The 53,685-nt window shown below is 58.5% G+C and carries 70 protein-coding genes (1 of these 70 only partly in view); 55 read left to right on the plus strand and 15 right to left on the minus strand.

Annotated features, from left to right (window positions below):
* Both TX24_RS24135 and TX24_RS24140 read left to right on the plus strand, forming a co-directional pair.
* Positions 1–308: cell wall hydrolase (locus TX24_RS24135; protein WP_057711448.1), on the plus strand; the 308-nt coding region annotated here is incomplete at its 5' end.
* Positions 309–380: 72 nt separating this feature from the next.
* Entirely contained in the window at positions 381–1,148 is a 768-nt protein-coding gene (locus tag TX24_RS24140) for a DNA adenine methylase (protein ID WP_057711450.1), read from the plus strand.
* Between the two features lie 20 nt (positions 1,149–1,168).
* Here TX24_RS24140 and TX24_RS24145 read toward each other — a convergent pair whose 3' ends face one another.
* Together TX24_RS24145 and TX24_RS24150 are read right to left on the minus strand one after the other, a co-directional pair.
* Positions 1,169–1,405, minus strand: coding sequence for a hypothetical protein (locus tag TX24_RS24145; protein ID WP_057711452.1), 237 nt, complete (start codon positions 1,403–1,405; stop codon positions 1,169–1,171).
* Positions 1,406–1,974: 569 nt separating this feature from the next.
* Positions 1,975–2,256, minus strand: a complete 282-nt coding sequence (locus tag TX24_RS24150; protein WP_032893303.1) for a DUF3077 domain-containing protein — start codon at positions 2,254–2,256, stop codon at positions 1,975–1,977.
* Between the two features lie 413 nt (positions 2,257–2,669).
* Between TX24_RS24150 and TX24_RS24155 the strand changes: the two genes are divergently transcribed.
* Positions 2,670–3,218, plus strand: a complete 549-nt coding sequence (locus tag TX24_RS24155; protein WP_032893302.1) for a hypothetical protein — start codon at positions 2,670–2,672, stop codon at positions 3,216–3,218.
* A 285-nt stretch (positions 3,219–3,503) separates the two neighbouring features.
* On the opposite strand, the gene TX24_RS24160 is transcribed toward TX24_RS24155, so the two are convergent.
* Positions 3,504–3,875 carry a hypothetical protein gene (locus TX24_RS24160; protein WP_032893301.1) on the minus strand — a complete coding sequence of 124 codons (372 nt, stop codon included), beginning with the start codon at positions 3,873–3,875 and terminating at the stop codon, positions 3,504–3,506.
* Positions 3,868–4,356, minus strand: a complete 489-nt coding sequence (locus TX24_RS24165) for a Panacea domain-containing protein (RefSeq protein ID WP_003189004.1) — start codon at positions 4,354–4,356, stop codon at positions 3,868–3,870. The genes TX24_RS24160 and TX24_RS24165 overlap by 8 nt, the downstream gene beginning before the upstream one ends.
* A 225-nt stretch (positions 4,357–4,581) precedes the next feature.
* Here TX24_RS24165 and TX24_RS24170 point away from each other — a divergent pair, with 225 nt between their 5' ends.
* From TX24_RS24170 to recX, 42 genes are all read left to right on the plus strand, one after another.
* Positions 4,582–5,325, plus strand: coding sequence for a LexA family transcriptional regulator (locus tag TX24_RS24170; protein WP_169855582.1), 744 nt, complete (start codon positions 4,582–4,584; stop codon positions 5,323–5,325).
* Positions 5,326–5,915: 590 nt separating this feature from the next.
* On the plus strand, positions 5,916–6,254 hold the full coding sequence (locus tag TX24_RS24175; protein ID WP_003189007.1) for a phage holin family protein: 339 nt from the start codon (positions 5,916–5,918) through the stop codon (positions 6,252–6,254).
* A gap of 23 nt (positions 6,255–6,277) precedes the next feature.
* Complete coding sequence (locus TX24_RS24180; RefSeq protein ID WP_034135806.1) at positions 6,278–6,793, plus strand: hypothetical protein; 516 nt, start codon at positions 6,278–6,280, stop codon at positions 6,791–6,793.
* A 3-nt stretch (positions 6,794–6,796) separates the two neighbouring features.
* The gene (locus tag TX24_RS24185; RefSeq protein WP_003189010.1) at positions 6,797–7,408 is read left to right on the plus strand and encodes a phage baseplate assembly protein V; all 612 of its coding nucleotides are present in this window, start codon (positions 6,797–6,799) and stop codon (positions 7,406–7,408) included.
* A 9-nt stretch (positions 7,409–7,417) separates the two neighbouring features.
* A complete protein-coding gene (locus TX24_RS24190) occupies positions 7,418–7,750 on the plus strand; it encodes a hypothetical protein (protein WP_003189012.1) in 333 nt (110 codons plus the stop codon).
* Positions 7,747–8,742 carry a baseplate J/gp47 family protein gene (locus TX24_RS24195; protein ID WP_003189014.1) on the plus strand — a complete coding sequence of 332 codons (996 nt, stop codon included), beginning with the start codon at positions 7,747–7,749 and terminating at the stop codon, positions 8,740–8,742. The genes TX24_RS24190 and TX24_RS24195 overlap by 4 nt, the downstream gene beginning before the upstream one ends.
* The gene (locus TX24_RS24200; RefSeq protein ID WP_056790108.1) at positions 8,739–9,377 is read left to right on the plus strand and encodes a phage tail protein I; all 639 of its coding nucleotides are present in this window, start codon (positions 8,739–8,741) and stop codon (positions 9,375–9,377) included. Before TX24_RS24195 ends, TX24_RS24200 begins: the two co-directional genes overlap by 4 nt.
* On the plus strand, positions 9,374–9,910 hold the full coding sequence (locus TX24_RS24205) for a hypothetical protein (RefSeq protein ID WP_057711454.1): 537 nt from the start codon (positions 9,374–9,376) through the stop codon (positions 9,908–9,910). Before TX24_RS24200 ends, TX24_RS24205 begins: the two co-directional genes overlap by 4 nt.
* 56 nt (positions 9,911–9,966) lie before the next feature.
* On the plus strand, positions 9,967–10,584 hold the full coding sequence (locus TX24_RS24210) for a hypothetical protein (protein ID WP_057711456.1): 618 nt from the start codon (positions 9,967–9,969) through the stop codon (positions 10,582–10,584).
* Positions 10,585–10,842 carry a phage tail assembly chaperone gene (locus TX24_RS24215; RefSeq protein WP_082628870.1) on the plus strand — a complete coding sequence of 86 codons (258 nt, stop codon included), beginning with the start codon at positions 10,585–10,587 and terminating at the stop codon, positions 10,840–10,842.
* Positions 10,843–10,929: 87 nt separating this feature from the next.
* Positions 10,930–11,103, plus strand: coding sequence for a hypothetical protein (locus TX24_RS32215; RefSeq protein ID WP_003189022.1), 174 nt, complete (start codon positions 10,930–10,932; stop codon positions 11,101–11,103).
* Positions 11,104–11,105: 2 nt separating this feature from the next.
* Positions 11,106–12,272: a phage tail sheath protein gene (locus TX24_RS24220; protein ID WP_034135800.1), complete on the plus strand. Its 1,167-nt coding sequence runs from the start codon at positions 11,106–11,108 to the stop codon at positions 12,270–12,272.
* Positions 12,272–12,778 carry a phage major tail tube protein gene (locus TX24_RS24225; protein ID WP_003189025.1) on the plus strand — a complete coding sequence of 169 codons (507 nt, stop codon included), beginning with the start codon at positions 12,272–12,274 and terminating at the stop codon, positions 12,776–12,778. Before TX24_RS24220 ends, TX24_RS24225 begins: the two co-directional genes overlap by 1 nt.
* A gap of 181 nt (positions 12,779–12,959) precedes the next feature.
* Positions 12,960–13,532 carry a phage tail assembly protein gene (locus tag TX24_RS24230; RefSeq protein WP_057711458.1) on the plus strand — a complete coding sequence of 191 codons (573 nt, stop codon included), beginning with the start codon at positions 12,960–12,962 and terminating at the stop codon, positions 13,530–13,532.
* A gap of 127 nt (positions 13,533–13,659) precedes the next feature.
* Entirely contained in the window at positions 13,660–15,489 is a 1,830-nt protein-coding gene (locus TX24_RS24235; RefSeq protein ID WP_057711460.1) for a hypothetical protein, read from the plus strand.
* Entirely contained in the window at positions 15,489–15,872 is a 384-nt protein-coding gene (locus TX24_RS24240; protein ID WP_003189031.1) for a phage tail protein, read from the plus strand. The genes TX24_RS24235 and TX24_RS24240 overlap by 1 nt, the downstream gene beginning before the upstream one ends.
* On the plus strand, positions 15,865–16,077 hold the full coding sequence (locus TX24_RS24245) for a tail protein X (RefSeq protein ID WP_003189032.1): 213 nt from the start codon (positions 15,865–15,867) through the stop codon (positions 16,075–16,077). Before TX24_RS24240 ends, TX24_RS24245 begins: the two co-directional genes overlap by 8 nt.
* 9 nt (positions 16,078–16,086) lie before the next feature.
* Positions 16,087–17,097, plus strand: a complete 1,011-nt coding sequence (locus TX24_RS24250; RefSeq protein WP_057711462.1) for a contractile injection system protein, VgrG/Pvc8 family — start codon at positions 16,087–16,089, stop codon at positions 17,095–17,097.
* A 45-nt stretch (positions 17,098–17,142) separates the two neighbouring features.
* Entirely contained in the window at positions 17,143–17,340 is a 198-nt protein-coding gene (locus tag TX24_RS24255; protein ID WP_244175920.1) for a hypothetical protein, read from the plus strand.
* A gap of 92 nt (positions 17,341–17,432) precedes the next feature.
* Positions 17,433–17,924 carry a phage tail tube protein gene (locus TX24_RS24260; RefSeq protein ID WP_032893279.1) on the plus strand — a complete coding sequence of 164 codons (492 nt, stop codon included), beginning with the start codon at positions 17,433–17,435 and terminating at the stop codon, positions 17,922–17,924.
* A gap of 8 nt (positions 17,925–17,932) precedes the next feature.
* Entirely contained in the window at positions 17,933–18,283 is a 351-nt protein-coding gene (locus tag TX24_RS24265) for a phage tail assembly chaperone family protein, TAC (RefSeq protein ID WP_032893278.1), read from the plus strand.
* Between the two features lie 29 nt (positions 18,284–18,312).
* Positions 18,313–18,567 (plus strand): hypothetical protein, encoded by a 255-nt coding sequence (locus tag TX24_RS24270; RefSeq protein ID WP_032803291.1) that lies wholly within the window; start codon positions 18,313–18,315, stop codon positions 18,565–18,567.
* A gap of 62 nt (positions 18,568–18,629) precedes the next feature.
* Positions 18,630–19,790, plus strand: a complete 1,161-nt coding sequence (locus TX24_RS24275) for a phage tail tape measure C-terminal domain-containing protein (RefSeq protein ID WP_057711466.1) — start codon at positions 18,630–18,632, stop codon at positions 19,788–19,790.
* Between the two features lie 28 nt (positions 19,791–19,818).
* A complete protein-coding gene (locus TX24_RS24280; RefSeq protein WP_057711468.1) occupies positions 19,819–20,157 on the plus strand; it encodes a phage tail protein in 339 nt (112 codons plus the stop codon).
* A 218-nt stretch (positions 20,158–20,375) separates the two neighbouring features.
* Positions 20,376–21,059: a phage minor tail protein L gene (locus TX24_RS24285; protein WP_057711470.1), complete on the plus strand. Its 684-nt coding sequence runs from the start codon at positions 20,376–20,378 to the stop codon at positions 21,057–21,059.
* 2 nt (positions 21,060–21,061) lie between these two features.
* Entirely contained in the window at positions 21,062–21,835 is a 774-nt protein-coding gene (locus tag TX24_RS24290) for a C40 family peptidase (protein ID WP_057711472.1), read from the plus strand.
* A gap of 33 nt (positions 21,836–21,868) precedes the next feature.
* Positions 21,869–22,498 (plus strand): tail assembly protein, encoded by a 630-nt coding sequence (locus TX24_RS24295; RefSeq protein WP_032893273.1) that lies wholly within the window; start codon positions 21,869–21,871, stop codon positions 22,496–22,498.
* Between the two features lie 32 nt (positions 22,499–22,530).
* The gene (locus tag TX24_RS24300; RefSeq protein WP_032893272.1) at positions 22,531–23,139 is read left to right on the plus strand and encodes a tail assembly protein; all 609 of its coding nucleotides are present in this window, start codon (positions 22,531–22,533) and stop codon (positions 23,137–23,139) included.
* Positions 23,140–23,198: 59 nt separating this feature from the next.
* Positions 23,199–26,933, plus strand: coding sequence for a TipJ family phage tail tip protein (locus tag TX24_RS24305; protein WP_057711474.1), 3,735 nt, complete (start codon positions 23,199–23,201; stop codon positions 26,931–26,933).
* The gene (locus tag TX24_RS31960; RefSeq protein WP_157255569.1) at positions 26,930–27,259 is read left to right on the plus strand and encodes a hypothetical protein; all 330 of its coding nucleotides are present in this window, start codon (positions 26,930–26,932) and stop codon (positions 27,257–27,259) included. The genes TX24_RS24305 and TX24_RS31960 overlap by 4 nt, the downstream gene beginning before the upstream one ends.
* Entirely contained in the window at positions 27,256–27,939 is a 684-nt protein-coding gene (locus TX24_RS31965) for a hypothetical protein (protein WP_157255570.1), read from the plus strand. Before TX24_RS31960 ends, TX24_RS31965 begins: the two co-directional genes overlap by 4 nt.
* 169 nt (positions 27,940–28,108) lie before the next feature.
* Positions 28,109–29,035, plus strand: coding sequence for a pyocin knob domain-containing protein (locus tag TX24_RS24315; RefSeq protein ID WP_057711477.1), 927 nt, complete (start codon positions 28,109–28,111; stop codon positions 29,033–29,035).
* Positions 29,032–29,388: a hypothetical protein gene (locus TX24_RS24320; protein ID WP_057711479.1), complete on the plus strand. Its 357-nt coding sequence runs from the start codon at positions 29,032–29,034 to the stop codon at positions 29,386–29,388. Before TX24_RS24315 ends, TX24_RS24320 begins: the two co-directional genes overlap by 4 nt.
* Positions 29,381–29,593, plus strand: a complete 213-nt coding sequence (locus TX24_RS24325; RefSeq protein WP_057711481.1) for a hypothetical protein — start codon at positions 29,381–29,383, stop codon at positions 29,591–29,593. The genes TX24_RS24320 and TX24_RS24325 overlap by 8 nt, the downstream gene beginning before the upstream one ends.
* Positions 29,594–29,660: 67 nt before the next feature.
* A complete protein-coding gene (locus TX24_RS24330) occupies positions 29,661–30,755 on the plus strand; it encodes a hypothetical protein (RefSeq protein ID WP_057711483.1) in 1,095 nt (364 codons plus the stop codon).
* Positions 30,752–31,105 (plus strand): hypothetical protein, encoded by a 354-nt coding sequence (locus TX24_RS24335; RefSeq protein WP_057711485.1) that lies wholly within the window; start codon positions 30,752–30,754, stop codon positions 31,103–31,105. Before TX24_RS24330 ends, TX24_RS24335 begins: the two co-directional genes overlap by 4 nt.
* Positions 31,098–31,289, plus strand: coding sequence for a hypothetical protein (locus tag TX24_RS24340; RefSeq protein ID WP_057711486.1), 192 nt, complete (start codon positions 31,098–31,100; stop codon positions 31,287–31,289). Before TX24_RS24335 ends, TX24_RS24340 begins: the two co-directional genes overlap by 8 nt.
* Positions 31,286–31,837, plus strand: a complete 552-nt coding sequence (locus tag TX24_RS24345; protein WP_057711489.1) for a glycoside hydrolase family 19 protein — start codon at positions 31,286–31,288, stop codon at positions 31,835–31,837. Before TX24_RS24340 ends, TX24_RS24345 begins: the two co-directional genes overlap by 4 nt.
* Positions 31,825–32,319, plus strand: a complete 495-nt coding sequence (locus tag TX24_RS24350) for a lysis system i-spanin subunit Rz (protein ID WP_057711491.1) — start codon at positions 31,825–31,827, stop codon at positions 32,317–32,319. The genes TX24_RS24345 and TX24_RS24350 overlap by 13 nt, the downstream gene beginning before the upstream one ends.
* An 81-nt stretch (positions 32,320–32,400) precedes the next feature.
* Positions 32,401–32,901 (plus strand): CinA family protein, encoded by a 501-nt coding sequence (locus tag TX24_RS24355; protein ID WP_003189041.1) that lies wholly within the window; start codon positions 32,401–32,403, stop codon positions 32,899–32,901.
* 83 nt (positions 32,902–32,984) lie between these two features.
* The gene (gene recA, locus TX24_RS24360) at positions 32,985–34,043 is read left to right on the plus strand and encodes a recombinase RecA (protein WP_003189042.1); all 1,059 of its coding nucleotides are present in this window, start codon (positions 32,985–32,987) and stop codon (positions 34,041–34,043) included.
* 8 nt (positions 34,044–34,051) lie between these two features.
* Entirely contained in the window at positions 34,052–34,519 is a 468-nt protein-coding gene (recX, locus tag TX24_RS24365; RefSeq protein ID WP_003189043.1) for a recombination regulator RecX, read from the plus strand.
* A gap of 61 nt (positions 34,520–34,580) precedes the next feature.
* Here the strand turns inward: recX and TX24_RS24370 are convergent, their stop codons facing one another.
* Positions 34,581–35,693 carry an LOG family protein gene (locus tag TX24_RS24370; RefSeq protein ID WP_057711492.1) on the minus strand — a complete coding sequence of 371 codons (1,113 nt, stop codon included), beginning with the start codon at positions 35,691–35,693 and terminating at the stop codon, positions 34,581–34,583.
* Between the two features lie 294 nt (positions 35,694–35,987).
* Positions 35,988–36,422: a PA3611 family quorum-sensing-regulated virulence factor gene (locus TX24_RS24375; protein WP_003189047.1), complete on the minus strand. Its 435-nt coding sequence runs from the start codon at positions 36,420–36,422 to the stop codon at positions 35,988–35,990.
* Positions 36,423–36,600: 178 nt separating this feature from the next.
* Here TX24_RS24375 and TX24_RS24380 point away from each other — a divergent pair, with 178 nt between their 5' ends.
* The 3 genes from TX24_RS24380 to TX24_RS24390 all read left to right on the plus strand — a co-directional run bounded on the left by TX24_RS24380 (position 36,601) and on the right by TX24_RS24390 (position 38,660).
* The gene (locus TX24_RS24380; protein ID WP_034135794.1) at positions 36,601–37,320 is read left to right on the plus strand and encodes a tRNA-uridine aminocarboxypropyltransferase; all 720 of its coding nucleotides are present in this window, start codon (positions 36,601–36,603) and stop codon (positions 37,318–37,320) included.
* Between the two features lie 251 nt (positions 37,321–37,571).
* Complete coding sequence (erdR, locus tag TX24_RS24385) at positions 37,572–38,222, plus strand: response regulator transcription factor ErdR (protein ID WP_003189050.1); 651 nt, start codon at positions 37,572–37,574, stop codon at positions 38,220–38,222.
* 75 nt (positions 38,223–38,297) lie between these two features.
* A complete protein-coding gene (locus TX24_RS24390; protein WP_003189051.1) occupies positions 38,298–38,660 on the plus strand; it encodes a diacylglycerol kinase in 363 nt (120 codons plus the stop codon).
* A gap of 3 nt (positions 38,661–38,663) precedes the next feature.
* On the opposite strand, the gene TX24_RS24395 is transcribed toward TX24_RS24390, so the two are convergent.
* Positions 38,664–39,590 (minus strand): LysR family transcriptional regulator, encoded by a 927-nt coding sequence (locus tag TX24_RS24395; RefSeq protein WP_003189054.1) that lies wholly within the window; start codon positions 39,588–39,590, stop codon positions 38,664–38,666.
* 125 nt (positions 39,591–39,715) lie between these two features.
* Between TX24_RS24395 and fpr the strand changes: the two genes are divergently transcribed.
* Positions 39,716–40,495, plus strand: coding sequence for a ferredoxin-NADP reductase (gene fpr, locus TX24_RS24400; RefSeq protein WP_003189055.1), 780 nt, complete (start codon positions 39,716–39,718; stop codon positions 40,493–40,495).
* A 136-nt stretch (positions 40,496–40,631) separates the two neighbouring features.
* Here fpr and tsaA read toward each other — a convergent pair whose 3' ends face one another.
* From tsaA to TX24_RS24435, 7 genes are all read right to left on the minus strand, one after another.
* Entirely contained in the window at positions 40,632–41,327 is a 696-nt protein-coding gene (tsaA, locus tag TX24_RS24405) for a tRNA (N6-threonylcarbamoyladenosine(37)-N6)-methyltransferase TrmO (protein ID WP_034135793.1), read from the minus strand.
* A 3-nt stretch (positions 41,328–41,330) separates the two neighbouring features.
* Positions 41,331–41,792: a YehS family protein gene (locus tag TX24_RS24410; protein ID WP_003189058.1), complete on the minus strand. Its 462-nt coding sequence runs from the start codon at positions 41,790–41,792 to the stop codon at positions 41,331–41,333.
* A gap of 68 nt (positions 41,793–41,860) precedes the next feature.
* Positions 41,861–42,571: an rRNA pseudouridine synthase gene (locus TX24_RS24415; RefSeq protein WP_003189059.1), complete on the minus strand. Its 711-nt coding sequence runs from the start codon at positions 42,569–42,571 to the stop codon at positions 41,861–41,863.
* 222 nt (positions 42,572–42,793) lie between these two features.
* Entirely contained in the window at positions 42,794–43,264 is a 471-nt protein-coding gene (locus TX24_RS24420; protein ID WP_057711497.1) for a GNAT family N-acetyltransferase, read from the minus strand.
* A 100-nt stretch (positions 43,265–43,364) separates the two neighbouring features.
* Positions 43,365–44,705, minus strand: a complete 1,341-nt coding sequence (gene rimO / locus TX24_RS24425) for a 30S ribosomal protein S12 methylthiotransferase RimO (protein WP_003231334.1) — start codon at positions 44,703–44,705, stop codon at positions 43,365–43,367.
* A 181-nt stretch (positions 44,706–44,886) separates the two neighbouring features.
* On the minus strand, positions 44,887–45,222 hold the full coding sequence (locus TX24_RS24430; RefSeq protein ID WP_003189062.1) for an addiction module antidote protein: 336 nt from the start codon (positions 45,220–45,222) through the stop codon (positions 44,887–44,889).
* A complete protein-coding gene (locus TX24_RS24435) occupies positions 45,219–45,542 on the minus strand; it encodes a type II toxin-antitoxin system RelE/ParE family toxin (RefSeq protein ID WP_003189063.1) in 324 nt (107 codons plus the stop codon). Before TX24_RS24435 ends, TX24_RS24430 begins: the two co-directional genes overlap by 4 nt.
* A gap of 33 nt (positions 45,543–45,575) precedes the next feature.
* On the opposite strand from TX24_RS24435, the gene TX24_RS31970 reads away from it, so the two are divergent.
* The 4 genes from TX24_RS31970 to TX24_RS24450 all read left to right on the plus strand — a co-directional run bounded on the left by TX24_RS31970 (position 45,576) and on the right by TX24_RS24450 (position 49,584).
* The gene (locus tag TX24_RS31970) at positions 45,576–45,758 is read left to right on the plus strand and encodes a hypothetical protein (protein WP_133298353.1); all 183 of its coding nucleotides are present in this window, start codon (positions 45,576–45,578) and stop codon (positions 45,756–45,758) included.
* A gap of 193 nt (positions 45,759–45,951) precedes the next feature.
* Positions 45,952–47,853, plus strand: a complete 1,902-nt coding sequence (locus tag TX24_RS24440) for a potassium transporter Kup (protein WP_057711499.1) — start codon at positions 45,952–45,954, stop codon at positions 47,851–47,853.
* Between the two features lie 135 nt (positions 47,854–47,988).
* Complete coding sequence (locus TX24_RS24445) at positions 47,989–49,095, plus strand: NADH:flavin oxidoreductase/NADH oxidase (RefSeq protein ID WP_003189065.1); 1,107 nt, start codon at positions 47,989–47,991, stop codon at positions 49,093–49,095.
* A gap of 303 nt (positions 49,096–49,398) precedes the next feature.
* Positions 49,399–49,584 (plus strand): hypothetical protein, encoded by a 186-nt coding sequence (locus TX24_RS24450; protein WP_003189066.1) that lies wholly within the window; start codon positions 49,399–49,401, stop codon positions 49,582–49,584.
* A 54-nt stretch (positions 49,585–49,638) separates the two neighbouring features.
* On the opposite strand, the gene TX24_RS24455 is transcribed toward TX24_RS24450, so the two are convergent.
* Positions 49,639–51,264, minus strand: a complete 1,626-nt coding sequence (locus TX24_RS24455) for a glucan biosynthesis protein D (RefSeq protein ID WP_057711500.1) — start codon at positions 51,262–51,264, stop codon at positions 49,639–49,641.
* Between the two features lie 304 nt (positions 51,265–51,568).
* On the opposite strand from TX24_RS24455, the gene TX24_RS24460 reads away from it, so the two are divergent.
* Together TX24_RS24460 and TX24_RS24465 are read left to right on the plus strand one after the other, a co-directional pair.
* A complete protein-coding gene (locus TX24_RS24460) occupies positions 51,569–52,276 on the plus strand; it encodes a tellurite resistance TerB family protein (RefSeq protein WP_034135789.1) in 708 nt (235 codons plus the stop codon).
* A 210-nt stretch (positions 52,277–52,486) separates the two neighbouring features.
* A protein-coding gene (locus TX24_RS24465) for a methyl-accepting chemotaxis protein (RefSeq protein ID WP_003189070.1) crosses the window boundary here: on the plus strand, positions 52,487–53,685 show its 5' portion. It continues 424 nt past the right edge of the window; 1,199 of the gene's 1,623 nt are visible here — the first part of the coding sequence; the start codon lies at positions 52,487–52,489; its stop codon lies off the right edge, out of view.

The raw sequence follows: 53,685 nt of genomic DNA on the forward strand, positions 1-53,685 counted from the left end.
ACGGCAAGGCCAAGTCGTGGTGGGGGGAGGGTTACGCCGGCGTGTGCCTGAAGCCCTGGCAGTTCAGCTGCTGGAATCAGAACGACCCGAACTACGCATATCTGAGCGGTGCAAAGCAGATCCCGGCTGCACAGTTCGCCCAGGCCCAGCGTGCGGCTGACCAGGTGATGAATGGCGCGGTACCAGATCCAACTGGCGGTGCCACGCATTACTACGCGACCACGATGCCAAAGGCCCCGGCCTGGGCGGCGAAGGCCAAGCAGACGCTGCGCCTTGGTCACCACGTCTTCTTCAAGGATGTGCCGTGATGACGCCCGACCTACATCTGCGACAAAAAAAATTAGCATGACCTAAAACCTACTTTGCAAAGGATTGCAAAAATGACAAACCCAATCGTCCCATGGATGGGCGGCAAACGCCGTCTTTCTAAGCGTCTGCTGGCGCTGTTTCCTGATCATGAGTGCTATGTCGAAGTGTTCGCCGGCGGCGCGGCTCTGTACTTCAAGCGAGAGGAGCCCGCAAAGGTCGAGGTTTTGAATGACCTCAATGGGGACTTGGTGAACCTCTATCGTGTCGTCCAGCACCACCTCGAGGAGTTCGTGCGCCAGTTCAAGTGGGCGCTCAGCTCCCGGCAGATATTTGAATGGCAAAAGATGACGGCCCCAGAGACGCTGACAGATATTCAGAGAGCCGCACGGTTCTTCTATCTCCAGCATCACGCCTTCGGCGCCAAAGCCACAGGGCAGACATTCGGCACCGCAACCACAGGCCGGCCTATCAACTTGCTGCGGATCGAGGAAAACCTATCGCAAGCCTGGCAGCGCCTTTCCGGCACCTATGTCGAGAATCTGCCATGGTTGAAGTGCGCCGAGAAATACGACCGGCCCCACACCTTCCAATACATGGACCCGCCCTACTGGAAGACGGCAGGTTACGGCGCTGAGTTCGGCTTCGACGAATACGAGCGAATGGCCGACTTCATGCGGACTTGCCAAGGCAAGGTGATGGTCAGCATCAACGATCATCCAGACATCCGACGGGTGTTTGGAGGGTTCCGTCTGGAGGCGATGGACATTCGCTACAGCACTGCCAACCCCAGGAAGGGGCCGGCCGCTGTGACTGGCGAATTGGCAATCATGAACTGGTAAACCCGGGCGGGAGGCAAAACTCACCGCGCAGGATTTGATTCTGTTGCATCGTCGAAAATGAGGAATAATGCCTCTATCGTGGCCGGCGTCAAAGCGCGTGCTGCTTCAAGCCCTTCAACGAATCCGGCAGCACGCTCTCCCGCCAGCATACGAGACGGATTGTCAGCCGCCCTGGCGATACGTTCGAGGTGGGACGCCGCCCGGCTCTGAATCAGCGTTGGGAGGTTCATCTGCGCAAGTTTATGAGTGTCATTCATAGTCGTTCGACCTGTCTAAAACTACCTCAACCTAGCACGCATTCATTGGGTGTAAAGGGCGCTAAATGAAAGTTGAGTTTTAGACGCTCATCCACTGAAACCCGCGTGATACGTGGCCTTAGACCATCTCCAGCCCATACTGCTGCATCATCGGGGTGTGGGAGGACAGATCGGAGGTGTTTTTACTCATTGGGTAATAGGCAAATTCGTTGAAAGTGATGGGGCAAAGGGGGCGCGTGGTCCAGTGTCGATCAGTTTAGAAAGGCGCACGTCAAAACAAAGCAGGTCGAATGTGGGAGCTGTCGAGCTTCAGCGAGGCTGCGATGGGATCACCGCCCTGTACCGGCGGGCCGAAGCACCCGCATCGCTGAAGTTCAAAAGCTCCACACCTTGCCCAATCGTGGTCGCTTAACTGATCGGCATTGGGCGCTTGGCCCAGCATTTTTTGCGATGGGCGCAAGGTTAACATGCGAAGTCGACCCTTCGCAGGTCGCAAACGACCCGGTAGAAATAGAAGAAGGGGCGGCGCATTTATCAAAATACGCCGCCCCCTTCTTTTTATCGCCCCTTTACTGAATGTTGCCGGGCGAATCCAACACCTTCACCACATCATCAACTACCGCCTTGACCATCTCCTGCAAGTAATGCGACGCCCACGCATAACGGTCCGTCTCCTTGGTCATCGCCGCATCTTCTGCGAGCAGCTTGGCGACATGGAGAAGATCGGAGGCGTGGTGCAGGGCTTCTTGCAGGGAAACACCGCTGTTGACGCGGAATAGAGGTTGGTCGGAGTGAAAGGAGAAGGGGGTGACGCCGAGGGTGGTTAACGCAGGCGGATTTGTAGCGGTCATCGGTAAAACTCCCATATCAAGTGAGAGCTACCACGTTCGTTATCAGGCGAATGGGGTGGCAGCTGTGCGCAGGCTGATAAACCGGAGATACAGGAACCCGGCAGACCCGAAGGTCTCCCACGCACAGCCGCCATTGCACGAAATGAGGGGCGAAAAAAAACGCCTGCAAATCGGGTTTGATGGCGCTTGTTGCGCCTGCATCTTGACGGGTTATCAGGCCCGGTCGCTGAATTGGCAGCGACGAATGGAAGGGTAGCGTGGTGATAGGGAGGGTGCAACTGGGAAACTGTGTCCTGGAAATAAATGCGTCCGCTTTTCTCCAGTAGGCAGCATTGGAGAAACACGCCTCCTAGAACGATGTGGCAGGTAATATCATGATTCGACTAGTTTGAACTTCGCAACCTGGAAAATTTATGACGAGTACCCTGAAGTATCAGATTCTTGCTGGGCTACCGGGCGAAGGGCCTCTTCCTTTGCAGTTCAGCGCTACCGGCCAAGGGCACCATAGTGAAGGATTCGTCATCAGGTTCTCGCCAGAGGCGAAGCCTTCTTGGGTGGGGAATTTTCAACCGGGTTTTTGCCGCTTCAGTTGCGTTCTGACGCTGGGTTCAACTTTTCATGTGATGATAGTTGCCGGTGGTCAGGGTTATATCGTGGACATTCGTAGCGGCGTTCTCTTGAAGCATTTCGGTGGCGATATCGAGTACTTGGTCAGCATTCCAGAATTAGACAGCATCCTTGTTTCAAATGGGGTGTGGCTCAGGCTTGTTAAAGGCGAGGCTGAGGTCTGGTGCTCTGAGCGCCTGTCTCTGGACGGGATTAGAAATATCCAAATCTCGCTCGCGGATGGGATCATTACAGGGGAGGGATGGTATGTAGACGATTGCTGGTATCCGTTCAAAGTCTGCATCTCCTCGGGTGAAGCTACGGGAGGAGTTTTCGAGTCGCTTGACTTCAGCTAAGTCCATTTCTGCGTTTCTGAATGATTAGCTACCGGCCGCTCTGGAAGCAGTTCGCGCCGAATCACCAAGCAGTAACACCGCCATAACTCAGCGATTCATCGCTCTGATCACTCTTTTTTTCCAGCGCCATTTTTACAATCTGTCACGTTGGGATAAGGCAGGCAGACCAGAATCATTTTACTCTTCGGTTCAAAGCCGATGCGATCAATGCCGGGAAGGTGATGATCTGGCTTTTTCGCAGCATATTAATCCTTCAAAGTTGGAATGACTGCGCGGTCCAATAGGCTATTTTGACCTACGCCCACTAGCCGGAAACAACCCTCGGATCACCCCAAGAAACGCCGCAAACAGATTGATTGAAGTCGCCGTAGTGATAGCAATCAACACATTGTCCGAGAACGGCGCTTTGCCCGAGTAATACGTCGACCACCCATTCCACACCAGTAAAACCGCCCAGAAGATCACACCACAAGCGGCAAACCAAAACGCCCGACCCGCATATTTCTTGCGCAGTTGCCTTTCGGCCTTCTGGTCTTTGAGGTTCTGGTTTCTTTCATCGTCGGTGCCTATGGCTTGCTCGCCACCGGCTTGGGTGTCCTGGTCAGGCCCTGCCGCGGGGGGCAGGGTGAGTTCCAGGTTGTCGAGTTCTTCACTCACGGATGCGGCTCTTTGGGTGAATGAGTGTTGCCATGTCTTCCCAGTCGATGGCGGAACCGTCGGCGCCCTTGAGGGCCCAGGCTGTGCCGTCCTCGTGGGACAGGTTGGACAGTTGGGTCCCGGACCATTTGCCGTATTTGTTAATGATCCGGTCAATCAAACGATGGGTATAGGTATCGCTCTCCGGCACCCTCGGTGTAACGAACACAATGTCTTCGGCGTCGGGCTTCAGGTTGCTGAGCAGCGACGTCACCGGGCGATTACCGTAGGACTTCAACTCATGGTACAGCGATGGAATAACCGGGCCATATTGCCAGCGGGCAAAGTGATCATCCATGAGGGGCTGATCCCGTTCGCGCAGGTGCCAGGACTGCGTATAAAACAGCAGTTTTTGCAGCTTCATGGGCGTCAGGCCCGAAAGCTTGCCTTCCTTCGCGCGTTCAATGAAGGCGTTTGCGACAGCTAGCGCTGAATAAGCCATGAGCACCTCCGTCTTTGCTGGCTACGTTGTCAAAGAGTTTTATACATAGGCCTTGAGTTGTCGACATGCAAGGTGTTGACCGGCAGCAATACCAAGCTGTCGGAATAATAGAGCGTCGATAACTGGTTGCATATACAGTATTTTGATTCAAGTTAAGTGAAAGACGCGTGTTTAATGCATAAATATGCAAATTAGCATTTGCCAACCCCAAAAACTCCCGTCACTATCCGCGCTATGCAAAAACGCAACGTTTCTATCGTCTTAAGAGAGCTGCTGGACCGCGACCGGATCTCCCCCACGGAGCTTCACCGACGCACTGGCGTGCCTCAATCCACACTGTCCCGGATCCTCAGCGGCAAGATCGTTGATCCGTCGGATAAACACATCTCCCGTATCGCCGAGTATTTTCGCGTGAGCACTGATTACCTGCGCGGGCGCGCAGCAGTGGGCGCTTTGCGCGATGACGGGCGCGACCCGATGCATTCGGAACTCAAGGACATAAGCCTGTGGGACGACGACACCCCCGTTAATGATGACGAGGTGTCGATCCCCTTTCTGCGCGAGGTTGAATTGGCTGCTGGATCAGGAAGATTCGTCATCGAGGAAAGCGAAAAGGCCAGCCTGCGGTTCGGCAAGCGCAGCCTGCGGCATAACGGTGTGCAGTTCGACCAGGCAAAGTGCGTGACGGTGCGCGGCAACAGTATGTTGCCGGTGTTGCGCGACGGGGCCACGGTAGGGGTGAATGCCGGCAAGAGCGGCATTGGCGACATCGTCGATGGCGACCTGTATGCCATCAATCACAACGGCCAGTTGCGGGTTAAACAGCTCTACCGCCTGCCTTCCGGGATTCGCCTGCGCAGCTTCAACCGTGATGAACATCCGGATGAGGATTACAGCTTTCAGGAGATCCAGGATGAGCAGATCAGTATCCTCGGTCATGTTTTCTGGTGGGGCATGTACGCCCGCTAACCTCCACGCGTAAGAAGAAACCCGCCCATGTGCGGGTTTTTTTTCGGCCCTAGAAAACCGGCCAAGCCCAAGCCCGCAAGGCTTCCAATGCATTCGTGCATTTTCATGGCAAAAATAAATGCATCTGTGCATTGACTGTATATGCATACATGCATATTCTTCACCTCAAGCCAGCCAACAAGGCTTGGTGGAGGCGGCAAGGATGCTGCCAAGGAAGACAAGGAAGGCACGCAACATCGGCAAGGACGCCATCGAAGCGATGGCAGGGATGCCAGGCAATACCGGCAAGGATGCCGACGCTCTTTAGTTTCAACGCTTCAACAACAGGCAGCGATGAACCGGCCTTAACGGTTCAGAGGGTTGGCAACTGACCCAGGTGTGCAGCGTAAAGCACCAGAAGCAGTTATCCGGCAGACAGGGATCGTGGTCGGAAAAACATCGAGGAAAGGACCGTACCGCGCCAGTAGCGCCGAAAGTCCGAGGACATCATTACTGAAAAGCCCGGGCGACCGGGCTTTTTGGAATGCCTACCTACCCAAGCATTTGTAAATGAAATACGGACTATTTATTGCTCAGCCAGGAGGCGTGACATGACAAATGAACAGCAAGCGTTAGCGGAAATGCCTATCTGGCTGGTGATCGTATTGGCGGTGATCGGCGGGGTGTCAGGTGAAATGTGGCGCGCCGATAAAGAAGGCGCACGTGGCTGGTCGCTGATCCGCCGTCTGGCCCTGCGTTCCGGGGCGTGCATGGTTTGCGGGGTTTCCGCCCTGATGCTGTGCTACGCCGCCGGCATGTCGATCTGGACCGCCGGCGCCATTGGTTGCCTGACTGCCATGGCCGGTGCTGACGTGGCCATCGGCCTTTATGAACGATGGGCGGCCAAGCGCATCGGGATCAACCAAGGCTCCGGCCAGGACCCGCACTAATCGTTGCAAGGACGCGACTTAAAATGACGTTTATCGATAAGCCATCCCAACTGCCCCAAGCCATCGGCGCGGTGCTGCATGCGGCCTTCCCGGACATCAAGGTCGGCAGTCACCAAGACTTTCAAGGCGATGCTGAACAAACCGGCGTAATGGTCACGGTCGAAGGCAATGGCCCGGGTATTCGCTCTCGCGAGGGGCGCAAGGCCCACGTCCTGGCCATTTCACTTAGGGCCATGGTCGCCCCCGGTGCATTGCCGTTCGACGCCTGCGACCTGGCCAGCCAGCTCATGGACCTGGTGCTGGATAACCGTTGGTACCTGCCCCAGGCGCAGTGCGATTTGCCGGCGAATATCGTCGCGGCTCCCGCTGTGCGCACTTCCGTGGAAACGGACTACGACACCTGGACGGTTTCCTTCACTCAAACCCTCTATCTAGGGCCGACGTTACTCGACGATCCCACAGGCCAACCGCTATTTGCCTGCACCTGGGACGTCTCCGATATCGACGACCCGGCCCAATACAAGCCTCTGGCGGAGTAGCCCATGTTCGACGCGCTGTTACGCATGCAATTGGGACCGATCGTCGAGCGCCTGGCCGAGATGGAGTCCCAGCTCGAGGACCTCTACCGGCGCGCCGAGAGCTTCTGCCGGATCGGCATCTGCCAGCAGGTCGATGCGGCCAGCAACACCTGCAAGGTCAGCCACGGTGACCTGCTCACCCCGGCGATCCGTTTTTTCAACCCCAGTGCCGGTGCACAAACCGAAACCCGCATCCCCACGGTGGGTGAGCAATGCCTGCTGCTCAACTACGGCGGGGGGGAGGGCGGTGTGCAATCCGTGGCTCTGTTCGGCCTTAACAGTGATCGCTTCCCGCCGGTCTCCAACGTGGCAACGCTGACTCGGCGCCGGCATCAAGACGGCACCCAAAGCGACTACGACGACGCCAGCCACACCTTCAACTGGATCAACGGCCCGACCACCTTCAGCGGTTCCCGCGAACAGGTTGACGTCAAGGTCGGCGCCGCCAGCCTGACCCTCAGCGCCCAAGGCATCACCCTGCAAGTCGGCGGCACCAGCCTATTGCTGGATGCCGGCGGCGCGCACTTCAGCGGCCCGGTGGTGGACCATCAAGGACGCGTCATCAGCCCCCGATAAGGACACCCCATGCTCGGAATCGATAGGAACACCGGGGCGGCCGTCGACGACTGGCTGCAATTTGTGCAGCGCGCCACCCGAGCGCTGACCACCCCCATCGCAACGCGGCAAAAGCGCCCGTTGTACGGCTCGCTGATCCCGCAGTTGCTCGGCCAGAACCTCGGCGACGACCTGTTGATCCTCGCCCAGAGCCACGCCGCGCAGGCCTTCTACAACACCCACAACGGTATCGGCGACTTCGACCCTCAGGTCATCGTCGCCACCCGCCAAGGCGCCGGCCTGCTGCTGCGGTTTGCCGGCACCTGGAAAAACCGCCAACAATCCTTCGAGGTCGTGACATGAGCATGCTGATCCCCGGCCAGAACCAACTGGCGGAACCGACCATCATCAAGGTCGATGAGTTCGAACCGTTGCTGGCCGAATTCAAAGCGTTTGTCATCGACTATGTCGCCACCCGCGCACCGCAAAGCGCGGCCAAACTCCAGGTCAGCCTCGACAACGAAAGCGAACTGCTGACCCTGGCTCTGGAAGCCTTTTGCGTGCGCCTGCAAACCCATGAGCGCAAATACAACGCCCGCATCAAGCAGATGCTGGCGTGGTGGGCCACCGGCAGCAACCTGGATGCGCGCCTGGCCGATATGGGCCTGGAACGCCAAGTACTCGACCCCGGCGACCCGGCCGCGTTCCCGCCGGTGCCGCCCACCTTGGAAAGCGACGACGACGCCCGCCTGCGTTACTACCTGGCGCCCCACGCCCCAGCGGCGGGCTCGCGCATGCAGTATCGCCGTGAAGTGTTCACCTTGGGCGAGCGCCCAGCAGTGAAAGTGCAAAGTGCGACGCCCGGTGTGGTCACGGTCACCTACACCTTCGACCCCGACGGTTACGCGGCCCAGGTCAAGGACGGCAACGCTCGCCGCACCGCACCGGGTGAAGTCATGGTCACCGTGCTTTCCAGGGAAGGCGACGGCACGCCATCTGCCGACTTGCTTGACGGTGTACGTCGACATTTCGCACGGCCGGATGTACGGCCCGAAACCGACCTGGTCAGCGTCCAGGGCGCGCAGATTCAACCCTACAAAATTCGCGTGGTGGCCAAGATCAACGCCGGCCCGGACTCGGGGCTGACCCAAGTGGCCGCGCAGAAACTGCTGCAAGACTACGCCGAGTCCTGCCACCGTCTGGAAGGGCGGGTGGACCCCAGCTGGATCGACTACGCCATCCACAGTGCTGGCGCTGCGCAACTGCACATTCTGGAACCGCTGGCGCCGATTGTCAGCACCGCGTTCCAGGCCCCGTATTGCACGGGTGTCGAGGTGGAGGTGCGCACGCTATGAGTGAACCCAACGCAAGTTTGCTGCCGGCCAACAGCTCACCGCTGGAAAAGGCCCTGGACCTGGGCTTCGGCAGATTGCTTGAGCGCGTCACTCCGCCGTTTCCGGCGCTGATGAACCCGCTGTACACGCCCAGCGAATTCCTGCCTTACCTGGCCGCCGACCGCGGCGTCAGCGAATGGGATGCCGAGGCCAGCGAGGCGGAAAAACGCCTGACCGTGGCCTTGTCCTGGCAGATCCAGCGCCAGGCCGGCACGCCCAAGGCGCTGAGCCATGCGGTGGAGTCACTGGGCTTCACGCCCAATATCAGCGCCTGGTACCAGCAACGTCCGCTGGGCGTGCCTTACACCTTCGATGTGCAGGCGATCATCGGGCGCAGCTGGTCCAGCGGCGACCACAACCGGCTGATCCGGCGTATCAATGCGGCCAAGAGTGAGCGCGATCAGGCGACGATCACCATCGTGCATGAGACCGAAGGCCAGCTCGCCCTCACGCAAGTGCTCGACGCGCCTTTAAGCGACGGTGAGTTCTACCTGAACGGCGCGTTGCCGGAATTGGCGCTGGTAGCTCGGCTCAACAGTGCCGGGGTTGCCCAGCACTACACCATTAACGATTACGACCTCAGGGCGCAGCCATGACAGATGAAATCACGCGCCTGGTGCGCTTCACCTCCAAAGGTTTGGATGAAGTGCTGCAGGCAAAGAACCAGGGCCTCAAAGGCGAAATCACCCACATCGGCGCCGGCACCGGCCGCTACGACCCCGACGGCACGGAAGTGGCCTTGCGTGACGAGCGCCAACGGGTGGCCATCGTCGATTACGAAGACCTGGGCGACCGCCAACTCAGGATGGCCGCGCTGTTTGACGGCGACGGCGAGTATGAGATTGGCGAGTTCGGGTTTTACCTCGCCAGCGGCACCTTGCTGGCGGTGTATTCCGTGGCGGGTAAGTTGCTGACGTATAAAGCGGCGGCGGCGCGGGTGCTGCAGAAGTTTACGCTGGATGTTTCGCCGTTGCCGGCGGATAGCGTGACGATTGTGGTGGGGGAGCACAACCTTAATTTGTTGTTGACAGAGGAACTGGCAACAATTGCTGCTGCTAATGTAAATAATATGTGGCGGCATCTAGATGTGTTGTTTCGAGTAATGGCGCTGGAAATAAAAGCTCAATGAGGGTTCAAGGATGATTCGCGAAGCTCCCTTGGTATTTAATAATTCAGAGGTCAAGTATGGGTATTGAGCAAAAAATTGGTGACTTGGTCACTGCCGCGGACAACCTCACAACTGCGGTTAACGGAAAAATTTCTCAAATAGACAACCGTATGGACGTTGCACGGGCGGAATTTGATGATTTTCGCAGCAAAAAGGATATGGTTGGCGTAGTCGGTGCGGCAGGCTCAGTACAGCTCAACGTCTTCCAAGGCGGTGTGTGGGGTACGGGCGGCCCTCAAAAGACAGGCGCGTCAGGTGGGTTCTCCGTCGTCGATCTAGGAACGTCAGCTGAAGTTTACATGCACTTCAAGTTGCCGGTTAATATCAATACTCACGATCAGATGTTCTGGTTCAATATTCGTGGGTATAGCTATGGTAGTGCGAGCATAGTAGATGAGACCGTAGTGGGCTATTGCTATTCGCCTCAGCGTGCGGTGTTGAATAAGTCTGTATTTGGGAATATGTCTCCGGGGATTTATACGGATGCCAGTGGTAATGTGATTGTGCGGCTGAAGTTTCCAAGTATCTATGTGACTACGATCCGTATTGACACTATGCAAGTCGGTATTGGTGGCTTGTTTGCGGTTGGTAGCATTGAGTCGAAGCTGTCGCTTACTGATAAGGTGGAGTTTTAAGTGAACGAAAAAATTAAGCTGGATTATCAATATAAACCTAACCCCGAGTCTATTGCTCTTGCTGAATGGGCCTCTATTCGCACTCGTCGTCAACAGCTATTGGCTTCCACAGAGGCAATGCAGTCCTTAGACAGCTCACTGACTGACCTGCAACGTAGTGAGCTTGCGCTTTATCGACAGGCAGTGCGCGACGTCCCACAAGACTCGGGCGATCCCTACAAAGTCGAATGGCCAGAGTTGCCTTATTTCCTGAAATAACCCACCGCGAAAGCGGTTTTTTTTCGCCTCCCCCAAAGCCCCTCCCCGCAGGGGCTTTTTGCATTTTCCACCCGGAGATTTCCACCCATGCCCACCCGCCAAACCTACACCGTCCTCATCCCATTCCCCATCGGCAACGGCCATTGGTCCACCGCTGGCGAGGAGCTGGAACTGCTCGACGTCGAAGCATCCGCCCTGCGCACCGCTGGCCGTCTGGAACTGACCAGCGTCCTCAACTCCACCCCCAAGAAGGCTGAATAACCATGGCAGAAGTCCTGAACTTCGAGCACAACGGCATCACTGTGAATGCCACTGAATCCCCCGAGGCCATGGGTGGCCTTGGCGATAACGTCATTGGCCTGGTCGGCACTGCGCCGAATGCCCACGCGTCGATCCCCAAAAACGCGCCGTTTCGTATCAACAGCTTCACCACCCAGGCGCTGCTGGACCCCGCCGGCACCGAGTCGGGCACCTTGTTCCAGGCGGTGTACCAGATCCTCAAAGTGGTCAAGGTGCCGGTCTATGTAGTCATCGTCGAAGAGGGCGCTACCCCGGCCGACACGATCAACAATGTGATCGGCGGCAACGACCCGGTCACCGGTCGCAAGCTGGGCCTGGCTGCCCTGAGCAGCGTCCCTGAAGACCTGACCATCATCGGCGCTCCAGGCTTCACGGGCACCAAAGCCGTAGCCGGTGAGTTCGCCTCGTTCGGCAAACGCATCAAGGCCCGTGTGGTGCTCGATGGCAAGGACGCGTCGGTGGCCGACCAAGTGACCTACAGCGGCGAGCTGGGCGGTGCCGACCTGGGCTTCGACCGTTGCCTGCTGGTGCACAACATGCCGTCGGTGTACTCCAAGGCTGCGAAGAAGAATGTGTTCCTGTCGCCATCCTCGCTGGCCATCGCCGCACTGGCCAAGGTCAAGCAGTGGGAAAGCCCGGGTAATCAGGTGACCTTCGCCGAGGACGTTTCCCGCGTGGTCGAGTACAACATCCTCGACACCTCCACCGAAGGCGACCTGCTCAACCGATACGGCGTGAGCTACTACGCCCGCACCATCCTCGGCGGCTTCTCCCTGCTGGGTAACCGCTCCATCACCGGCAAGTTCATCAGCTACGTCGGCCTGGAAGATGCCATCAGCCGCAAGCTGGTCAAGGCCGGCCAGAAAGCCATGGCCAAGAACCTCACCAAGTCCTTCATGGACCAGGAGGTCAAGCGCATCAACGATTGGCTGCAAACCCTGGTGGCCGACGAAACCATTCCCGGCGGCAGCGTGTACCTGCACCCGGAACTGAACAGCGTCGAGAAGTACAAGAACGGTACCTGGTTCATCGTCATCGACTACGGCCGCTACGCGCCGAACGAACACATGGTTTATCAACTCAACGCCCGCGATGAAATCATCGAGCAGTTCCTGGAGGACGTTCTCTAATGTTTACCAACCGAGTCAGACAGGCCATTGCGGCCACCCTTCAAGGCCTGCCGTTGTCCGCAACCGTAGAAGAGTTCACCCCGCCGAAGATCGAGTTCGACATGGAAGCCATGTCCGGCGGGCGCTTTATTGCCGAGGAAATGGCCAAGAGCGGCAAGGTGCTCAATGCCAAGCTGGTGCTGCAAGGTGCCGGCCCGGAAATCATGCTGGCCCTGGGCGTGCGCATGGGCGACGACATTTTGCTGAACGTGCGTGAAGCCGGTCAGGACCAGGACGGCAAGACCTACTTCACCTACCACACCGTCGGCGGCAAGCTCAAATCCCTGGAGGAGGCGAAGCTGAAAATGGGCGACAAGGCCACCACCACGCTGGAGCTGTCCTGCCGTACCTACAACCGTCTGGAAAATGGCATTTCGGTGATCGACATCGATGTACGCACCCAGAAGTTTGTGCTCAACGGCGTCGACATTCTTGGCGATGCGCGCCGTGCCGTGCTGATGCCTTAAAGATGACTGCTATCTAAGGCGGGCACGATCAATGTGGGAGCTGGCTTGCCTGCGATGCAGGCGACTCGGTGTATCTGGTGTATCGAGTGGATGCTATCGCAGGCAAGCCAGCTTCCACACGGACCGCGCGCAGATTTAGATTTGCGGTGCTTTTCAACACTGCTCAACAAGGAATTGCCCCATGGCCTGGATGCCACCGTTGCACATTCTGCTGTCCCCGATCACCGCCGATACCGGTGCGACGATCCAGCAGGTTCAGCTCAAACCGTTGTTCTACGCCGCGCAAAAAGACGCGCTGGCCCGGGCCGGTGATGACGAGGACGACCAGTTCTTCGAACTGGCGAAACTCGCCACCGGCCTGTCGGAAAAAGAGCTCGACCAACTCAAGCGCCCGGACTACGTAAGCATTGCTCAATACGTACACGAAATGTCGACGCGGCCGGCTTCGTTCTTTTTGAATGAGCACGAAGCGACGCCCCACGATCAGCCTGTCCCTCTGCTCTTGCCCCTGGAAGCCGCTGGCCGAACCCACACCGAACTGCCCCTGGAAATGCCGGCCTTGCGCGCCACCAAGGTGATGAAAAAACTCGCCACCAACAAAGAGCGCGCCGAGTTCATCACCGCCCATTGCACCGGCCTGATGATCCCCGACCTGGCCGGTTTGACCGTGCCCGACTGGACCGAACTGCAGGAGCGTATCGACGATTTTTTAAATCAACCGGCGGCCTTCTTTCGCAGCGCGACATCGAAGTAATCCTCGATGTGGTGCCGCTGATCTACTCGGTCAATGAGGCGGAGATCCTCGACTGGGACGCCGGAAAAGCATTGCGCCGCTACGACATTGCTATCACTCGCCTTGGCGTCAAACAGGAGTAAGCGAGATGCAGGACAATTATTCGCTCGCCTATGCCGTCGCCAGGAATGGCCGGGATGCGTTCGGCAGTACAGACGGCGCACATGACGCCGATATCCTCAGCCCTGGCGCGTTGTCGGTTGGCAGCTCAACCCCGTCAACAGATTTGGCTGCCTTGTCCGGAACCGTTGCCGCACTCACCAGCGCAACGCTCAAACTTGATGAGCTCGCACTGTCGCTCGGCTCATTGCGTGAGGGTGTGGATTCTCTCGACACGGCGCTGTCGTCGCTGAGGGCAATTGAGGTGCGTTCACCCAAGCTGGGTGAGCAGGCAGAATCGAAGACAGTGTCTGAATCCGCTTCGACTACCTCAGAGAATTTGCGCCATACCCGCGAGGCCATGGCGCTGGGCACCGCGCAGATAATCGACCTGGCAAGTGCGCTGCAGCATTCAGGCAGCCAACTGAAGTTTGATAAAACCGCAACGTCGGAAAAGTCGATCAAGGTGCTGCGCGAGGAGTCCAGCGAAAGCGGCAAACGTTTCTCTACGACCCTGGATGCCACGCCGGTATTGGGCGAAGCGCTTTGGCTGAAAGCTAAGACGGGCCTGATGGACAGCGCCAGTGACGTGGCTAAAGATTCACCGGCTCTGGCGGGCGCGATTAAAACGGCTGGAGCTATTACGCCGGTGTTTTCCGGCTTTTTTTCAAGTGTGGGAGACACGATAAAAAACCGCGTTGCTGGCAACGTGGTTGATGCGACGCTGGGTAAGCTTCCCGGCGTTGGCAAGCTGTTCAAGGATGGCGGTTCTGCGAAAGATAAATCGTGCTGTTGTGCGACGGCCACTCAGCACCCCATCGAAAGTCCTCGTTCGCGCTCGCAGGGCTCGCGCGGGAAAAAGAGCCCTCGTCAGTCGAAGTCGCAAAAAAAGCAGAGCGCTCAAAACACTCAGCGCGCGCAGATCAGGCAGCGAAAACAGCCGCTAGTGCCCAGAACAGCCTCGACCAAACGATCGCCTGCCAGCAAAAAAGGCGGTGTATTTTCCAGGCTGCTAACTAGCCTCGAGCGTGATGCAAAGGCATTGTTACCTGCGCCGTTCTTAGGCTTCGATGCGGGGCGGGCGGTTCAAAGGTTGCAACCGCGTGCGGTCGTGGCGAACCGTCCAAGCAAGAGCAGGTCTTCAGGCCAGTCGACAGCGAGCAGAGGCCCTGTGCTGATCGAGGCAGTAGAGCGCAAGCTTATCCCCATGTCTTCCGAAGGCCGGGTAACTACTGCTGCGCCCCATACTAGCCATTTCAGTCGTGAGGCTTTGCCTGGCCCGCTGAAGATGCCTTCCAACCCGCTAGGCACAGTGAACAAATTGGGAGTGGCCGGTGCTCGCCGCCTTGGCCCGATGAGGTACGCCGACACTGCTTTGGATGTGATTCAGGGCGTACGCAACGGGGATGCCAAGGCAGTCGGGACTGGCCTGAGCAGCGCCGGTGGCGCCTGGGCCGGAGCGTCCGCTGGCGCCGCGCTCGGTACCCTGGTTTTCCCCGGTGTCGGCACCGCAATCGGCGGCGCCATCGGTGGCCTGCTGGGCAGCGAGGCGGGCAGTTGGCTGGGTGACAAGGTGTTTGGCGCAAATGATCGCCTACCTGCGCCCAACGCGCTGAGCAAGGAACTCAACAGTGCCCGTACCGACAATGTCCAGGTCACGCTCTCACCGAGCATCCAGATTACCGGCGTTAACCCGGCGGATGCCCAGCAAGTCGTCAATCAAGTGATCCAGGCCCTGCAGTTCCAATGCGTGCCGATGGTCACTGATTCCCTGGGCATTCGACGCAACGCGGCATTGGCCGATCCAGGAGGTGATTGATGCGACAACAAATGGTACTGGGCGACTTTATTTTCGGGTTATCCCGAGGGTTCGCCTATTCCACACTGACCCGCAACAGCGATGGCGGTTGGAGCGACCTGGCGATTATCGCCAGCAAACCCCAGTCGCGGCAGAACGGCCAGAAGCTGGAAAAACTCACGTTCAGCGGCACAGCCATGCGCGCCACTGGCATGCAGCGCCTGGACGAATTGCGCGCTTTGCAAAATGCGCGAGCGCCGTTGCCGCTGGTGGATGGCATCGGCCGCAACTGGGGCCTGTGGCGTATCAACTCGGTAGTGGAAGCCCAAAGCAATGTGATCGATGACGGCACCGCCATGGTCATGAACTGGACCCTTGAGCTGGAGGAATTCGTCAATGCGTAGAGTACGAAGTATTGCCGGTGATTCGGTCAACCTGTTGCTTTACCGCGAATTGGGCCGTTGCGATGACACCGCCGAAGAAACCCTTTGGCGCTTGAACCCCGAACTCGCCGAATACGGCCCGGTACTGCCAGCCGGTGTCTGGGTGATCGTGCCTGAGATACAAGCACGACCGGCTGCCATGCGGCCCGTTCTGGCCTGGGATTGAGGAGGCTGCATGGCACAGGGATTTACGCCGATCGTGGAGTTCTACGGCGCCAACGCGGCGCTGCTCAATCAACGCCTGATGCACTGGAGCCACACCGACGCTGCAGGCATCGAGACCGATCGACTGGAACTGACCCTTAATATCGAAGGGTTGGAAGGCTTGCCCAGCCTCAGTGGCAAGATCGGCCTGCGCGTCGGATATAAGGAAACGGGGCTGGTGGAAAAAGGCGAATTTGTGATCACTCAGCGAACCCCGGTGCTGTTTCCGATGCGCCTGATGATCGTCGCCACCGCCGCGCCCTTCAGCGTGGTGGATAAAAGCGGCTACCGCCAGCGCCGTTCCGCCAGCCATGGGCCGACCACCTTGGGCGCCTTGTTTCGCCAACTGGTCAGCCGTCATGGTTTTTCACCGCGTGTGGCACCGACGTTGGACGGTATTGCGATTGAGCATATCGATCAGTCAAACGAAAGCGACATGGCCTTCATCACCCGCCTGGCCAAGCGTTACAACGCGGTCACCAAGCCGTTCAACGAACTCTATGTGCTGGCCGAAGCGGGGCAAGCCAAATCACTCACCGGCCAGCTATTGCCCGAAGTGAAGCTGTCCGTGACACACGACAACCGCCCGGGAAACCAGGCCTTTATCACCGCCAAACTTGATGAAAAATCACGCTCCAAATACATGGGCAGCCGCGTCAGCTGGTGGGACGCCGCCGCCGGCAAGCAGCGCGTGGTCCAGGTCGGGATTGCCCCGTTCAAGACCTTGCGCCAGCCCTGCCAGAACGAAGCCGAAGCCCGCGCCGTGGCCGAAGGCGAACTGCGTCGCGTGGGCCGTGAAGGCTTGAAGTTACAGATCGATTGCCCAGGTAACCCGTTGCTGGCGGCCGAAGGGTTGCTGATGCTGGATGACACCTGGCCTGTGTACATGCAGGGGCGCTGGTCGATCACCAAGGTGACCCACGTTGGTGATCCAGCGACGGGATATCGCAGTTCGATCATGGCCGGTGGGTTGGCGTCGTGATCGTCACCGCTGCACGCTCCCCACTGACTCGCTACAGGAACCAGGATGCCTATGAATGACGAAGAATTGGCCGCGATCAACCGTTTGATCGCCGCCCTGCAAACCCAGACCGATGGCCAGGTGGCGCTAAATGCCGCCATTCGGCTGTTGGCCCAGAGTAACCAGGCGTTGGTCGAAGTGATCAAGAGCCGAGAACCGGACCCGAATGCACCGCCTTACCTGGACGGCAAACCGGCGCGCTGATCCCGTCTCGACCTGCCTTGTACGCAGCAACACAGCCGTTGCACCCCACAACCCGCCTTCGCGGGTTTTTTATTGTTCATGGAGAACACTCGATGTCGATTCTTACCCAAGGTACCCAGATTTTCGCCCTCGTTCCGCCGGTCTCCGGCACCGGGCCCTATACCGTGCTGGAAGTCGAGCACGCCACTTCGTTCGAACCGGGCGGCGCGCCGGCCGAGCAGATTGAAGACACCAGCCTCAATGCCGAAGAGCGCAGCTACAAGAAAGGTTTGCGCACCCCTGGCACAGCGAGCCTGGGCCTGAACGCCGACCCCACCAATGCCAGCCACATCCGCCTGCACCAGCTGTCGGAAGCCAAGGGCGATACCGGCGTGAAGTGGGCCGTGGGCTGGTCCGACGGCAAGGATGTACTGCCGACCGTCAACGCTAAAGGCGATGGCTTTGAACTGCCGGCGACGCGCACCTGGTTCACCTTTGACGGCTACGTGTCGGACTTCCCGTTCAACTTCGCACTGAACGCGGTCGTGACCACCACCGTCACCATCCAACGTACCGGCGCCAGCGCCTGGATCAAGAAAGCCTGAGAGACGCCATGAACCTCAAACAACTGAAAGCCAAGGGCGGCATCGTCGATGGCCAACTGGTGAAGAAGGAAATCAGCTGGACGCACCTGGACAGCAAAACTGGCAAGGAAGTGACTGACACGTTCACGTTGCACATCCGCCGCCAGTCCTTTGGCGTGATCGAGCGTCTGTTCAGTCAGGGCGAATCGGCACAGAGCCGTAACGCCAGCTACCTCGCCGCCTCAGTGTCGTTGGGTGCCGAGGGTGATGAAGCCCTGAGTTATGACGATGCCTTCGGCCTTGAGCCGTCATTGGGGTTTGTGATGCTCAATGCAGTCAATGAGGTCAATGGCACCCAGGGTGGCGGCGCAAAGAACTGACGGTCGCCGATGAGTTCTGGCACGAACTGGTGCTGAACGGAGTCGGCGGCCGCACGATCGCCGAAGCCAAGGAACGCATGACCTACCACGAAGCCCTGGCATGGGGGCGCTATATCGACCGATATGGCTCCCTGCACGCCGGTAGGCGGCTGGAGGCGGGCAGCGCGTTGGTGGCGCTGCAGACCCACCGGCTGGGCGGCGGCACGGCCGAGATGATTGACTTCATGCCCCACGAGCTGCGCCGGGGTGTGTCGCTCGAACGTGCGATGAACGAGTGGCGTTAAGGACGACGCGACTTTCCATGAAACCCGTTTCGACGGGTTTTATCCATGACCCGGAGAAACCTATGGCAACTGCTTCCCAAGGTAATCTGACGCTCAACCTCGGCAGCCTGGAGCAGGCCCTGGCGAAGGCGTCACGGATTACCGAAAACAGCATGCGCGAGATGCAGCAGAAGATCGAGGACGCCAGCAAAAAGGTCAGCGCCTCTGCCGCAGCGGCGCTACAGGTCACGTCCGGCCAGTTCAAGAGCTTTCAAAGGGCCTATGACCCGGCCACGGATGCGGCAGAAAAATTTATCCAGAAAAATGCGCAGTTGATGCAAGTGCTCAAACAGAGCCAGGGTGCGCAGAATGATTTTGTTGGGGCGCTGGATGCGCAGTCCAGTTATACCGAGCGGGCGGGGCTGAAGTTTCCAACGGGTGGGCCGTATGGGGATGCAGCTTCATCGGATCAGGAGGGGATGGCTCTTCTGAGTGAAGAAAAAACTGGGCAGGTTAAAAGTAATTTCGCCGATATGACCCAACTGCTCGATGATTGGCGCGAAGGCGCCAGTGCTGCGTTCAGAGAGTATTCTACTAACGCAGGTACGGCAGCCGAGCAATCGAAGGCGGTGTTCGCCAGTGCTTTTGAAAAGATGGACGCCGCGGTCCTGACGTTTGCGACTACGGGGAAGTTCAACTTCTCTGACTTTGCCACCTCGGTACTTAAAGACATGGCGGCGATGGCTGCCAAAACGGCGGCCTCTAGTGCCCTGAAGTCGTTGTTCAGTTTGGCCGGCTCGGCCATCACCAGTTGGTTGAGCCCTTCTGTTCCAGCAGGTTCAGTGCTGGGGCCAAGCGGGTATCAAAATGAACTCAATGTCTCCGGCATTAAGTATGCCAATGGGGGGGTATTCACCAACTCCATTGCGACCAGCCCCACACTGGCCCCCATGGCCCTCTTCGGCGAAGCCGGCCCCGAAGCCATCATGCCTCTGAGCCGTGGTTCCGACGGCTCCCTGGGCGTGCGCGCATTGGGCGGCGGCCAAGCAGGCAACACCAGCAGCAACCAGGTGGTGATCCAACAAACCATCAACGTTGCCGACGGCCAAGGCTCAGGCACCGACACCAACGCCCAGAACGTCGCCCGCGCCTACGCCGGCTCAGCCCGCCAGGGCGCCGCCGAGCAGATCGCCCGTGACCTCAAACCGGGCGGGCAAATCTGGTCGGCCATCAACGGCCGCTGACCCTCAACGGCTTACGCCTGGAGAAAACATGAGCACAGAAACTTTCACATGGGTGCCCAAGGTGGAGCCCGTCGGCAGCGTCGAGTTTCGTCTTAAGACGGCCAAGTTCGGCGATGGCTACCAGCAGACGGCAGCGGACGGGATCAACAACAAAACCCAGTCCTGGCCACTGACGTTCGTGGGTGACGAGGCGCGCATCAAAGCGATTGTTGCTTTCCTTGATCGCCATGCCGGCGCCAAGGCGTTCAACTGGACCGCACCACTGGCAGGGGCTGCGTTGTATCGCTGCAAGGGTTACCAGCCAACGCCCATGGGCGCCGGGCTCTACTCCCTGACGGCGACGTTCGAGCAAGCCTTCCACCCCTAGCGCCGCCTCCACCCCGCCACAGTGCGTAATGCCGTTCAGTTAAGCGTATATCGCCTCTGTAGGAGCGAGCTTGCTCGCGAAAAACGTTAACGATAACGCGTGTTTCCTGATTGAACGCGGCGCCTGTGAGTTTTTCGCGAGCAAGCTCGCTCCTACAAAAAGCCTTAACTGAACGGCATTACGCCACAGTGCGGGGTTTTCTTTGCCCGGAGAATCATATGTCCATCACCGCAGATATCCAGACCCTGGAGCCCGGGGCCTGGGTGGAGCTTTTCGAACTCGATGCCACCTCCCTGGGTGCCGAGCTTTACCGGTTTCATGGTTACCCACAGGAGTCCTCGATCTTCTGGCAGGGCCACGAGTACTCACCTTGGCCGATCCAGGCCGAAGGCTTTGAAATGTCGGGGCACGGCACCCAACCGACGCCGACACTGGCCGTAGGCAACGTGGGTGGTTTCATCACGGCGCTGGTGCTGTATTTCGAGGATTTGGTAGGCGCGCGCCTGATCCGCCATCGCACTCTGGCCAAGTACCTCGACGGCCAGCCCGAAGCCGACCCGGAAGAGGAACTGCCGCCGGACATCTGGTACGTCGAGCGCAAAGTCGCCGAAAGCAGCGAGACGGTGAAGTTTGAACTGGCCAGTGCGCTGGACTTCAATGGCGTGCAACTGCCCCGTCGACAGATCGTCGCCAACGTGTGTTGGTGGCTCAGTTGCGGCGGCTACCGCGGCCCTTATTGCGGCTACAACGGCGGCCCGGTGGCGGATGCCAATGACGTGATCGTCACCGACGCGGCCAAGGATAAATGCGGTGGGCGGCTGACCAGCTGCAAGCTGCGTTTCGGCGAGAACAACCCACTGCCCTACGGCTCATTCCCCGCAGCCGGACTGTTGCGGAGCTGAGCATGAACAAGACCAACCTGGCGGCGATTACCCGGCACGCCGTGGCCGCGTATCCCCATGAGTGCTGCGGCCTGCTGATTCGTGAAGGGCGCAAGCGTGTGTATGTGCCGTGTCGAAATACGGCGAGCACGCCCAGCGAACATTTTCGTCTGGCGCCCGAGGATTACGCCGCCGCCGAAGAGCGGGGCGAGATCCTCGCAGTAGTGCACAGCCATCCGGATTGTCCGGCGACACCCAGTGAAGCAGACCGTGTGGCGTGCGAAGCCTCCGGGTTGCCCTGGCACATCGTTGAAGTACACAAAGGCGACGACGGGCAGGTACGCACCGGAGAATGGGCCGGTTGCACGCCAAACGGTTACCAGGCGCCCCTGATCGGTCGTGCCTTCGCCCACGGCGTGCATGACTGCCTGAGCATTATCCTTGACTACTACCGCCGCGAGCTGGGTATCGAGCTGGGTGACTATCAGCGTGAAGACGGTTGGTGGGACAACGGCGGCAACCTCTACCTGGACAACCTGCCGGCCGCTGGCTTCGTGCAGGTCAGCCAACTGCAACAGGGCGATATCGTGCTCATGCAGATCCGCTCGCCAGTGCCCAACCATGCCGCGATCTACCTGGCCAATGGCGTGCTGCAAAGTGAACCCGAACATTACCCCGCGCCAGGTTCGATCCTGCACCACCTGTATGGCCGCGACAGCAAGCGCGACACCTACGGCGGCTATTGGGGCGAGGTGACGGTGAGCTATTGGCGACACGGCCTGCGGGCCAAACATTAACCACATCGGCGGATCATTCGCCGGGAGGATGCCATGCATCATGAAAAAGTCAGGACGGTGCGCCTCTACGGCAGCCTGGGCGCGAGCTTCGGGCGCGTGCATCGACTGGCGGTGAGCAATGCCTCGGAAGCTATCCATGCGCTGTGCATTCTGGTGCCAGGGTTCGAGCGTTTCTTGATGGAATCCAAGGACCGGGGCGTGACGTATTCGATCTTCCTGGGCCGGGACAATATTGGTCAGGATCGCCTCAAGGCACCTCCAGGCGCTGCGGATATCCGTATCGCACCGGTACTGGTGGGCAGTAAGCGCGCAGGGTCGATGCAAACCATTATTGGCGTTGCGCTGATTGTGGCGGCGTCGTACTTCTCTGGCGGTCTGGCATCGGGAAGTTCCTCTACCCTGATCGGTGCTTCATCCGCCACCGGCTGGACCTTTGCCGCGAGCATGGGGATTTCCATGGCCATGGGTGGCGTCGCGCAGCTGATGTCGCCCATGCCCAAGGGCCTGGGCACCATGGACCGCCCGGATAATCGCCCCAGCTACAGCTTCAATGGCCCGGTGAACACCAGCATCCAGGGTAGCCCGGTAGGCCTGTTGTATGGCGAACTGACGGTGGGCAGTGCGGTGGTCAGCGCGGGTATCTATGCGCAGGACCAACTCTAGCCAACGTCGCGAAGATGACCAGGAGAGTGCTCATGGAATTGGCAGTAGAACAAAATATGATGCGAACCGTCCTGCTATCAGGCTCGCTCGCCAGGCTTTTCGGTCGAGAGCATCGTGTGACCACCTCGGGTGGTTTCAAGGACGTGATGGGCTACTTCAAACAGTTTCCCGGTTTTGAACGTTACATGCTGCAGAGCGCTGATAAAGGTTTGCGCTTTGCGGTATTCAACGGCAAACGCAACATTAGCGAAGACGATATTCAAAAGCCTCTTGGCAAGGACGTGATTCGTATCGCGCCAGTGTTGACCGGCTCCAAGCGGGCCGGGGGGCTACAGACCATTATCGGCGCGGTATTAATCGCGGTGGCGTATTACAACCCGTTTGGCTTTCTCACTGGCCCGGCGGCCAGCATGATGATGATGGCAGGTGCGTCCATGGCGATGGGGGGCGTCATGCAGATGTTGTCACCTCCCCCCAAAGGGCTTGGCGCCCAGGATAGCCCCAACAATCGCCCGAGCTACAGCTTCAATGGCCCGGTCAATACCAACGCCCAGGGCAATCCGGTAGGGCTGCTCTACGGCGAGTTGGTCGTCGGCAGTGCTGTGATCAGTGCCGGCATCTACGCCCAGGACCAACTCTAACCGTCCTCCTTTTCAACCAACCCGCCGAGTGCGGGTTTTATTTCGCCTGAAGGAAAGCCATGACTGACTTCACTCTCGCTGGCAGCAAAGGCGGCGCGTCCAAGCCCCGTCCCTCCGTGGAGGCGCCAGACAGCCTGCAAAGTACGGCCTATGCCCGTATCCTCGATCTCGTCAGCGAAGGCGAGATTGTCGGTTTGAAAAACGATAAGCGCTCGGTGTTTCTCGACGAGACCCCGCTGGCCAACGCCGATGGCAGCCTCAACTTCAGTGGCGTGACCCTCGACACCCGCAATGGCAGCCAGGACCAGTCACACATACCTGGCTTCCCGGCGGTGGAAAACGAAAGCCCGGTGTCGATCGAGCTGCGCAGCGATCAGCCCTGGACCAAGTCCTATTCCAACCTGCAACTGTCGGCGGTACGGGTTCGCCTGGCCGTGACGCGCCTGTCGCAGACCAACACCAGCAACGGCGACACCAACGGTTATACCGTGCAGTACGCCATTGACCTGTCCACCGACGGCGGCGCATTTACAGAGGTGCTGGCCGCCGCGTTCAGTGGCAAAACCACCACCAAGTACGAACGTTCCCACCGTGTCGACTTGCCACCCGCGAAAGTCGGCTGGACCTTGCGCGTGCGCCGTATCACGCCGAACTCCACCAGTGGCACGATTGCCGATACCACCACCGTGGAATCGTCCACCGAGGTGATTGACGCCAAGCTGCGCTACCCGGGCTCGGCGCTGATCGGCCTGCAATTCGATGCCGCGCAATTTCAGTCGATCCCCTCGCGCTCCTTCGAACTGCGCGGGCGCATCATCAAGGTGCCAAATAACTACGACCCACAAACCCGCACCTACAGCGGTGTATGGGACGGTACGTTCAAATCGGCCTGGACCGACAACCCGGCGTGGATCTACTACGACCTGCTATTGCACCAACGCTATGGCCTGGGCCACCTGCTCAACGCCGGTCAAGTGGATAAGTGGGAGCTTTACCGCATCGGCCAGTACTGCGACCAGCCGGTATCCGACGGCAAGGGCGGCACCGAACCGCGCTTCACCTGCAACCTGTACCTGTCGGTGCGTGCCGATGCACTGAAGGTGCTGCAAGACTTGGCGACTACCTTCCGGGGCATGGCCTATTGGGGCGCGGGTTCCGTGATGGCGGTGGCGGATATGCCGGAAGACCCGGTGTACACCTACTCCAACGCCAACGTGATCGGCGGCCAGTTCATCTACGGCGGTTCGGCGAAAAAGACCCGCTACACCGTTGCCCTGGTCAGTTGGAACGACCCGACGGATTTCTATCGCCAGAAGGTGCAATACGTCGACGACGCCGAAGGTATCGCGCGCTATGGCATCCAGCAAACCGAAATCAGCGCCACCGGCTGCACCTCCCAGGCGCAAGCCCAGCGCATCGGCAAATGGGCATTGCTGACCAACCGCCTGGAAACCGAAAGCGTGACCTTCGCGGTCGGCCTCGACGGCACCCTGGCGCGGCCCGGCCAGATCATCCGCGTGGCCGACAACGACCGCGCCGGCCGCCGCATTGGCGGGCGTCTGCGTGCCGCCACCCTCGACACCCTGACCCTGGATGCCGAAGTCACCGCCACTGCCGGCGACACCATCACCCTGGTGATGCCCAACGGCAAGGCTGTATCCCGAGCGGTCAAATCCGTCAGCGCCGCAGGTGCGGATGAGCAGTTGGTTACGCTGCAAACCAAGCTCGACGACATGCCGCCGGCTCAATCGATCTGGGCCGTCGACTCCGCGACCCTGGCTTTGCAACAGTTCCGCGTACTGTCGATTTCCGAAGACTTTTCGGATGACGAAATCAAATACAGCCTCAGCGCGGTCAAGCACGTACCGAGCAAATTTGCCGCCATCGACAACGGCGCAAAAATCGACAGCCCACCGATCACCGTAATCCCGCCGAGCGTACAAGCGGCCCCGATCAACGTGACCGTCAGCAATGACCATTTCGTCGAGCAGGGCAGCGCGGTCAATGTCATGACCATCGAGTGGCAGCGAGTGGCCAATGCCATTGCGTACGAGGCGTACTGGCGCAAGAACGACGGTGAATGGGTCTACGCAGGCCGCACGGGCGGCAGTTCTATCGAGGTGTCCGGCATTTATGCCGGGCGTTATGTGGCCAAGGTGCGGGCGATCAACGCGCTGGATATCGGCTCCCTGTATAGCGAGTCCGTGGAAACCGTCCTTAACGGCAAGACCACACTGCCGCCGACCGTGGCCGCGCTGACGACGGAGTCGTTGGTGTTTGCGATCAAGGTCAAATGGCAGATTCCGCAGGGTGTGAGCACGGCGGATTTGCAGCGCACGGAAATCTGGTACGGGAAAACCGCTGATTTGGCGATGGCAACCAAGCTGGGGGATTACGCCTATCCGCAGACTGATTTGACCATGATGGGGCTGGCGGCGGGGACGTCGTTGTTCTTCTGGGCGCGGTTGGTGGATCGTACGGGGAATATCGGGCCGTGGTTTCCAAGCGGGTCGGGCGTCAACGGGCAAGCGAGTTCGGATGCGTCGCCGATTCTGGATCTGATCGCAGGGCAAATCAGCGAGACGGAACTGGGCAAGCACTTGCTCGACCGTATCGAGTTGATTGATGGATCTGGCGCGGGTTCGGTCAACGACCGATTGGACAATACCCGTAAAGAACTGCAAGCACTGGTTGATCAAGTGACGGATGCGTTGCTGTATGACGCGGCCAGGGCATATGCCAGTGGCGAGTTTGTACGCCAGGAAAATCATCTTTACCAGGCTATCCAGACAGTACCGGCTAACAGCCCGCCGCCTAACGCGGCTTATTGGCTCGACATTGGCTCCCTGGTGCAAACCAGCAATGCACTGGCGTTGCAGATCCAGCAGAACAAAACAGCGATTGAGACGGTGGACGGCAAGGTTACCAGCACCGCCCAGAAAACCGACGGGGTTTATGCTCAGGTCAATCCGAAGATGGCAGGTGATGAGCAAACCTCATTTGCGGGTGATGACGTTTCCATGGCTGGTACTTGGTCGGTGATGTCGGCGATTGCCGAGGGTGATATTGCCCAGGCGATGAAGACGGATGCGTTGGAGGTGAGGGTCAATCAGAACCGAGCCAGTATTACCACCGTAGACAGCGCTTCTGCTTCCCGGGATGAAGCCCTTGCCCAGCGGGTTACGCGGCTGGATGCAAAGGTCAATAACAACTCGGCATCGATTGATACGCGACTAACGACGTTGGCCACTGCGGATAAAACGCTGGCCCAAAGCATTGAAACGGTACAGACCAAAGTTAACCAACAGTCAGTGAGTATCCAGACCAATACCTCGGCGATTGCGGATACCAATGGGAAGTTGGCGGCGAATTGGTCCGTGCGGATGCAGGTTGCCGCAGGCGGTGGGTACAAGTTCGCCGGTATTGGGTTGGGTATCGAGAATGGTCCGGGTGGGTTGCAAAGTCAGTTTCTGATTTCGGCGGATCAGTTTGCGATATATAACGAAAATACGCCTGGTAAACCTTCGACACCGTTCGCGGTTAGAGGTGCTGAAACATTTATCAATAGTGCGTTTATTCAAAATGGCACGATCACCAACGCCAAAATTGGCAGCACTATTCAATCTGATGCGCTGGGAGCCAATGGGAAACCAGTATGGATTTTGGATAAGTCAGGGTTGTTTGAACTCAATAGTTCCGGGCCAGGGGGGCGTCGTGAAGTTCGACCAAACGTTGACAAGATTTATGATGCTGAAGGGAATCTGAGGATAAAAATTGGAGATCTCAACTCATGACGCATGGTATCCAGTTTTATGATAGTCGAGGAGGCGAAACCTTAGGGCTCAATTCAAAAACCATGAGAGCAGTTTCCCTTGTTTATGGGAAGGGATTGCCAACGAATGGTGCAATGGTAGCACTTCCAAAGTTTGATCCTCTCAAGGGAGTGGTTATGGTGGAGGCTTATGGCATAGAGCAAACAATAATGCCGGGCTACTCCATTGTGGGTGCATATCCAAATGCAAGTTTGAAATTCGATGTGCTGGACGCGGAATGGGCAGCTGCTTTCGGTGCGCAGTATGCAAATCAGCAATATTCGATTATGGCGGTGCACTATAAATGAGCTATGGAATATTATGTATTGGTAACGATGGTCAAACGATTATCGACGATGAAAACTCACTATTTCATGTTATGTCATCAGGAAGCTATGCCGCTGCGTCACCCAATATTCAGGGGTGTTGGATCTATGTGACTTACACGGCGACGATAAATTCGCCCAGACCACCGCTTGTATTTATTTCGCCGGACGGTGCCGGTGTTTATTTTCCGGTTGTGCACGCGGGTAGTGCTGGAGCATGGACGGGGTTTTCAGTTTACTTTGCTGGCAATTACCCAACGGTAGGTCTCGCCTACACGGGGAAGTATTGCGCCTGTGTCGCTCATCCACCCGCAACAGGTGGTTATGGAATGCAGGTTTTTGATAAAAGCGGTCAGGTGGTGTTTGATAGCAACTACAAAGTAATTGGTTTTGTAGGCGGGGCGCAGGACTGGGTTCCCCATGATTATCTGGATATGAACTTTTTCTTTCGAGTGTGGATGTATCGAATTCCTTGGGTTTACGGTAAGGATTCATATTTTTTGATGAATGTGTTTCGACAAGATTTCCTCTCTGGTTCGAGTACTTCATCAGTGACTATAGGGTTTCAAAATGCGTCTAGAGAAACTATTGAATTATCTGTTGTGACTGCGAAAACGGCTGCGCCGAAAGTTAATTGGCCACTGCTTGTTGGGGCGCCTTAGTTTCTATTCGGTCTTTTGTTCGCGGGTGCATGTCCCTGAATATATATATTCTACGGTGATAGCGTGCTCAATATATTTTTAATGTACTGGCGGTGAGAAAATGGCACGACAAGAAATAGATATAGGTACGCGCCCCAGTGGGGTAGGTGGTGATACACCGCGCAGTGCCATGATCAAAATCAATGCAATGACCAACGAGTTGTATAAAGGCGATGCACTGGCAAAAGCCAGTGGTTGGGGAGGGAATGTCCCCTTTGCTATGCAACCCACCGACAGCGCCGATGGCCTACCCGTAATAAATGGGCTGTTCATGTTCGGCAACGGTGGTGTTTCTCTGCCATACCCTTACGTATTCATCATTCAGGTGCTCTCGGGATCGGGTGGATATGTGCGGCAAGTTGCCTATAGCCTTTTAGAGAACGTGACCTGGGAACGTCAGTTTTTGCAAGGAGCCGCTGCGGGCAAAGCCTGGACGCAAGTTATCAAGGCAGGCGATTTTGGCGTAGGCGGTGTGGTCAAAATACTCACCACCAGTGCGGACGCAGTGGCGGCCACCGGAGAGTACTACGGCAACAATATTCCCGGACCCAATGGCCCCAACAGCTATGGCTTTTTGTCGCACAAATATTTGTCGGCTGTGTACTCCACTCAGGAGTGGGTCAACCCCGATACCACGAACACCGCGTTCAGGCGAGTCAACGCCAACGGCACATGGACACCATGGGCGCGCCTGTACACAGGTGCCAATGCCGAAGGCGATCCGGTATCGGGTGTCGGGTTGATGAGTAAAACAGTGGTAGGCGGCTGGAATATCAGTAAGTACATCAACGGCCAGATTTGCATTCAGGGCTATAGTCCGGTCAGTGCGGTATTGCCACCTAATCAGCCTACGGTGGTGACGGTTGCTTTGCCGGTGGCAATCGTATTGGGCAGTGGCAGCGTTTATGTAAATCCGCAGCCTCAGATGACTTATGAACATTTCGGCGCGTTGAACTGCTACGTCAACGGGACCAGTGCGGTGGACATCATCATCAGAAATGGCTCGACCGCTCAAAGTTTCCAAAACGCCGTGACTGTATGGGGAGCCTGGAAATGATCAGGATCAAACTGTTTCCCTTCTTGACGGATGAGCCGCTGAAGGTCTCTGTGCGCGATGAAGTGATCACGGTCAACGGCCGGGATTTTGATCTTTCGGTCATCCCGGACGGTTATCGCCTTCTCGCCAGCGCAATGGGCAGTGACTGCTTCGTAGATGAGATCGTACGAATCCATGGCGACCTGAGCCTCACGCTTAAATTGCCGGTCAAGTGGGATGATCCGCCGTCACTGCGCAACCCGGTTGAGCCTACGATCATTGAGGTGAGCTCCAATGGGCCAGTTGAAATACCCATCTCTGCAATAACTGAAGAACGTTCAGCACCCTCCCTGGAAGAGGTGATCCATGATTGATGTCAGCCAATTGCAAAAAATAAAGAGCGCCCAGGAGCTGGAGGAGGATCTCGCCCTTGATCAGGCCCATGGCTACCTCAGGGACAGTGACTGGTATGCGTTTGCGCAGCTGGAGGAAGGCACCCCGATGCCTGCGGATATCAAAGCCGCTCGCAATGCGGCACGCGCCACGATCTACCGGCTTGCTGAAAAACGCCTGCCCTGAAAAATGCGCAGACATCCCGTACCCGCTTTTTAGCGGGTCTTTTATTGCCCGACTATGGAGAGTCCCCATGGCACGACAGGAAATCAATATTGGTGCGGCACCCACTGGCGTCGGCGGTGATACTCCGCGCAGCGCCAGTATCAAGATCAACGCAATGACCCAGGAGTTGTTCGCTCGCCAGGCTCAGTTGGGCACGGCAGCCACTCAAAACGTAGTGACCGGCAGCGATGACTTCACCCCAGGGCGGGTGTCAATGATGGGGCATGCGGGTTGGGGTAGTACTCCGATTTCGAGATCGCCTACCGACGATGCTAACGAGTTGCCTCGAGTCAGTGGTCTGTTTCAATTCGGCAATGGCGGTATCAACCTGCCTAACCCGTTCGTGCAGATTCTGCAGATAGCCAACTCCGGCGGCTACGTCTGGCAAACCGCGAAGGCTATGCTTGATGAGTCGGTTTATATGCGAGGTCGACGTGGGGATGGTGCTTGGTCCCCGTGGCGGGCTGACATCAATTCATCGTTGTTTGCGATCGGGATCGGGCAAGGTGCCTCGACCGGAGAACTAATGGGGCTGTCGGCTGCACAAACCGCATCCCCAAATAAAGCCAATACGGGGCTGTACAGTTATTACGGTCACCCGGATGGCGTACCGGGGTTTGGTGCAATCAGTGTGCTCTCTCAAGCTTGGGGCCATGATCCGCAGTGGCGTGCGCAGTTGTCGATGGCGGTATCGGGGGATGGTATTCACTTCCGCCAGTTCAGCGTCAACCCAGGCGCGGCGGCACCCAACTGGCGCAGCATTCTTCATAACGGTAACGCGATTTCCGGGGTGCTCAACGCTGGCCCTTCGGGCGCCTTACCAATTAATTCCGGGCTGATCGAACGTGGCGGTGCGCTCGACAACTGGTATTTCCGCTTTGCTGGCGGTTTGCAAATCTGTCAGCAGCGCTTCACCGGCTACACCGCTGGTGTCACGCGCAACGTTGCATGGCTGGCGGCTTTCGCGGACACGCCTGTGGCGGTGTTCCCCAACATTTACCCGTCGGTTGACTGGGACATGTCGGCCAGGTGCTACGGCAATAGTGGCTCCTACTTTTTTATGTCTGACCGGACGCTGAACAATGTCGTGACAGTGACGGCAATCGGGAGATGGCACGCATGATTATTCACCATGTACCTTTTCGGCCTCTTGGTATCGCGACTCCCACGACAGCCTTTGTCGAAGGTGAAACATTGATCCTGAATGACCAAAGGATTGACCTTTCGCAGATCCCTGACGGGATGACCCTGCCGATGTCCGCCATCGGGCATGAATTGTTCGCAGGGCCCGTCACCCGTCGTAATGGCGAGATCGAATTGACCTTGAAGCTGGCCGTCAACGCGGGTGCGCCAGCTTATATGTGGCAGAACGGCAGGCTCCAGGTATCGGCCGGGCCGGTTCCCTTTCCGGTCGAGCCGATTGATCCGCCCAATCACTCAGCCAAACCCTTGGAGGACTTGAGCGATGTTTGATTTGTCGAAGCTTGAAAAAAACCAGACCCCCCAAGACCTCCAGGCACAGGCGGACTCCCGTGAGGCCCTTGCTTATCTGGCGTCTACCGACTGGTACAGCTTGCGGTACCTCGAAGAGAACACGCCCGTGCCCGAAGCGATTCTGGCCGCCAGGGCGGTGGCCCGTGGCAAGGTCCTCTCATGACACTCGCGCAACTCCAGCACATCTTTCCACGCGCCCGCTCTTTAGCGGGCGTTTTCATATCCTCACTCAACTTGGCAATGCTGAATCGGCAAATCAACACTCCCCAACGCGCCGCAGCCTTCCTCGCTCAAATCGGTCACGAGTCGGGTGAACTGCACTACGTGCGCGAACTGGGCAGTGATCAATACCTGAGCAAGTACGACACCGGCAGCTTGGCCGCGCGGCAGGGCAACACCCCCGAAGCGGACGGAGATGGACAAAAGTATCGTGGCAGAGGGCTCATCCAGATAACCGGCCGCCGTAATTACCTTGCGTGCAGCCAGGCATTGTTCGGCGATGATCGCCTGCTGCTCCAGCCACAACTGCTGGAGCAACCGCAATGGGCCTGCGAATCCGCCGCCTGGTTCTGGCAAAGCAACGGCCTTAACGAACTCGCCGACAAAGGCCAGTTCACCACCATCACCCGTCGCATCAACGGTGGCCTCAACGGTCTGGACGACCGTTTGCAGTTATGGGCCCGGGCGAAGGCGGTGTTATGCGCTTCCTAGGCGCGTTTCGCTTGATCGGTGTGTGCTTGCTCATGGCGTTGGTCTGGCAGGTACAGGCGTGGCGATACGGTGCGCGTATTGAGTTGCAATCGGTCGCCCATGCCCAGGCTCTGAGTCGACAAAGCCAGGCAGCCCTGGAGCGTCAACAGGCCGAACAAACCAAACGCCTGGCCCTTGAGCAACGCCTCAGCGCCAGCGATCAACAACACACCCAGGAATTAAGCGATGCCCAACGCAACCAAGTGGCTCTGCGCGATCGCCTGGCCACTGCTGATGTGCGGCTGTCAGTCCTTCTCGACACCACCGCCACTGGCTGTACAGTGCCAGCCGCCTCCACCCCCGGCGGCGTGGTTCATGCAGCCCCGCGAGCCCGACTTGACCCGGCGCATGCTCAGCGAATTATCCGCATCACCGACGACGGCGATAACGCCCTGATCGCCTTGCGTGCTTGCCAGGCCTACGTGCAGGCCGTCGCGCATTAGTCTCTTGATGCACTCTGTGTCTTGCATGGTCGATGGGCTCCTGTAGGGTAGGCAAACCCCCGCCCATTCTTGGAGACGACCGTGAAGGAAATCACTCAACTGGCTGCCGAACTGGGGCGCCGTTTGCAGGTGCTCAGTGCCCACGTCACCACTGCCGAGTCCTGTACCGGCGGCGGTATTGCCGAAGCCATCACGCGGATCCCGGGCAGTTCGGCCTGGTTCGAGGCGGGCTATGTCACTTATTCCAACCGGCAGAAGACCCGGCAACTGAATGTGCCGGAAAAGCTGTTTGCCAAAGTCGGGGCCGTCAGCCAGGAAGTGGTGGAAGCGATGGCCCGCGGCGCGCAGGAAAAAAGCCTGGCGCGGTTTGCCGTGGCGGTCAGTGGGGTCGCGGGCCCCGATGGCGGTTCGCCGGACAAGCCGGTGGGTACCGTTTGGCTGGCCTTTGCCGTGGGCGACGAAATTACGGCCGAGCTTGCGCACTTCCCCGGCAACCGCGACGAGGTCCGCCGACAAACGGTAAAAGCCGCGCTGGAGGGCTTGTTGCGACGAGCTGCAGCAGAAATAGACAATCAGGGGTAGGCGATCACCGATCTTTGTGGAACAATACTGTCTACTTATACAGGTGTTGGCCGTCAGGCCTTATTGATTACGTGAGGACTTTAATGGACGACAACAAGAAGAAAGCCTTGGCTGCGGCCCTGGGTCAGATCGAACGTCAATTCGGCAAGGGTGCCGTAATGCGTATGGGCGATCACGACCGTCAGGCGATCCCGGCTATTTCCACTGGCTCTCTGGGTCTGGACATCGCACTCGGCATTGGCGGCCTGCCAAAAGGCCGTATCGTTGAAATCTACGGTCCTGAATCTTCCGGTAAAACCACCCTGACCCTGTCGGTGATTGCCCAGGCGCAGAAAATGGGCGCCACCTGTGCGTTCGTTGATGCCGAGCACGCCCTGGATCCTGAGTACGCCGGCAAGCTGGGCGTCAACGTCGATGACCTGCTGGTTTCCCAGCCGGACACCGGCGAGCAAGCCCTGGAAATCACCGACATGCTGGTGCGCTCCAACGCCATCGACGTGATCGTGGTCGACTCCGTGGCGGCCCTGGTGCCCAAGGCTGAAATCGAAGGCGAAATGGGCGACATGCACGTGGGCCTGCAAGCCCGCCTGATGTCCCAGGCGCTGCGTAAAATCACCGGTAACATCAAGAACGCCAATTGCCTGGTGATCTTCATCAACCAGATCCGTATGAAGATCGGCGTGATGTTCGGCAGCCCGGAAACCACCACCGGTGGTAACGCGCTGAAGTTCTACGCCTCTGTCCGTCTGGATATCCGCCGTACCGGCGCGGTGAAGGAAGGCGACGAGGTTGTTGGTAGCGAAACCCGCGTCAAGGTTGTGAAGAACAAGGTAGCGCCGCCATTCCGTCAGGCAGAGTTCCAGATACTCTACGGTAAGGGTATTTACCTGAACGGCGAGATGATCGACCTGGGCGTACTGCACGGTTTCGTCGAGAAGTCGGGTGCCTGGTATGCCTACAACGGCAGCAAGATCGGTCAGGGTAAGGCCAACTCGGCCAAGTTCCTGGCGGATAACCCGGATATCGCTGCCACGCTTGAGAAGCAGATCCGCGACAAGCTGCTGACTGCCGCGCCAGATGTAAAAGCGGCTGCCAACCGTGAGCCGGTTGAAGAAGTGGAAGAAGCCGACACTGACATCTGAAGCAAACGATGACTGTTGTACTTGATACACTCGTCGCCGTTCGGCGCACTGCGATGGACCTGCTCGCTCGCCGCGAGCATGGTCGAGTCGAGCTGACACGTAAGCTGCGTCAGCGCGGCGCAGAGCCTGAGATGATCGAAACAGCCCTCGACCGGTTGACGGAAGAAGGGCTGTTGTCGGAAGCCCGTTACCTTGAAAGTTTTGTGTCTTACCGCGCACGTTCCGGTTACGGCCCTGCGCGGATTCGTGAAGAACTGAGCCAACGTGGCCTGCAACGTGCCGATATCGACCTCGCGCTACGTGAGTGCGGTATCAGTTGGCAGTCGCAATTGGAGGAAACCTGGCGTCGCAAGTTTGCGGGCCACCTTCCAATTGATGCCAGGGAGCGTGCGAAGCAAGGTCGTTTCTTGAGTTATCGCGGGTTTTCGATGGATATGATCAGCCGCTTATTGAGCGGTCGGGATATGGACGACTGAACGCCAAAAAAACAAAGGCCCACTATGAAAATAGTGGGCCTTTTTTTTCGCCTGTAAAAAATCACGCTGTCTCTGGCGTCATCCGTTGCTGCGCCTTGCCCTGAGCCTGTGCCCAGTTCTCCGGCAGGTTGATGTAATCCACCAACTCCCGCAGCCGCCCCTGATCGCGACCGTTGAAATTGAACACCAGGCGCGTCAAATGGCTGAATCTCGGTTCGTCATGGTCTTCGCCGGTATAGGCGAGTTGCTGGAACTCGCCACTGAGCCGCAGGCTGGCAAACGCTTGTTGCATATGGGCCAGGGCGCGCTCACTCAGCGGATGATTCATGCGCAGTACGAACTCACGCTTAAGCCAACGGGTGGAGTGGAAGTTGGCGTAGAACTGGTTGATTTCGTCCACGGCCTCTTCGGCGCTGTACACCAGGCGGACCAGTTTGAGGTCGGTGGGCAGGATATAGCGATTGGCTTCCAACTGGCCGCGGATGAAGTCCAGGGCGCCTTGCCAGAACCCACCGCCCGGCGCATCCAGTAGCACGACCGGCACCAGCGGGCTTTTGCCGGTTTGGATCAGGGTCAGCACTTCCAATGCCTCGTCGAGGGTGCCGAAACCGCCAGGGCACAACACCAGCGCGTCGGCTTCTTTGACGAAGAACAGCTTGCGGGTGAAGAAGAAGTGGAATGACAGCAGGTTTTCGGTGCCATCAATGGTCGGATTGGCGTGCTGTTCAAAGGGCAGGGTGATATTGAACCCCAGGCTGTGCTCCAGGCCCGCGCCTTCGTGGGCTGCGGCCATGATGCCGCCACCGCCGCCGGTGATGACCATCAGGTCGGAACGTGCGAGCGCGGCACCCACTTCTCGGGCCAGCGCATACAAGGGGCTTTCCACTGGTGTACGCGCCGAGCCGAATACCGTGACTTTGCGCCGGCCCTTGAACTGTTCGAGAACGCGAAAGGCATGGTCCAATTCGCGGATGGCGCGCAGGGTGATTTTGGCGTTCCAGCGGTCACGGTCGTCCTGGGCCATGCGCAGGACGGTGAGGATCATGTCTCGATAAAGAGGGATATTCGGACTGTTGGGAGCGATCAACTGAATTTGTGCGTCGACCTGCTGAGTAAGGTCGGTCCCGTTTTCTTCAAAATGACGAAGCAGCAAATCATTCGATTCATAAGGCATTCAATTTCTCCTTTCTTTACAGGGCCTGGTAGTCGACGAGAACGTCGCTTGGGCCACGACACTGCTTGTGTCGCGGCATGCCGCAGGAGGGCAGGCCTTTTTTGTCCTGAAAATATGACAGAGCAGCATTAAAAACTGTGGTGGGCGGGTAGCCGGGCTAAACGGATGATGGGCCGAAAAACCCTTGGCTGGCAACCGCTTATTGGTGGCTCATTACGCAGTTCAGTCGCAGGCAGCAAACGCAGCACGGGCGTGCGCGCCGCTGGACAGCGGCGCCGGAGGGGCAAGCAGAGGTTACTTTTTCTTCTTCGCCGGAGCCGGGCAATCGGACTCTGCAAACTTGACCGAAGCCACCGGGCGATTGGTCTTGTTCTCGGTGATTTCATAGCGCATCACTGCGCCCTTGGCCATCAGCTCGCGATAGCCTGGGTTGGTGCACACACTGCGCCCCAGCTGGAAATACACAGCCTTGGGGTTGGCGCGCATCTGTTCGGCACGGTCAGGCAGCACGCTGAGGTGATCGATCAACTGCATGCCTTCAACGGTGTAGGCGACTTCCAGGGTTTTTTCATCGATTTCCCGGGGCAGGTCCTTGTTGCTTTCGGCCGCGACGCTTTGCAGCTTCTTGTTCATTTGAGCCTCCAGCAGCGAGGCCGCATGGGCGCCCATAGGCAAGACCAGCGCAAGGGCGACGGATGGGGCAACAAGGCGCAGCATGGAACGCAGCATGAAACTCTCCTGATTCGGTTACTGGTGCATAGACCAGCCACTGGGCTGTGCGTTCAGTGGCGCGCAATTATAGGTGAGCCCTTGCCACTACAGCCAGGCGTATCGCTGGTAAACTGCGGGACTTCTGTTTTTCACGAGTTTGTTCCGTGTCGATTTCCTTTTCTTCGTCGCGTGCCCGATGAGCCACGCCGTCTCCCGTTTGCGTACCCAGCGTCTGGCGCGTGCCGTCAGGCCGTTTCTCAATCGGGGTTCGCGTGCTGAACGCTGTCCCGGCTGTCGGGTCATTCCTGAATACTGCCTATGTGCCTGGCGGCCGCAGGTAGAAGCCAAGTCGGCCATGTGCCTGTTGATGCATGACGTAGAGCCGATGAAACCCAGCAACACGGGCTGGCTGATCGCCGATGTCATACACGACACCACCGCGTTCGCCTGGTCGCGTACCGAAGTCGACCCCGAGCTGCTCAGGTTGCTGGCCGACTCGCAGTGGCAACCGTATATCGTATTTCCCGGCGAATTCGTGGCGCCGCAACGGGTGGTCAGTGAAGTGTGCGTGGATGTGGGCAAGCGCCCGCTGTTCATTCTGCTGGACGGTACCTGGAGCGAAGCGCGCAAGATGTTTCGCAAAAGCCCCTACCTGGAACATTTACCCGTGCTGAGCCTGGCGCCCGAGCAGCTGTCGCGTTACAAGCTACGGCGCTCTAAGCGTGATGACCATTTCTGCACCGCCGAGGTGGCGGCGCTGTGCCTGGAGCTGGCTGATGACCTGGGCGCCAGCGAAGTGCTGGATGCCTACCTCGATGTGTTCAGCACCCACTACCTGGCTGCCAAGTTCCAACTGCCACTGGATGCTGCGGACGCCGTGCATACGCGCCTCGCACCCTACATCCCGGCGGGATAACCAGACGACGTTTGCATGATGGCACTGTAAGCCCGCAACCCGCTAAAATCCCCACGGGCGTAGTGCTTGACCCTCCAGGCTACGCTGGGCATGCTGTGCGCCGATTGGGTGCAACCGTGAATTATCGACGTCGTTTCATGTGTTTTTGACGTTGAGCGGGCCCTGTGGCGATCGCTGCCTGGCCGTCGCCTCGTGTATTGGTGAACCCTGAACCCATCAGGGCTCCCATAAAAAACAGGATCATTTAACCAATGGCCACATACGAAATCCTGATTGCCGATGACCACCCGCTGTTTCGCAGCGCGCTGCATCAGGCCGTAACCCTGGGCCTTGGCCCCGATGTACGTCTGGTCGAAGTGGCCAGCATTGCCGAACTGGAAGCCCGCCTCACCGAAAAATCCGACTGGGACCTGGTATTGCTCGACCTGAACATGCCGGGTGCCTACGGTTTCTCCGGGTTGGTGCTGTTGCGTGGGCAATATCCGCAAATACCGGTGGTGATGGTGTCGGCCCAGGAAGAAGCCGATGTGGTGGTGCGTTCCAAAGAGTTTGGCGCCAGCGGTTTCATTCCCAAGTCCAGCGCGATGGAAGATATCCAGAAAGCCGTGCGTACGGTGTTGGACGGCGATGTGTCCTGGCCACCCCAGGCGTTTGAAGAAATCAATGTGTCCGATGAAGCCAAGGCCGCCCGCGATGGCCTGGCCAGCTTGACGCCCCAGCAGTTCCGGGTATTGACCATGGTTTGCGAAGGGTTGTTGAACAAGCAGATTGCCTACGAGTTGAGTGTGTCCGAAGCGACCATCAAGGCCCACGTTACGGCGATTTTCCGTAAGTTAGGCGTGCGTACGCGCACCCAGGCGGCGTTGCTGCTGCAGCAACTTGAGTCTATCTCGCAACATTAAGTTACAGCCGCTTCACGCTTTTTTGACTTTGCGTGATCTAGCTTCCCCACTTCTTTGGTTCAGTTGCCTACATCTATGTCGCCTTTCAAGGGTCAAACCGGTATCAAACGTATCTTCAACGCAGGGGGCTATTCCTTGGATGGCCTGCGTGCAGCTTTCACTGGCGAGGCGGCATTCCGCCAGTTGGTATTGTTGAACGTCATCCTGATCCCCCTGAGCTTTTTCCTGCAGGTCAGCCGGGTTGAACGGGCGCTGCTGATTGCAGTGTGTTTGTTGGCGCTGATCGTTGAATTGCTCAACTCAGCGGTAGAAGCGGCCATTGACCGTATCTCCCTGGACCGCCACCCGCTGTCGAAGAACGCCAAGGACATGGGTAGTGCCGCGCAGTTCGTGGCACTGACCATGATCACCCTGGTATGGGCCGTGATCCTGATCTGACGATCACGCGATACTCGGCAGCACGATCTCGTCGCTGCGCTGCACCCCAGCGGTGAAGGCGCGGCACAGTTCGAGAAACTCGCGCATCGCCGAGGTCTGGTACTTCTGCTTGTGCCAGATGAAGTAGAACTGCCGGGCCAGGTCCAGGTCCGGGGTTTCCACCGGCACCAGGCTGCCACGGCGGAAGGCATCGCGCAGCGCCAGCCGCGAAATGCAGCCAATTCCCAAGCCTGACTCCACGGCCCGCTTGATTGCCTCCGTGTGTTCCAGTTCCAGGCGGATATTGAGTGCGCTGCGGTGATGACGCATGGCCTGGTCGAAGGTCAGGCGCGTGCCCGAGCCTTGTTCCCGCAGGATCCACGCTTCGTGGGTCAATTCGTCCATGGTTGCCACGCCGCGCTTGGCCAAATGATGCTGAGGGGCGCAAAACACCACCAGCTCATCTTCTACCCAGGTTTGCACCTCGATATCCGGATGGCTGCAGTCGCCTTCGATTAGACCCAGGTCAATTTCGTAATGGGCAACCTGATGCACGATATGCGCAGTGTTCTGCACATGCAGCTTTACCTGGCTCTCGGGGTGTTGCTGCATGAAGCTGCCAATCAACAGCGTCGCCAGGTAATTGCCGATGGTCAGCGTGGCGCCGACCGCAAGGGAGCCGAAGCCGGACTTGCCGTTGAGCAGGTCTTCGATCTCCTTGGCCTGGTCCAGCAGCGCAACGGCCTGGGGCAACAGTTGGTGACCGAGGGCATTGAGGCTCAGGCGTTTACCGGCGCGGTCGAATAATTGGCAGCTGGATTGACGCTCCAGCTCGGTAATCGAGGTGCTGGCGGCGGATTGAGATAAGGCCAGAAGGCCAGCAGCGCGCGAGACGCTTTCCTGCTGGGCGACGGCGACGAAAACTTGCAGTTGACGGAGAGTAAATCGCATATCGATATAACCGATAACCCTTATCTTAATAATCCAGTTAACAGATATTGTCGCCGCCATTAGAATGCTGTGCAATTGCGCATCCTTACCTTTGGCGCAGACCCATTTCCAGGAGTTCCCCGTACATGAGCAACATGAACCACGAGCGTGTCCTCAGTGTTCATCACTGGAACGACACTCTGTTCAGCTTCAAGTGCACCCGCGATCCGGGCCTGCGCTTCGAGAACGGTCAGTTCGTGATGATCGGCCTGCAACAGCCCAACGGCCGCCCGCTCATGCGCGCTTACTCCATTGCCAGCCCGAACTGGGAAGAGCATCTGGAGTTCTTCAGCATCAAGGTGCCCGATGGCCCGCTGACTTCCCAGTTGCAGCATCTGAAGGAAGGCGACGAGATCATCATCAGCAAAAAACCGACAGGCACCCTGGTACTTGACGATTTGAAGCCGGGCAAGCATCTGTATCTGCTCAGCACCGGCACTGGCCTCGCCCCATTCATGAGCGTGATCCAGGACCCAGAGACCTACGAGCGTTTCGAAAAAGTCATCCTGTGCCACGGCGTGCGCTACGTCAACGAAGTCGCCTACCGCGAATTCATCACCGAGCACCTGCCGCAGAACGAGTTCTTCGGCGAGGCCCTGCGTGACAAGTTGATCTACTACCCGACCGTGACCCGCGAGCCGTTCGAAAACGAAGGCCGCCTGACCGACCTGATGCGCAGTGGCAAGCTGTTCAGCGACATCGGCCTGCCGCCGATCAACCCCGAGGACGACCGCGCCATGCTGTGCGGCAGCCCAAGCATGTTGGACGAGACCAGCGAAGTGTTGAACAGCTTCGGTCTCAAGGTTTCGCCACGGATGCGTGAGCCGGGTGACTACCTGATCGAGCGTGCGTTCGTCGAGAAGTGATACGGAGTCAGTAACACCAGCGATCCAAAAAGTGTGGGAGCTGGCTTGCCTGCGATGCAGACACCTCAGTGGTTCAGTTGAACCGAGGTGATGCTATCGCAGGCAAGCCAGCTCCCACATTTGGTTTTCGCCCTATTTAGTTAGCCGAAACCACTTCCAGCACACAAATCATCCCCGGCTCCGGGTAGTGCCAGCGCACATCCACGTCCCAGAAGCGCACACCGTATTCACGCTCAGGGCCGGGCGTTTGGTAGGCCGGTCGCGGATCTTGCGCCAGGCATTGATCAATCAACTCTACCAACGGTTCACCAAGGCGCTGCGCATGGCCTTGCGCCTGTTGCAGTGCAGCCTTGAGCCATTGCACGCCGATCAGTTCGGGCGCATCGCTGGCGATGTGGTTGGTGGCCGCATCAACGCTATCGGCATAGGGCACATACGGTTTGATATCCAGCACCGGCGTGCCATCGAGCAAATCTATGCCGGAAATCCACAGTCGCCCCGGCTCCACCTTGTCCAGTTTCACCACCGACTGGCCGATGCCATTGGGACGATGGGTCGCACGGGTAGCAAATACACCCATGGAGGTATTGCCCCCCAGGCGTGGCGGGCGCACTTTCAGGCGTGGCTTGTCTTCCAGGGTTTGGTGGAACAGGAACAGCAGCCACACATGGCTGACCTGCTCCAGCCCCTGCACCGCCTCACCCTGGTCGAACGGCGCCACCAACTCCAGCACGCCGCGGGCAGCCGGCGCCAACTGCGGTTGGCGCGGGATGGCGAACTTCTCCTTGAAGCAAGAGCGCACGAAGCCGACCGGGGAGACCTGATAGCTCATGGCTTAAGCACGAACCCGCAGGGTCAAGCCCTTGAGGAAGTTGCGCAGCAACTGGTCGCCACAGGTGCGGTAGTTGGTGTGGCCGAACTTGCGGAACAACGCGCTCAGCTCTGGCTTGGACACCGGGAACTCCGCCGCCTTGAGGATTGCATGCATGTCGTCTTCCTTCAGTTCGAAGGCCACACGCAGCTTTTTTAGGATGATGTTGTTGGTCACCGGGGTTTCGATTGGTTGCGGCGGGCGGCTTTCGTCCTTGCCGCGCTTGAAGATCACCAGGCCGTCAAGGAAGTGCGCCATGACGTCATCCGGGCAGAACACGAAGCCTTCTTCCTCATCTTTTTTGAGGTAGGTCAGCAGGTCTTCCTTGGTCACGTCCATGCCGCCGAGCTTGATGATCTCGACCATCTTGTTGTCGCTGATGTCGAGCATGTAGCGCACGCTGCGCAGTACGTCGTTGTGAATCATGGTGGGCAATCCTGGTATTCAACGGATGACACCGCCGGAATCAGGCGGTGTCGGGAAAAGGGAACGGCTTAAAACTTTTCTTTGCCGGACAGGTAACGCCATTGGCCCACCGGCACCTTGCCGATGGACACGCCGCCGATACGGATACGGCGGATGGCGATGACTTTCAGGCCAACGGCTTCGCAGAACAGCGCGATCACGCCGGGTTGCGGGTTTTTCATCGCAAAGCGTAGGCGGTTTTCGTTCTGCCAGCTGGCTTTGACGGCAGGCAGCTCTTTGCCTTTGTAGGTCAGGCCGTGGTTCAGGCGGTTGAGGCCGTGGGCAACCATGTCGCCTTCGACTTCCACCACGTATTCCTGCTCGATCTTGGCGGCATCGGCGGTCAACTTGCGCAGAATCTTCCAGTCCTGGGTGAACACCAGCAGGCCACTGGCCTTGGCTTGCAGGTCGGCGCTGGCGCTCAGGCGCAGAAAGTGCCCCTTGAGCGGGCGCTTGCCGAAGCGGTGTTCTTCAGAGAGGGTATCGGCGCTGATCGAGGCCATGGCGGTTTCAGCATCCACGCCTGCGGGGGCGTGCAGCAGGATGGTCACCGGCTCTGGCGCGGTGGCTTTGGCCTCTGGGTCCAGCTCGACTTTCTCGTCAGTGACCTTGAACTGCGGCTCGTCGATCACTTCGCCGTCCACCGAGACCCAGCCGCCTTCGATAAACAGCTCAGCCTCCCGACGGGAGCAACCGACCAGTTCGATAAGGCGTTTGGAGAGGCGTATGGGGTCAGTCATGACAAGGGCCGTAACAAAAGGGGGCCACTATTGTACCTGCCTGGCGCCGGTTAATCCCGGCTCCATTTCAGCGCATGTGCCCTAACAATTATTTAACTGACGCAACACGGGCCAAATGTGGGAGCTGGCTTGCCTGCGATGGCGGTATACCAGCACCGGATGGGTAGACTGACCCGACGCCTTCGCAGGCAAGCCAGCTCCCACAGTTTGTACGGGATGATTTCAGGCATTACGGGCCTGTTGCTGCTGGCGCAGACGCAGGTGCAACAACGGATAAGGCTGCCCAAGCCCATCATGTTCTGTTCGCCCGATCACCTCGAAGCCTTGCTTGAGATAAAATCCCAAGGCCTGGGGGTTCTGTTCGTTGACGTCCAGTTCATCGGCATTCATGTGTTCGATCGCGTAACCCAGCAATTGCCGGCCCAGCCCCTGGCCACGGTAGTGCGGGTCGATAAACAGCATTTCCACCTTGCCCGCCGACACGCCGGCGAATCCGTTGATGCGTTGGCGCGAGTCCTTGGTGCAGATCAGCATCACCGCATCGAGGTAGCGGGTCAGCACCAGGTTTTTCAACATGTCGATATAGCTGTCCGGGAGGAAGTCGTGGGTGGCGCGTACCGAGTCCTCCCAGATCTGCACCAGGCGCGCGTAGTCGCTGGTTCTAGGTGTGTGAATCACCGAATGCTGACGCATACCCGCTGTCCCTTGCTGTATTCGGGGTTGATGGGCAATACGATAGACCTAAAAAAGCCCCGCATCTTCTCAGAGGCGGGGCTTTTTTATCATCGGGCGATCAGTCGCGCTTTTCGGCCCACAAGTCGTACTCGTCGGCGTCGGTCACGGTGCACCACACTTTGTCACCCGGCTTCAGGCCGCTGGCATCGTCGATAAACACGTTACCGTCGATTTCAGGGGCGTCAAAGAAGCAGCGGCCCACCGCGCCTTGCTCGTCGACTTCATCGATGAGCACTTCGATTTCCTTGCCGATGCGCAGTTGCAGGCGTGCCGAGCTGATGGCCTGCTGATGCGCCATGAAGCGCTCCCAGCGGTCTTGCTTGACGTCGTCCGGCACCACGGCCAGGTCCAGCAGGTTGGCCGGAGCACCTTCCACCGGCGAGTACTGGAAGCAACCGACGCGGTCCAGCTGCGCTTCGGTCAGCCAGTCCAGCAGGTACTGGAAGTCTTCTTCGGTCTCGCCGGGGAAGCCGACGATGAAAGTGGAGCGGATGATCAGCTCCGGGCAGATCTCGCGCCAGTTCTTGATGCGTGCCAGGGTCTTGTCTTCGAACGCCGGGCGTTTCATCGCCTTGAGCACTTTCGGGCTGGCGTGCTGGAACGGGATGTCCAGGTACGGCAGGATCTTGCCCGCGGCCATCAACGGGATCAACTCGTCCACGTGCGGGTAAGGGTAAACATAGTGCAGGCGCACCCACACGCCCAGGCTGCTAAGGGCTTCGCACAACTCGGTCATGCGGGTTTTCACCGGCGCGCCATTCCAGAAACCGGTGCGGTATTTCACATCGACGCCGTAGGCGCTGGTGTCCTGGGAGATCACCAGCAGCTCCTTGACGCCAGACTTGACCAGGCGCTGGGCCTCGTCGAGCACGTCACCCACCGGGCGGCTCACCAGTTTGCCGCGCATCGACGGGATGATGCAGAAGCTGCAGCTGTGGTTGCAGCCTTCCGAAATCTTCAGGTACGCGTAGTGGCGCGGGGTCAGCTTGATGCCTTGAGGCGGCACCAAGTCGATCAGCGGGTTGTGATCCTGGCGTGGCGGCACCACCTCGTGCACAGCGTTGACCACCTGCTCGTACTGCTGCGGGCCGGTCACGGCCAGCACGCTCGGGTGCACGTTGCGGATATTGCCTTCTTCCACCCCCATGCAGCCGGTCACGATGACCTTGCCGTTTTCCTTGATGGCTTCGCCGATCACTTCCAGGGATTCGGCTTTGGCCGAGTCGATGAAGCCGCAGGTGTTGACCACCACCACATCGGCGTCCTGGTAAGTGGACACGACGTCGTAGCCTTCCATACGCAATTGCGTGAGGATGCGCTCGGAGTCGACAAGCGCCTTCGGGCAACCCAGGGAAACAAAGCCAACCTTGGGGTTGGCTTTTGCGATGGTGGTGGACATGTCTAACCTCGGTATTGAATGACGCTGCCGGTCGTGCACGACAAGGCAACGGACGGGCGCTTGGTGCGCCTCTGATCAAAAAGTGCGCAATTCTATCGGTGGGCAACGCACTTGACCAGCTTTATGCAGGGAAATGCGACGAGTGCTGTATCGGGGCATTCTTACAGCCGTTACCACTCTCTTAAGCCCGGACGTCTTGCTCTGCGCGGTGCGATACAACTTTAGACATGCCCACACCTAACGCCTGAAGCACTTTCAGGAGAGTGGAGAGCTTCGGGTCGCCGCCGACGGCGATGGATCTGTAGAGATTTGCTCTATTGAGGCCCGTATTCTGCGACAAGCTGAGCATTCCGCCACGGGCTTCCGCGACTCGGCGGACAGCGACAAGGAAGGCGTCCTCACCACCCGCTTCATCAATTTCCTCAAGTGCGACAGAAAGATATTCGAGAGCAAACGCTTCGTCGTCTCGGAGCATTTCAAGAACGCTATCTTCATGAGAGCGAGTACGAATGGTCATTTTTGCTGCACCTTGTAAGATTTCCAGAGAGCCTTGGCCTGATCGATGTCGTTTTGCTGTCTGGCCTTTGAACCACCACCCAACAGGAAAACAATTTTTCGATCTTGGATTGCGTAATACACGCGAAAGCCAGGTCCGAAGTCGAGCTTCATCTCAAAGACCCCATCACCCACCGGCTCGGTAATTCCAAAGTGACCAAGGGATGCTCGGTCCACTCTGGTGGTGATTCGTGCCTTTGAACGCGTGTCTTGCACGGTATCTAGCCAAGCTTGATAGATATCCACGCCATTGACTGACAGTACATGTTTCACTTCGTACATGCGGAATGTACCTTAAAAGAGACAGGTCGATGATTGAGTTTTTATATCGACCGCGAGCGCCAGACAGTCGGCACGCTTTTTATTGATCAGCAAGCTGGAGTCCCGGCTTACGCCGCTAAGGCAGCTCTACCGAGTCGGGCCAAAAATATACGGCTGACGGTAAATGTGATCAATGCAGGCAAAAAGGCTCCAAAACGCCTTGTCATCTATTACTGACTGCCTAAAACGACACCCAAATCACTTGAGCAGGGAAATGCGACGAGTGCTGCGCTATGCTTCGCGCCGTTGCGCACGGGTAATGCCCTTGGGTCAATAAAACGTCTGTTTCGAGAAGTAAAACAGCGCATGCTAGGGTCAGCTTAGAAGCGCTGTTTATAAAAGACCTCAAGTCAAAGGGCAGGAGTGGTTGATGGGTCAGGCAAGTAGTCAGGCAGCAGGTGCCGAGCATTCAAAAGCCAAGCCGATTGGCATGCTGGTGGCGGCGGTCGGGGTGGTTTATGGCGATATCGGGACCAGCCCGCTCTACACCCTTAAAGAGGTGTTCAACGGCGGTTATGGGGTGCAGGTCAACCATGACGGCGTCTTGGGGATCCTGGCGCTGATCTTCTGGTCGCTGATCTGGGTGGTGTCGATCAAGTATGTGCTGTTCGTGCTGCGTGCCGACAACCAGGGCGAGGGCGGCATCATGGCCCTCACCGCGTTGGCCCGGCGAGCTGCCGGGAAGCACACGAAATTGCGCAGTTTCCTGGTGGTATGTGGCCTGTGTGGCGCGGCGCTGTTCTACGGCGACAGTATGATCACCCCGGCGATTTCGGTGTTGTCGGCCATCGAAGGCTTGGAACTGGCGTTCGACGGCCTGGAAAAATGGGTGGTGCCCATTGCCTTGGTGGTGCTGGTGGCGCTGTTCCTGATCCAGAAACACGGCACCGACCGCATCGGCAAGCTGTTCGGCCCGGTGATGGTCACCTGGTTCCTGGTGTTGGGCGGCCTGGGGGTGTATGGCATTCTGCAGCAACCCGAAGTGCTCAATGCTCTGAACCCGGCATGGGGCGTGCGCTTCTTTATGGTGCACCCCGGTATTGGCGTGGCGATCCTCGGCGCGGTGGTATTGGCATTGACCGGCGCCGAAGCGTTGTACGCCGACATGGGCCACTTCGGCCGCAAACCCATTGCCCGTGCGTGGTTTCTGCTGGTGCTGCCGGCGCTGGTGCTCAACTATTTCGGCCAGGGCGCGATGCTGCTGGGCGATCCGGAGGCGGCGCGCAACCCGTTCTACCTGCTGGCGCCAAGCTGGGCGCTGGTGCCGTTGGTGGGCTTGTCCACCATGGCCACGGTGATTGCTTCCCAGGCGGTGATTTCCGGCGCGTTCTCGTTGACCCGCCAAGCGATCCAGTTGGGTTACATACCGCGCATGCATATCCAGCACACCTCCAGTGCCGAGCAGGGCCAGATCTACATCGGTGCGGTGAACTGGTCGTTGATGGTCGGCGTGATCCTGCTGGTGTTGGGCTTCGAATCCTCCGGTGCCCTGGCCTCGGCCTATGGTGTCGCCGTGACGGGCACCATGCTGATGACCACCATCCTGGTATCGGCGGTCATGCTGCTGCTGTGGAAATGGCCACCGGTGCTGGCCGTGCCGCTGTTGCTCTGCTGCCTGTTGGTGGACGGTCTGTTCTTCGCCGCCAACGCGCCGAAGATCCTCCAGGGCGGCGCCTTCCCGGTATTGGCGGGGATCGTGCTGTTTGTGCTGATGACCACCTGGAAGCGCGGCAAGCAATTGCTGGTCGGCCGTCTCGACGAGGGTGGGCTGCCATTGCCGATCTTTATCGGCAGCATCCGCGTACAACCGCCTCATCGCGTGCAGGGCACGGCGGTGTTCCTCACCGCGCGGCCCGACGCCGTGCCCCATGCGCTGTTGCACAACCTGCTGCATAACCAGGTGCTGCATGAGCAAGTGGTGCTGTTGACCGTGGTTTACGAAGACATTCCACGGGTGCCTTCAGCGCGGCGCTTCGAGGTGGATGCCTACGGCGAAGGCTTCTTCCGAGTGATCCTGCACTTCGGGTTTACCGATGAACCAGACGTGCCCGAAGCGTTGAAGCTGTGCCACTTGGATGAGCTGGACTTCAGCCCGATGCGCACCACCTACTTCCTTAGCCGTGAAACGGTTATCGCCTCGCGCATCAAAGGCATGGCCCGTTGGCGCGAAGTGTTGTTTGCCTTCATGTTGAAAAACGCCAACGGCAACCTGCGGTTCTTCAAACTGCCGGTCAACCGTGTGATCGAGCTGGGCACCCAGGTCGAGATGTAAGGCGCTGCCTACCGGGAGCCGGCAATCGGCTCCCGCTTTCCTTCTGAACCCTGTGCAAACGACGGTTGTCGACTAGGCTGGTAGGAGCGAGCTCGCTCCTACAAAAATGCCTATGAAGCCCAGAAGAGGTGCGCCATGAGTCAGCTGCTCGAACCTTACACCCTGCGCCAATTGACCCTGCTCAACCGCATCGCGGTTTCACCCATGTGCCAATACTCCAGCGACGATGGCCTGGCCAATGACTGGCACCTGGTGCATCTCGGCAGCCGGGCCGTAGGTGGCGCCGGGCTGATTTTTACCGAGGCCACGGCGGTGACCGCCGATGGCCGTATCACCGCCCAGGACCTGGGCCTGTGGAACGACGCCCAGATCGAACCGTTGCGGCGCATCACCCGTTTTATCGCGGCCCAGGGCGCGGTGGCTGGGATCCAGCTGGCCCATGCCGGGCGCAAGGCCAGCACCCATCGGCCATGGATCGGCAAACATGGTAGCGTCAAGCCGGAGGAGGGCGGCTGGGTGCCGGTGGGGCCCTCGCCGATTGCCTTCGACCCCAATCACACGCAGCCCAAGCCACTGGACGAAGGGCAGATCCAGCAAGTGATCGCCGACTTTGTCGCCGCCGCCAAGCGCGCCTTGACCGCAGGCTTTGAAGTGGTGGAAATCCACGCCGCCCACGGGTACCTGCTGCACCAGTTCCTCTCGCCGATCAGCAACCAGCGTCAGGACCACTACGGCGGCTCTTTTGAAAACCGCATCCGCCTGGTGCTGGAAGTGACCAAGGCCGTGCGCGCCGTGTGGCCTGATGAGTTGCCGCTGTTTGTGCGCGTGTCGGCCACTGACTGGGTAGAAGACGGCTGGAACCCGGATGAAACCGTGGAGTTGGCGCGCCGCCTGAAAGATCTGGGGGTGGATCTGATCGACGTGTCGTCCGGTGGCACCGCCGCGAATGCCGAGATTCCTACCGGCCCCGGATACCAAACGCGCTTCGCCGAGCGCGTGCGCAAGGAATCGGGCATGGCCACCGGCACCGTCGGCATGATTACCGAACCCGCTCAAGCCGAGCACATCCTGCGTACCTGCCAGGCCGACATTATTTTCCTGGCCCGCGAACTGCTGCGTGACCCCTACTGGCCACTGCACGCCGACGATGACCTGGGTGGGCGCAAGGCAATCTGGCCGGCGCAATACCAACGGGCGACCCACCGGGATCAGCCGATCCATGAGTCAGACCTGCGGGATTGACCCTGTTCACCTCTGTGCCAAACCCACCCTGACACGGTGGGTTTTTTCTTGCGCGCGTTGTAGGCGTTGCGCAGCCGATATCGACCACCCTGTGAGCAATCGCTGTAGGCTTTTATTACCGACGTTATTTTTTAAGTTAATACTCTAAAAAAATCCCACGAATGATGAGATAGTTTCTACGCTAAGGGTAAGCCCGACTTCTGGCCCAGGGAGACAGGCGGTTGGTCCGCGAAGCCGTTGCGCTTCTCGGGAGTTGGGAAATGGGCACCAGGAGTATTTGACTGATATCAGGAGTAGCGGTCCATGGCCAAGTCCTATGGCGTAGCGGGTGCGGTGGCGTCTTTTCTGAGCCGCCGGATGTCTTTACGGGGTCGAAGGTTGAGTTCAGATGAAATGGAGTTGCTGGCGCAATATCGGGCGCTGACCGAGAGCGATCAGGTGGCGATGCGCTATTTGATTGGCGCGATGAAAAGCGTGTCGCGGTTCTGAGCCAAATCCGATCATTCCCACGTTATTGCGTGGGAATGATCGTGCAGTGTGGCATCAGGTGTACTTGCGCTGTTCTGGCGCAGGCGGGAAGTACTGATACAGCCAGGTTTCACTCAGGGTGCGGTCCTGGGTGCGAATAAACAGGCGTAGCTCGACCGGCTCCACGCTGTCGCTGGTGGGGTACCAGTCGAACAGGATGCGGTACCCTTTGATGTTGTCTAGCACCAGCACGCTGAAGTCCTTCACCTCACCGTGGGAACAGGTCACCACAGGCTCGATGCCAGTGCCCGCCGGCAGGCGATCCAGGCCGCCGCCCTTGAAGTCCACGGCAAAACGCCTGGCCCATACTTTCGGATAATGCTCGCCGGGTGCCCAGCCTTCGGTAAAACCGCCCATGCCCGAACGGGTCGCGTCGACCTGTGCCAGCGGCGTGCTCACTGGCGGCAGTGCGCTCCAGTACAGCTTGTAGCCGTAGTTGAGCGAATCACCGGCGGCCACCGGTTTTTTCGGAGTCCAGAAGGCCACGATGTTGTCCAGGGTTTCACCAGTGGTGGGGATTTCCAGCAGGTCGATCGAGCCTTCGCCCCAGGCCGTGGTCGGTTCAACCCACAGGCTTGGGCGTTTGCTGTACCAGTCGACGGTGTCTTGGTAGCTGGCGAACTCATGGTCGGTCTGCACCAGGCCGAAGCCTTTGGGGTCGGTGTCGGCGAACGCGTTGAATTGCAGCTTGGCCGGGTTGTTCAGGGGCCGGCAGACCCATTCGCCGTTGCCGCGCCACATGGCCAGGCGGTCTGAGTCGTGGATTTGCGGGTGAATGGTGTCGCACATGCGGCGCTCATGGGTGCCGCAGCTGAACATACTGGTCATGGGCGCGATGCCCAGTTGTTCGATGGCGGTGCGCGCATTGATGTGCGCGTCAATCGCCATCACCACTTGGTTGGCCTGGCAGTCGATGTCGAAGCGATAGGCGCCAGTGGCGCTTGGCGAGTCGAGCAGGGCGTAGACCACAAAGCGCGTGGCGTTCTTGTCCGGGGTTTCGAACCAGAACTGCGTGAAATCAGGGAATTCCTCGCGTTTTTTCGCGTAGGTATCAATCGCCAGGCCACGCGCCGAGAGGCCGTACTGGCCGGTGGAATCCACTGCGCGAAAGTAGCTGGCGCCCAGAAACGAGAGCACGTCATGGCGGTCCAGTTCCGGCGCCTTGAACAGCTTGAAGCCGGAGAAACCCAGGTCTCCGGTCAGTTGCTGGGTGTCCACCGTGGTTTTTTCATAGTTGAACAGCGAAGGGCGAAAGTGCACTTCGCGGGCTTCACGGGTCTTGGGGTCGACGCTGTGCATGCGCACCGGCGTCTTGAAGCCCATGCCGACGTGGAAGAACTGCACGTCCAGTTGGCCGTTCAACTCCTTCCACAGCGAATGGTTACGGTCATAGCCGATGGCGTTGAAATTCTGCGGGGTCATGGTGGCCAGGGTCGGCGGCAGCACCTGCTTAGTGTCCTGGTAGTCACGGGTGGCCAATTGCTTGGCCTGGGCCTTGAGCGATTCGAAATCGAACGCCACGGCCTTGCCATCGGCAGCCCGATTACCGGCCCAGGCCTGCGCGACCAGCAGGCCACTGGCCGACAAACCGGTGTAAGCCGCAATGGCCATGGATGCTTTGAGCAAATTCCTGCGGTGCATAGAGACAACCTGTCGTGAGCAAATCCCGCGCCGTTCCTGGCACGTAGCGGATCAGAAATAACGGTTCGGACATGCCTTCGGCCAAACGCAACGGACAATAAACAGACGCCGGATAGCTTAAGCGGTTCGATGAGCAAGGCAAATTGATTGATGGCGGGATGATGGCGTTGCATGTGCAACAAGACATTTCCAGCATCGCAACTGAGCGTTACATCTGGAAGCACTCTAGATCACGGCTTTTTGGCACTTAGTTTTACGCTGGAGGCCTATTGGTCCTACGAACCCAAGTGTCTGGAGGCTACGAATGAATACCCGTGGATTGCTCGATCAACTGCTCAAGTCTGGCCAGGACATGTTGCAAAACAAGGCCGGCGGCCAACGCAAAGCCAATGAAAAGGGCGCCCTCGGCGGCTTGCTCAACGGTGGCGGGCTCGGCAGCATGCTCGGCGGTGCCGGCGGCGGCGCCCTGGCGGCGGGGGCCATGGGCTTGCTGCTGGGCAACAAAAAAGCCCGCAAATTCGGCGGCAAGGCACTCACCTACGGCGGCCTGGCCGCACTCGGTGTGATTGCCTACAAGGCTTACGGCAACTGGCAAGCCCAGCAGGCCAGCGCGCCCCAAGGCGAGCCGCAAACCATCGACCGCCTGCCAGCGGCCCAGGTCGAACAACACAGCCAAGGCATTCTCAAGGCACTGGTAGCCGCGGCCAAGGCTGACGGGCATGTGGATGAGCGCGAGCGCGCCTTGATCGAAGGCGAATTTACCAAGCTGGACAATGATCAGGAGTTGCAACACTGGCTACACGCCGAACTCAACAAACCCCTGGACCCCACCGACGTCGCCCGCGCCGCCAGCACCCCGGAAATGGCCGCCGAAATGTACATCGCCAGCGTGATGCTGGTGGACGAAGAAAACTTCATGGAAAAAGCCTACCTGGACGAACTGGCCCGCCAACTGAAACTTGAGCCCGGCTTGAAGCTTGAGTTGGAAAAACAAGTACGGCTTAACGCATAAACAAGGCCACACGCTCATCAAAAATGTGGGAGCGGGCTTGCTCGCGAATGCGCTAGACCAGCCACTCTATTTCTGGCTGACTCACCGCATCCGCGAGCAAGCCCGTTCCCACTTTTGCATTCTGTGCACTGCACATCAAAAGCCTTGATAAAAGCGCGCAGCCGCTCAGCTATACTCCCCTCCATTTGAATGGCCCTGCGAGGAATTACTGTGAAGAACTGGACCCTGCGCCAAAGGATTTTGGCGAGCTTTGCGGTAATTATCGCGATCATGCTGCTGATGGTCGTGGTCTCGTATTCGCGCTTGCTGAAAATCGAAATCAGCGAAAACTCAGTGCGGGACGATGCGGTGCCCGGGGTGTTTTTCAGCTCGATGATTCGCAGCGCCTGGGTCGACAGCTACCTGCAAACCCAGGAGTTGGTTGGGATCCACGAGAACCAGGGCATTTCCGAAACCGACAAACAGGACTACAAGTCTTTTGAGGCTCGGCTTGAGCAACATATGGCCAGCTACGCCGGGACGATCAATATCACTCAGGATCGCACCGAATTCGATGCCTTCGAAAAACTGCACCAGAACTACAACCAGATTCTCGCCCAGGTCTTGGCAGCCCATCAGAGCAATAACGCCGCCGAAGCACTGAGGTTGTTTAACGAGCAACTGACCCCCGCCTGGACCGCAGGCCGCATGAAGCTCAATGACATTATCAATGAGAACAAGCAAGTCGCCGACAACGCCACCGCCGCCATCGATGATGCGGTAGCGGCCGCGAAGATCAGCATGGGCGTCTCGCTGTTGCTGGCGATTCTCGCCGCCGCGCTGTGTGGCCTGTTGCTGATGCGCGCGATCATGGCGCCGATGCAGCGCATCGTTCAAATCCTCGAAGTCATGCGCACCGGTGACCTGAGCAAGCGCCTGAACCTGGAGCGCAAGGACGAATTCAACGCGGTTGAAACCGGCTTCAACGACATGATGACCGAGCTGACTGCCCTGGTGTCCCAGGCGCAGCGTTCATCGGTGCAAGTCACCACCTCGGTCACCGAGATTGCCGCGACCTCCAAGCAGCAACAGGCGACCGCGACAGAAACCGCAGCCACCACCACCGAAATCGGCGCCACTTCCCGCGAGATTGCCGCCACGTCCAAGGACTTGGTCCGCACCATGACCGAAGTGTCCACCGCCGCCGACCAGGCCTCGGTGGCTGCCGGTTCCGGCCAGCAGGGCCTGGCCCGCATGGAAGAAACCATGCACTCGGTGATGGGCGCCGCCGACCTGGTCAACGCCAAGCTGGCGATCCTCAATGAGAAGGCCGGCAATATCAACCAAGTGGTGGTGACCATCGTCAAGGTGGCCGACCAGACCAACCTGTTGTCCCTGAATGCGGCCATCGAGGCTGAGAAAGCCGGTGA

Source organism: Pseudomonas lactis (genome assembly GCF_001439845.1).
Taxonomy (GTDB): Bacteria; Pseudomonadota; Gammaproteobacteria; order Pseudomonadales; family Pseudomonadaceae; genus Aquipseudomonas; species Aquipseudomonas lactis.

Excerpts from the sequence above, each read along its gene's own strand:
- TX24_RS24450 (WP_003189066.1), top strand. The coding sequence starts at position 49,399 with ATGGCCAAGTCCTATGGCGTAGCGGGTGCGGTGGCGTCTTTTCTGAGC.
- TX24_RS24455 (WP_057711500.1), bottom strand. The coding sequence starts at position 51,264 with ATGCACCGCAGGAATTTGCTCAAAGCATCCATGGCCATTGCGGCTTAC.
- TX24_RS24460 (WP_034135789.1), top strand. The coding sequence starts at position 51,569 with ATGAATACCCGTGGATTGCTCGATCAACTGCTCAAGTCTGGCCAGGAC.
- TX24_RS24315 (WP_057711477.1), top strand. The coding sequence starts at position 28,109 with ATGATCAAAATCAATGCAATGACCAACGAGTTGTATAAAGGCGATGCA.
- TX24_RS24285 (WP_057711470.1), top strand. The coding sequence starts at position 20,376 with ATGTCCATCACCGCAGATATCCAGACCCTGGAGCCCGGGGCCTGGGTG.
- TX24_RS32215 (WP_003189022.1), top strand. The coding sequence starts at position 10,930 with ATGCCCACCCGCCAAACCTACACCGTCCTCATCCCATTCCCCATCGGC.
- TX24_RS24380 (WP_034135794.1), top strand. The coding sequence starts at position 36,601 with ATGAGCCACGCCGTCTCCCGTTTGCGTACCCAGCGTCTGGCGCGTGCC.
- TX24_RS24375 (WP_003189047.1), bottom strand. The coding sequence starts at position 36,422 with ATGCTGCGTTCCATGCTGCGCCTTGTTGCCCCATCCGTCGCCCTTGCG.
- TX24_RS24175 (WP_003189007.1), top strand. The coding sequence starts at position 5,916 with ATGACAAATGAACAGCAAGCGTTAGCGGAAATGCCTATCTGGCTGGTG.
- TX24_RS24340 (WP_057711486.1), top strand. The coding sequence starts at position 31,098 with ATGTTTGATTTGTCGAAGCTTGAAAAAAACCAGACCCCCCAAGACCTC.
- recA (WP_003189042.1), top strand. The coding sequence starts at position 32,985 with ATGGACGACAACAAGAAGAAAGCCTTGGCTGCGGCCCTGGGTCAGATC.
- TX24_RS24290 (WP_057711472.1), top strand. The coding sequence starts at position 21,062 with ATGAACAAGACCAACCTGGCGGCGATTACCCGGCACGCCGTGGCCGCG.
- TX24_RS24420 (WP_057711497.1), bottom strand. The coding sequence starts at position 43,264 with ATGCGTCAGCATTCGGTGATTCACACACCTAGAACCAGCGACTACGCG.
- fpr (WP_003189055.1), top strand. The coding sequence starts at position 39,716 with ATGAGCAACATGAACCACGAGCGTGTCCTCAGTGTTCATCACTGGAAC.
- TX24_RS24395 (WP_003189054.1), bottom strand. The coding sequence starts at position 39,590 with ATGCGATTTACTCTCCGTCAACTGCAAGTTTTCGTCGCCGTCGCCCAG.
- erdR (WP_003189050.1), top strand. The coding sequence starts at position 37,572 with ATGGCCACATACGAAATCCTGATTGCCGATGACCACCCGCTGTTTCGC.
- rimO (WP_003231334.1), bottom strand. The coding sequence starts at position 44,705 with ATGTCCACCACCATCGCAAAAGCCAACCCCAAGGTTGGCTTTGTTTCC.
- TX24_RS24435 (WP_003189063.1), bottom strand. The coding sequence starts at position 45,542 with ATGTACGAAGTGAAACATGTACTGTCAGTCAATGGCGTGGATATCTAT.
- TX24_RS24335 (WP_057711485.1), top strand. The coding sequence starts at position 30,752 with ATGATTATTCACCATGTACCTTTTCGGCCTCTTGGTATCGCGACTCCC.
- TX24_RS24320 (WP_057711479.1), top strand. The coding sequence starts at position 29,032 with ATGATCAGGATCAAACTGTTTCCCTTCTTGACGGATGAGCCGCTGAAG.
- TX24_RS24345 (WP_057711489.1), top strand. The coding sequence starts at position 31,286 with ATGACACTCGCGCAACTCCAGCACATCTTTCCACGCGCCCGCTCTTTA.
- TX24_RS24220 (WP_034135800.1), top strand. The coding sequence starts at position 11,106 with ATGGCAGAAGTCCTGAACTTCGAGCACAACGGCATCACTGTGAATGCC.
- TX24_RS24370 (WP_057711492.1), bottom strand. The coding sequence starts at position 35,693 with ATGCCTTATGAATCGAATGATTTGCTGCTTCGTCATTTTGAAGAAAAC.
- tsaA (WP_034135793.1), bottom strand. The coding sequence starts at position 41,327 with ATGAGCTATCAGGTCTCCCCGGTCGGCTTCGTGCGCTCTTGCTTCAAG.
- TX24_RS24245 (WP_003189032.1), top strand. The coding sequence starts at position 15,865 with ATGCGTAGAGTACGAAGTATTGCCGGTGATTCGGTCAACCTGTTGCTT.
- TX24_RS24185 (WP_003189010.1), top strand. The coding sequence starts at position 6,797 with ATGTTCGACGCGCTGTTACGCATGCAATTGGGACCGATCGTCGAGCGC.
- TX24_RS24165 (WP_003189004.1), bottom strand. The coding sequence starts at position 4,356 with ATGGCTTATTCAGCGCTAGCTGTCGCAAACGCCTTCATTGAACGCGCG.
- TX24_RS24155 (WP_032893302.1), top strand. The coding sequence starts at position 2,670 with ATGACGAGTACCCTGAAGTATCAGATTCTTGCTGGGCTACCGGGCGAA.
- TX24_RS24250 (WP_057711462.1), top strand. The coding sequence starts at position 16,087 with ATGGCACAGGGATTTACGCCGATCGTGGAGTTCTACGGCGCCAACGCG.
- TX24_RS24200 (WP_056790108.1), top strand. The coding sequence starts at position 8,739 with ATGAGTGAACCCAACGCAAGTTTGCTGCCGGCCAACAGCTCACCGCTG.
- TX24_RS24225 (WP_003189025.1), top strand. The coding sequence starts at position 12,272 with ATGTTTACCAACCGAGTCAGACAGGCCATTGCGGCCACCCTTCAAGGC.
- TX24_RS24390 (WP_003189051.1), top strand. The coding sequence starts at position 38,298 with ATGTCGCCTTTCAAGGGTCAAACCGGTATCAAACGTATCTTCAACGCA.
- TX24_RS24235 (WP_057711460.1), top strand. The coding sequence starts at position 13,660 with ATGCAGGACAATTATTCGCTCGCCTATGCCGTCGCCAGGAATGGCCGG.
- TX24_RS24445 (WP_003189065.1), top strand. The coding sequence starts at position 47,989 with ATGAGTCAGCTGCTCGAACCTTACACCCTGCGCCAATTGACCCTGCTC.
- TX24_RS24275 (WP_057711466.1), top strand. The coding sequence starts at position 18,630 with ATGGCAACTGCTTCCCAAGGTAATCTGACGCTCAACCTCGGCAGCCTG.
- TX24_RS24415 (WP_003189059.1), bottom strand. The coding sequence starts at position 42,571 with ATGACTGACCCCATACGCCTCTCCAAACGCCTTATCGAACTGGTCGGT.
- TX24_RS24180 (WP_034135806.1), top strand. The coding sequence starts at position 6,278 with ATGACGTTTATCGATAAGCCATCCCAACTGCCCCAAGCCATCGGCGCG.
- TX24_RS31960 (WP_157255569.1), top strand. The coding sequence starts at position 26,930 with ATGACGCATGGTATCCAGTTTTATGATAGTCGAGGAGGCGAAACCTTA.
- TX24_RS24295 (WP_032893273.1), top strand. The coding sequence starts at position 21,869 with ATGCATCATGAAAAAGTCAGGACGGTGCGCCTCTACGGCAGCCTGGGC.
- TX24_RS24280 (WP_057711468.1), top strand. The coding sequence starts at position 19,819 with ATGAGCACAGAAACTTTCACATGGGTGCCCAAGGTGGAGCCCGTCGGC.
- TX24_RS24440 (WP_057711499.1), top strand. The coding sequence starts at position 45,952 with ATGGGTCAGGCAAGTAGTCAGGCAGCAGGTGCCGAGCATTCAAAAGCC.
- TX24_RS24260 (WP_032893279.1), top strand. The coding sequence starts at position 17,433 with ATGTCGATTCTTACCCAAGGTACCCAGATTTTCGCCCTCGTTCCGCCG.
- TX24_RS24240 (WP_003189031.1), top strand. The coding sequence starts at position 15,489 with ATGCGACAACAAATGGTACTGGGCGACTTTATTTTCGGGTTATCCCGA.
- TX24_RS24230 (WP_057711458.1), top strand. The coding sequence starts at position 12,960 with ATGGCCTGGATGCCACCGTTGCACATTCTGCTGTCCCCGATCACCGCC.
- TX24_RS24205 (WP_057711454.1), top strand. The coding sequence starts at position 9,374 with ATGACAGATGAAATCACGCGCCTGGTGCGCTTCACCTCCAAAGGTTTG.
- TX24_RS24300 (WP_032893272.1), top strand. The coding sequence starts at position 22,531 with ATGGAATTGGCAGTAGAACAAAATATGATGCGAACCGTCCTGCTATCA.
- TX24_RS24255 (WP_244175920.1), top strand. The coding sequence starts at position 17,143 with ATGCCTATGAATGACGAAGAATTGGCCGCGATCAACCGTTTGATCGCC.
- TX24_RS24145 (WP_057711452.1), bottom strand. The coding sequence starts at position 1,405 with ATGAATGACACTCATAAACTTGCGCAGATGAACCTCCCAACGCTGATT.
- TX24_RS24350 (WP_057711491.1), top strand. The coding sequence starts at position 31,825 with ATGCGCTTCCTAGGCGCGTTTCGCTTGATCGGTGTGTGCTTGCTCATG.
- TX24_RS24305 (WP_057711474.1), top strand. The coding sequence starts at position 23,199 with ATGACTGACTTCACTCTCGCTGGCAGCAAAGGCGGCGCGTCCAAGCCC.
- TX24_RS24430 (WP_003189062.1), bottom strand. The coding sequence starts at position 45,222 with ATGACCATTCGTACTCGCTCTCATGAAGATAGCGTTCTTGAAATGCTC.
- TX24_RS24325 (WP_057711481.1), top strand. The coding sequence starts at position 29,381 with ATGATTGATGTCAGCCAATTGCAAAAAATAAAGAGCGCCCAGGAGCTG.
- TX24_RS24265 (WP_032893278.1), top strand. The coding sequence starts at position 17,933 with ATGAACCTCAAACAACTGAAAGCCAAGGGCGGCATCGTCGATGGCCAA.
- TX24_RS24330 (WP_057711483.1), top strand. The coding sequence starts at position 29,661 with ATGGCACGACAGGAAATCAATATTGGTGCGGCACCCACTGGCGTCGGC.
- TX24_RS24140 (WP_057711450.1), top strand. The coding sequence starts at position 381 with ATGACAAACCCAATCGTCCCATGGATGGGCGGCAAACGCCGTCTTTCT.
- TX24_RS31965 (WP_157255570.1), top strand. The coding sequence starts at position 27,256 with ATGAGCTATGGAATATTATGTATTGGTAACGATGGTCAAACGATTATC.
- recX (WP_003189043.1), top strand. The coding sequence starts at position 34,052 with ATGACTGTTGTACTTGATACACTCGTCGCCGTTCGGCGCACTGCGATG.
- TX24_RS24150 (WP_032893303.1), bottom strand. The coding sequence starts at position 2,256 with ATGACCGCTACAAATCCGCCTGCGTTAACCACCCTCGGCGTCACCCCC.
- TX24_RS24195 (WP_003189014.1), top strand. The coding sequence starts at position 7,747 with ATGAGCATGCTGATCCCCGGCCAGAACCAACTGGCGGAACCGACCATC.
- TX24_RS24210 (WP_057711456.1), top strand. The coding sequence starts at position 9,967 with ATGGGTATTGAGCAAAAAATTGGTGACTTGGTCACTGCCGCGGACAAC.
- TX24_RS24190 (WP_003189012.1), top strand. The coding sequence starts at position 7,418 with ATGCTCGGAATCGATAGGAACACCGGGGCGGCCGTCGACGACTGGCTG.
- TX24_RS24410 (WP_003189058.1), bottom strand. The coding sequence starts at position 41,792 with ATGATTCACAACGACGTACTGCGCAGCGTGCGCTACATGCTCGACATC.